This is a genomic window from Mucilaginibacter ginsenosidivorax (assembly GCF_007971525.1).
GTDB classification, from domain to species: domain Bacteria; phylum Bacteroidota; class Bacteroidia; order Sphingobacteriales; family Sphingobacteriaceae; genus Mucilaginibacter; species Mucilaginibacter ginsenosidivorax.
This window is the reverse complement of sequence record NZ_CP042437.1, coordinates 2,298,718-2,356,388: the sequence shown is the minus strand read 5'-3', so window position 1 is coordinate 2,356,388 and position 57,671 is coordinate 2,298,718. Positions and strand designations below refer to the sequence as shown.

At 43.6% G+C, this 57,671-nt stretch carries 48 protein-coding genes and 2 pseudogenes (2 of these 50 only partly in view); 33 read left to right on the top strand and 17 right to left on the bottom strand.

What is annotated here, in order from left to right; all coding sequences use genetic code 11:
• The 5 genes from FSB76_RS09900 to FSB76_RS09880 all read right to left on the bottom strand — a co-directional run.
• Nucleotides 1–426, bottom strand: partial view of a carboxymuconolactone decarboxylase family protein gene (locus FSB76_RS09900; RefSeq protein ID WP_147053419.1) — the 5' portion only. It extends 126 nt beyond the left edge of the window; 426 of the gene's 552 nt are visible here — the first part of the coding sequence; its start codon is at nucleotides 424–426; its stop codon lies beyond the left edge, outside the window.
• 126 nt (nucleotides 427–552) lie between these two features.
• On the bottom strand, nucleotides 553–1,809 hold the full coding sequence (locus tag FSB76_RS09895) for an MFS transporter (RefSeq protein ID WP_147053418.1): 1,257 nt from the start codon (nucleotides 1,807–1,809) through the stop codon (nucleotides 553–555).
• 5 nt (nucleotides 1,810–1,814) lie between these two features.
• On the bottom strand, nucleotides 1,815–4,580 hold the full coding sequence (locus FSB76_RS09890) for a TonB-dependent receptor (protein ID WP_147053417.1): 2,766 nt from the start codon (nucleotides 4,578–4,580) through the stop codon (nucleotides 1,815–1,817).
• 35 nt (nucleotides 4,581–4,615) lie between these two features.
• Nucleotides 4,616–5,176 carry a carboxymuconolactone decarboxylase family protein gene (locus FSB76_RS09885; RefSeq protein ID WP_147053416.1) on the bottom strand — a complete coding sequence of 187 codons (561 nt, stop codon included), beginning with the start codon at nucleotides 5,174–5,176 and terminating at the stop codon, nucleotides 4,616–4,618.
• 203 nt (nucleotides 5,177–5,379) lie between these two features.
• Nucleotides 5,380–5,907, bottom strand: coding sequence for a hypothetical protein (locus FSB76_RS09880; protein ID WP_147053415.1), 528 nt, complete (start codon nucleotides 5,905–5,907; stop codon nucleotides 5,380–5,382).
• 183 nt (nucleotides 5,908–6,090) lie between these two features.
• Between FSB76_RS09880 and FSB76_RS09875 the strand changes: the two genes are divergently transcribed.
• The 3 genes from FSB76_RS09875 to FSB76_RS09865 all read left to right on the top strand — a co-directional run bounded on the left by FSB76_RS09875 (nucleotide 6,091) and on the right by FSB76_RS09865 (nucleotide 9,293).
• Entirely contained in the window at nucleotides 6,091–7,602 is a 1,512-nt protein-coding gene (locus tag FSB76_RS09875) for a glycoside hydrolase family 32 protein (protein WP_147053414.1), read from the top strand.
• 285 nt (nucleotides 7,603–7,887) lie between these two features.
• Entirely contained in the window at nucleotides 7,888–8,322 is a 435-nt protein-coding gene (locus FSB76_RS09870) for a hypothetical protein (RefSeq protein ID WP_147053413.1), read from the top strand.
• Nucleotides 8,319–9,293: a wax synthase family protein gene (locus FSB76_RS09865; protein WP_147053412.1), complete on the top strand. Its 975-nt coding sequence runs from the start codon at nucleotides 8,319–8,321 to the stop codon at nucleotides 9,291–9,293. The genes FSB76_RS09870 and FSB76_RS09865 overlap by 4 nt, the downstream gene beginning before the upstream one ends.
• A gap of 321 nt (nucleotides 9,294–9,614) precedes the next feature.
• Here the strand turns inward: FSB76_RS09865 and FSB76_RS09860 are convergent, their stop codons facing one another.
• From FSB76_RS09860 to FSB76_RS09850, 4 genes and pseudogenes are all read right to left on the bottom strand, one after another.
• Nucleotides 9,615–10,391: a GLPGLI family protein gene (locus FSB76_RS09860; RefSeq protein ID WP_147053411.1), complete on the bottom strand. Its 777-nt coding sequence runs from the start codon at nucleotides 10,389–10,391 to the stop codon at nucleotides 9,615–9,617.
• A 6-nt stretch (nucleotides 10,392–10,397) separates the two neighbouring features.
• A complete protein-coding gene (locus tag FSB76_RS09855; RefSeq protein WP_394349434.1) occupies nucleotides 10,398–12,623 on the bottom strand; it encodes an outer membrane beta-barrel protein in 2,226 nt (741 codons plus the stop codon).
• Between the two features lie 309 nt (nucleotides 12,624–12,932).
• A pseudogene (locus FSB76_RS32960) lies at nucleotides 12,933–13,217 on the bottom strand (carboxypeptidase regulatory-like domain-containing protein); the annotation flags it as partial.
• Between the two features lie 337 nt (nucleotides 13,218–13,554).
• On the bottom strand, nucleotides 13,555–14,859 hold the full coding sequence (locus tag FSB76_RS09850) for an amino acid permease (protein WP_147053409.1): 1,305 nt from the start codon (nucleotides 14,857–14,859) through the stop codon (nucleotides 13,555–13,557).
• Nucleotides 14,860–15,052: 193 nt separating this feature from the next.
• On the opposite strand from FSB76_RS09850, the gene FSB76_RS09845 reads away from it, so the two are divergent.
• The 3 genes from FSB76_RS09845 to FSB76_RS09835 all read left to right on the top strand — a co-directional run bounded on the left by FSB76_RS09845 (nucleotide 15,053) and on the right by FSB76_RS09835 (nucleotide 22,424).
• Nucleotides 15,053–16,825, top strand: coding sequence for a c-type cytochrome (locus FSB76_RS09845; RefSeq protein ID WP_147053408.1), 1,773 nt, complete (start codon nucleotides 15,053–15,055; stop codon nucleotides 16,823–16,825).
• A gap of 160 nt (nucleotides 16,826–16,985) precedes the next feature.
• Nucleotides 16,986–18,296: an amidohydrolase family protein gene (locus FSB76_RS09840; protein WP_147053407.1), complete on the top strand. Its 1,311-nt coding sequence runs from the start codon at nucleotides 16,986–16,988 to the stop codon at nucleotides 18,294–18,296.
• A gap of 150 nt (nucleotides 18,297–18,446) precedes the next feature.
• A complete protein-coding gene (locus FSB76_RS09835) occupies nucleotides 18,447–22,424 on the top strand; it encodes a Pls/PosA family non-ribosomal peptide synthetase (RefSeq protein WP_147053406.1) in 3,978 nt (1,325 codons plus the stop codon).
• 55 nt (nucleotides 22,425–22,479) lie between these two features.
• Here FSB76_RS09835 and FSB76_RS09830 read toward each other — a convergent pair whose 3' ends face one another.
• Nucleotides 22,480–22,941, bottom strand: coding sequence for an Lrp/AsnC family transcriptional regulator (locus FSB76_RS09830; RefSeq protein WP_147053405.1), 462 nt, complete (start codon nucleotides 22,939–22,941; stop codon nucleotides 22,480–22,482).
• A gap of 126 nt (nucleotides 22,942–23,067) precedes the next feature.
• On the opposite strand from FSB76_RS09830, the gene FSB76_RS09825 reads away from it, so the two are divergent.
• Entirely contained in the window at nucleotides 23,068–24,291 is a 1,224-nt protein-coding gene (locus FSB76_RS09825) for an aminotransferase class V-fold PLP-dependent enzyme (RefSeq protein ID WP_147053404.1), read from the top strand.
• 34 nt (nucleotides 24,292–24,325) lie between these two features.
• On the opposite strand, the gene FSB76_RS32955 is transcribed toward FSB76_RS09825, so the two are convergent.
• From FSB76_RS32955 to FSB76_RS09815, 3 genes and pseudogenes are all read right to left on the bottom strand, one after another.
• Nucleotides 24,326–24,463: a LytTR family transcriptional regulator DNA-binding domain-containing protein gene (locus FSB76_RS32955; RefSeq protein WP_394349433.1), complete on the bottom strand. Its 138-nt coding sequence runs from the start codon at nucleotides 24,461–24,463 to the stop codon at nucleotides 24,326–24,328.
• Nucleotides 24,464–24,719: 256 nt separating this feature from the next.
• Nucleotides 24,720–25,043: pseudogene (locus FSB76_RS32950) on the bottom strand (LytR/AlgR family response regulator transcription factor); the annotation flags it as partial.
• Nucleotides 25,040–26,089: a sensor histidine kinase gene (locus FSB76_RS09815; protein ID WP_147053403.1), complete on the bottom strand. Its 1,050-nt coding sequence runs from the start codon at nucleotides 26,087–26,089 to the stop codon at nucleotides 25,040–25,042. The pseudogene FSB76_RS32950 and the gene FSB76_RS09815, both read right to left, overlap by 4 nt.
• Before the next feature lie 186 nt (nucleotides 26,090–26,275).
• Between FSB76_RS09815 and FSB76_RS09810 the strand changes: the two genes are divergently transcribed.
• Nucleotides 26,276–28,492 (top strand): carbohydrate binding family 9 domain-containing protein, encoded by a 2,217-nt coding sequence (locus tag FSB76_RS09810; RefSeq protein WP_147053402.1) that lies wholly within the window; start codon nucleotides 26,276–26,278, stop codon nucleotides 28,490–28,492.
• Between the two features lie 8 nt (nucleotides 28,493–28,500).
• Here FSB76_RS09810 and FSB76_RS09805 read toward each other — a convergent pair whose 3' ends face one another.
• Nucleotides 28,501–30,942 (bottom strand): outer membrane beta-barrel family protein, encoded by a 2,442-nt coding sequence (locus tag FSB76_RS09805; protein ID WP_147053401.1) that lies wholly within the window; start codon nucleotides 30,940–30,942, stop codon nucleotides 28,501–28,503.
• Nucleotides 30,943–31,131: 189 nt separating this feature from the next.
• Here FSB76_RS09805 and FSB76_RS09800 point away from each other — a divergent pair, with 189 nt between their 5' ends.
• Nucleotides 31,132–32,205 (top strand): sensor histidine kinase, encoded by a 1,074-nt coding sequence (locus tag FSB76_RS09800; RefSeq protein ID WP_147053400.1) that lies wholly within the window; start codon nucleotides 31,132–31,134, stop codon nucleotides 32,203–32,205.
• Nucleotides 32,202–32,897 (top strand): LytR/AlgR family response regulator transcription factor, encoded by a 696-nt coding sequence (locus FSB76_RS09795; protein WP_147053399.1) that lies wholly within the window; start codon nucleotides 32,202–32,204, stop codon nucleotides 32,895–32,897. Before FSB76_RS09800 ends, FSB76_RS09795 begins: the two co-directional genes overlap by 4 nt.
• A 78-nt stretch (nucleotides 32,898–32,975) precedes the next feature.
• Here FSB76_RS09795 and FSB76_RS09790 read toward each other — a convergent pair whose 3' ends face one another.
• From FSB76_RS09790 to metK, 3 genes are all read right to left on the bottom strand, one after another.
• Nucleotides 32,976–33,425: an SRPBCC family protein gene (locus tag FSB76_RS09790; RefSeq protein ID WP_147053398.1), complete on the bottom strand. Its 450-nt coding sequence runs from the start codon at nucleotides 33,423–33,425 to the stop codon at nucleotides 32,976–32,978.
• A gap of 413 nt (nucleotides 33,426–33,838) precedes the next feature.
• On the bottom strand, nucleotides 33,839–34,876 hold the full coding sequence (locus FSB76_RS09785; RefSeq protein ID WP_147053397.1) for a YncE family protein: 1,038 nt from the start codon (nucleotides 34,874–34,876) through the stop codon (nucleotides 33,839–33,841).
• Between the two features lie 363 nt (nucleotides 34,877–35,239).
• Nucleotides 35,240–36,490 (bottom strand): methionine adenosyltransferase, encoded by a 1,251-nt coding sequence (metK, locus tag FSB76_RS09780; RefSeq protein ID WP_147053396.1) that lies wholly within the window; start codon nucleotides 36,488–36,490, stop codon nucleotides 35,240–35,242.
• A gap of 219 nt (nucleotides 36,491–36,709) precedes the next feature.
• Here metK and FSB76_RS09775 point away from each other — a divergent pair, with 219 nt between their 5' ends.
• The 23 genes from FSB76_RS09775 to FSB76_RS09665 all read left to right on the top strand — a co-directional run.
• A complete protein-coding gene (locus FSB76_RS09775) occupies nucleotides 36,710–37,597 on the top strand; it encodes a diacylglycerol/lipid kinase family protein (protein ID WP_147053395.1) in 888 nt (295 codons plus the stop codon).
• 6 nt (nucleotides 37,598–37,603) lie between these two features.
• On the top strand, nucleotides 37,604–37,939 hold the full coding sequence (locus FSB76_RS09770; protein ID WP_147053394.1) for a translation initiation factor: 336 nt from the start codon (nucleotides 37,604–37,606) through the stop codon (nucleotides 37,937–37,939).
• Between the two features lie 397 nt (nucleotides 37,940–38,336).
• Nucleotides 38,337–39,173 (top strand): MotA/TolQ/ExbB proton channel family protein, encoded by an 837-nt coding sequence (locus FSB76_RS09765; RefSeq protein ID WP_147053393.1) that lies wholly within the window; start codon nucleotides 38,337–38,339, stop codon nucleotides 39,171–39,173.
• An 84-nt stretch (nucleotides 39,174–39,257) separates the two neighbouring features.
• Nucleotides 39,258–39,881: an ExbD/TolR family protein gene (locus FSB76_RS09760; protein WP_147053392.1), complete on the top strand. Its 624-nt coding sequence runs from the start codon at nucleotides 39,258–39,260 to the stop codon at nucleotides 39,879–39,881.
• 6 nt (nucleotides 39,882–39,887) lie between these two features.
• Nucleotides 39,888–40,433, top strand: coding sequence for an ExbD/TolR family protein (locus tag FSB76_RS09755; protein WP_147053391.1), 546 nt, complete (start codon nucleotides 39,888–39,890; stop codon nucleotides 40,431–40,433).
• Between the two features lie 39 nt (nucleotides 40,434–40,472).
• Nucleotides 40,473–41,303, top strand: coding sequence for an energy transducer TonB (locus tag FSB76_RS09750; protein WP_147053390.1), 831 nt, complete (start codon nucleotides 40,473–40,475; stop codon nucleotides 41,301–41,303).
• Nucleotides 41,304–41,307: 4 nt separating this feature from the next.
• Nucleotides 41,308–41,538, top strand: coding sequence for a hypothetical protein (locus FSB76_RS09745; RefSeq protein ID WP_147053389.1), 231 nt, complete (start codon nucleotides 41,308–41,310; stop codon nucleotides 41,536–41,538).
• Nucleotides 41,528–42,451 (top strand): PstS family phosphate ABC transporter substrate-binding protein, encoded by a 924-nt coding sequence (locus FSB76_RS09740; RefSeq protein WP_147053388.1) that lies wholly within the window; start codon nucleotides 41,528–41,530, stop codon nucleotides 42,449–42,451. The genes FSB76_RS09745 and FSB76_RS09740 overlap by 11 nt, the downstream gene beginning before the upstream one ends.
• Nucleotides 42,452–42,467: 16 nt before the next feature.
• Nucleotides 42,468–44,159 (top strand): tetratricopeptide repeat protein, encoded by a 1,692-nt coding sequence (locus FSB76_RS09735; RefSeq protein ID WP_225976469.1) that lies wholly within the window; start codon nucleotides 42,468–42,470, stop codon nucleotides 44,157–44,159.
• A gap of 281 nt (nucleotides 44,160–44,440) precedes the next feature.
• Nucleotides 44,441–44,812, top strand: coding sequence for an NADH-quinone oxidoreductase subunit A (locus FSB76_RS09730; protein ID WP_090651790.1), 372 nt, complete (start codon nucleotides 44,441–44,443; stop codon nucleotides 44,810–44,812).
• Nucleotides 44,813–45,042: 230 nt separating this feature from the next.
• Nucleotides 45,043–45,585 carry an NADH-quinone oxidoreductase subunit B gene (locus FSB76_RS09725; protein WP_090651791.1) on the top strand — a complete coding sequence of 181 codons (543 nt, stop codon included), beginning with the start codon at nucleotides 45,043–45,045 and terminating at the stop codon, nucleotides 45,583–45,585.
• A gap of 2 nt (nucleotides 45,586–45,587) precedes the next feature.
• Nucleotides 45,588–46,091 (top strand): NADH-quinone oxidoreductase subunit C, encoded by a 504-nt coding sequence (locus FSB76_RS09720; protein ID WP_147053386.1) that lies wholly within the window; start codon nucleotides 45,588–45,590, stop codon nucleotides 46,089–46,091.
• Nucleotides 46,092–46,155: 64 nt separating this feature from the next.
• Nucleotides 46,156–47,367, top strand: coding sequence for an NADH-quinone oxidoreductase subunit D (locus tag FSB76_RS09715; protein WP_192910142.1), 1,212 nt, complete (start codon nucleotides 46,156–46,158; stop codon nucleotides 47,365–47,367).
• Entirely contained in the window at nucleotides 47,360–47,884 is a 525-nt protein-coding gene (locus tag FSB76_RS09710) for an NADH-quinone oxidoreductase subunit NuoE family protein (RefSeq protein WP_147053384.1), read from the top strand. Before FSB76_RS09715 ends, FSB76_RS09710 begins: the two co-directional genes overlap by 8 nt.
• A 4-nt stretch (nucleotides 47,885–47,888) precedes the next feature.
• Nucleotides 47,889–49,247: an NADH-quinone oxidoreductase subunit NuoF gene (gene nuoF / locus FSB76_RS09705; protein ID WP_147053383.1), complete on the top strand. Its 1,359-nt coding sequence runs from the start codon at nucleotides 47,889–47,891 to the stop codon at nucleotides 49,245–49,247.
• A gap of 193 nt (nucleotides 49,248–49,440) precedes the next feature.
• The gene (locus FSB76_RS09700; protein ID WP_394349425.1) at nucleotides 49,441–50,430 is read left to right on the top strand and encodes a 2Fe-2S iron-sulfur cluster-binding protein; all 990 of its coding nucleotides are present in this window, start codon (nucleotides 49,441–49,443) and stop codon (nucleotides 50,428–50,430) included.
• Nucleotides 50,430–51,470, top strand: a complete 1,041-nt coding sequence (gene nuoH, locus FSB76_RS09695; protein WP_147053381.1) for an NADH-quinone oxidoreductase subunit NuoH — start codon at nucleotides 50,430–50,432, stop codon at nucleotides 51,468–51,470. The genes FSB76_RS09700 and nuoH overlap by 1 nt, the downstream gene beginning before the upstream one ends.
• Before the next feature lie 4 nt (nucleotides 51,471–51,474).
• Nucleotides 51,475–51,972, top strand: a complete 498-nt coding sequence (locus FSB76_RS09690) for a NuoI/complex I 23 kDa subunit family protein (RefSeq protein ID WP_147053380.1) — start codon at nucleotides 51,475–51,477, stop codon at nucleotides 51,970–51,972.
• Nucleotides 51,973–52,032: 60 nt separating this feature from the next.
• The gene (locus FSB76_RS09685; RefSeq protein ID WP_090651869.1) at nucleotides 52,033–52,530 is read left to right on the top strand and encodes an NADH-quinone oxidoreductase subunit J family protein; all 498 of its coding nucleotides are present in this window, start codon (nucleotides 52,033–52,035) and stop codon (nucleotides 52,528–52,530) included.
• On the top strand, nucleotides 52,530–52,859 hold the full coding sequence (gene nuoK, locus FSB76_RS09680) for an NADH-quinone oxidoreductase subunit NuoK (RefSeq protein WP_147053379.1): 330 nt from the start codon (nucleotides 52,530–52,532) through the stop codon (nucleotides 52,857–52,859). Before FSB76_RS09685 ends, nuoK begins: the two co-directional genes overlap by 1 nt.
• A 198-nt stretch (nucleotides 52,860–53,057) precedes the next feature.
• Nucleotides 53,058–54,968 (top strand): NADH-quinone oxidoreductase subunit L, encoded by a 1,911-nt coding sequence (gene nuoL, locus FSB76_RS09675; RefSeq protein WP_147053378.1) that lies wholly within the window; start codon nucleotides 53,058–53,060, stop codon nucleotides 54,966–54,968.
• Between the two features lie 22 nt (nucleotides 54,969–54,990).
• Nucleotides 54,991–56,466 (top strand): complex I subunit 4 family protein, encoded by a 1,476-nt coding sequence (locus FSB76_RS09670; RefSeq protein WP_147053377.1) that lies wholly within the window; start codon nucleotides 54,991–54,993, stop codon nucleotides 56,464–56,466.
• 54 nt (nucleotides 56,467–56,520) lie between these two features.
• Nucleotides 56,521–57,671, top strand: partial view of an NADH-quinone oxidoreductase subunit N gene (locus tag FSB76_RS09665; RefSeq protein WP_147053376.1) — the 5' portion only. It continues 232 nt past the right edge of the window; 1,151 of the gene's 1,383 nt are visible here — the first part of the coding sequence; it begins with the start codon at nucleotides 56,521–56,523; the stop codon falls past the right edge of the window.

Genomic DNA, 57,671 nt, shown 5'->3' with positions numbered 1-57,671 from the left:
GAACGATGCTGCTATCAATACCGTATCGTGCAATTCGCGGTCGGTAGCGCCAAGATTTTTGGCGGCGTCAATATCGACCTGTTTAACTTCGGTACCCAGGATTTGCACTTTGCCGGCTATATTTAATAGCGCTTTCAGCTTATCGCTTACCGGGGCTTCCTGCATATCCCGCAATACCTCGTCAACAATAAGGGCATCGTCTTCATACAGCCACCTTGCCGCGGCTGCATGGCTGCTGTAGCAAAAAGTACAGTTGTTGCGGTACGATACATATGCGGCTATCAGTTCGCGCTCAGCGGGTGATAAGGTAGATTCGCCCCGTAGCAGTATCTGCGCCAGCTCGTATAAAGGCTTACCTGTTTCGGGCCTGAACATTACCAGCGAGCGGATGCCCGGAACGCCTTCGGGTACATTGATGTGTGCCATATTTTTATTGAATTATTGAATTATTGAATTATTGAATTATTGAATTATTGAATTATTGAATTATTGAATTATTGAATTATTGAATTATTGAATTATTACTCTTTAAAACCTTTTTCCTTTAACCTTTCAGCTTTTACCTCCCCTTTTATGGCCAAATAATACTACCAGTAGGCCTATTATAAATACTAACGAAAAAATGAATATGGCGTTGCCATAGCCGCCCAGGGCCGATACCAGGATGCCTACAAACAGTACGGCTGTAGCGGTAAATATTCTACCGATATTAAAGCAAAATCCCGTTGCAGTGGCACGAATGCCGGTTGAGAACAGCTGTGGTATGTAGGCTGATAACACGCCCTGGCTGGCGCCGAAGAATAAAGCCAGTATGCAGATCTCGGCATAGATAACTGGGCTGAATGTGCTGTTTGTTTTAAACAATACGAATGATAAACCGGCGCAAACTGCAAAACAAATGAGCATCGACCGGCGTAAAGTAAGCAGGTTTACCAGCCATCCAGATAGGAAGCCACCCGTTAGGCCACCCATGCCCAAAAACATCATGCTCAGGCCACGCTCTTTAGCGGCATCATGATTGGTAATAAGGCTTTGCACCCAGGTTGGCAGCCAGGAAAATATGGCCCACAGGCCTATTAACATAGTGCCAAAGGTTAACGAACCTACTACCAACTCCCGGCGATGGGCGGGCGATAGTAATTTATTCAGCGGGTTGTTGCGGTTGGCAATATCATTGCGATAGCTTAGCCAGCCTGGCGATTCGGATAAAATCCAGGCGCCAATCAGCGCCAGGGCCAGCGGGATAACGCCGATCAGAAAGCCTGACCGCCACGACGACACCACGTAATTGATAAGCCCGGCCGAAAAGATACCGACGGGGAACGCGATGGAGAGGATGCCAATAACAACCGCTTTGCTTTTTGCAGGCCAAACTTCGCTTATAAGTGTAATGGTTGTTACCAATACACCGCCCACGCCAAAGCCACTCATAAAGCGGCAAAGTACAACGCCCCACCATGTGGGCATTTGGCCTGTTAAAATGGTGAAAATACCATAACAGCTAATGGCCATTAGCAAGGCGGTTTTACGCCCCATTTTATCGCTGATAACGCCCCAGGTAAAGCCACCTAAGGCCCAGCCAAAAATGAAGATGGCGTTAATATAGCCACTGATGGAGTTAATTTCGTTTGGAGGCAAATTGCCTTGCAAATCTTTAACCACCACCGGCAGATAAACCGACATCAGGGTAGATACCGTACCCCCAAGGGCGCTGCTCAAAAAACAAATAGCAAATAATATTACCCGGTATGGTACGCTGATATCTGTTTGCGGTTTTGAACCCGGCTTATCAATTACAAGTGTGCTCATATTGTTTATTTTAAAAGGTCATCAAATACTATCGATACATAATAAATAGCGCCAATAGCCGGCGAACCGTATGACTGGTAAATGTGCTGGTTGAAAATATTGCTGCCGCCCAGCTTAACTGTCGATTTGAATTTTGGTAGCTTTTTGCTAATCTGTGCATCAACCACCGAGTAAGCATCTACACGGCCCGGACGCGTACCGTTAAAAGTGCCGTACCAGTCAAACGCGCTTTGCCAGTGCCAGGCCAGGTTAAAGCCAAAATTGTTGGCAAAATTGCTGTTGCCAAAAGTGGTATTGGTAGCCCATTTAGGGGTGTTAAAAGCTGCAATATTGTTTGGATTTGCGTTGCGCAGATTAAATGTTGATAGCGTAGCATTGGCGCCCAGGGCATATCCTTTATCAAACAAATAAGTTAAACCCGCGCTTGCACCCTGTGCCGATACTTTATCGGGCGCGTTGGTGTATAGCTGAAAGGCATGCACCTTGCCACCAGGAATATCGCTTGCCGATGCTGTTGTAACCTTGCCATCCGCACCCAATATTTGATCTTGTGGCTGTATTACTACCGTGTTAAGGATAAAGTTGGTATAGCTGCTGTAGTAATAATTTACATCAACCAGTAATTTATCCATTATTAAACCTTTATAGCCCAGTTCAAAGGCCTTTTGCTGCTCGGGCTTAATGTAGGCCACATTTGATTTTTGCAATAAACCTTTGTTTTGCTCAACCGCCTGCGGGAAAGGTGTTCCGCCGGCAACAGCCGCGCCAATTGCCGCACCGAACGCACTCACTGATGATGCGGTGAACGAGTTTTCATACACGTTTAACCCTGCACTGTTTTTGGGCGCACCACCTAAAATGGTGATAGGGCCTACGTTAAGGTGGATAAACTGATCAACCGGGGTGGGGTTCCGGAAACCGGTTTGGTATGATGCCCTGAAATTATGGGTTTTATCGACCGTATAAACTGCCGAGAAGCGTGGCGTAAAGCTGCCTTTAAAGTTTTCGTTTTTGTCATAACGGATAGAGGCTGTTAGCTTCAGGTTATCGTCAAACAGTTTTTTGGCAGCCTGCATAAACGCCCCGTATTCGGCAATGGTTACGCGGTTGGTTTTATCATCAAACAAACTGCCATTGGTAAACATGCGGTAATCGCGGTAGCTGCCGCCGGCCAGCAGCTCAAACACTTTGATAGCGCTTGTAAAATCGTATTGGCCATCGGCATGGTAAAATTTACTTGCGCTAAATACACCCGCGCCGCTTAGGCCGTAGTTATGGATAGATGCATCTTTGGCAGCGTTGAAGGCAGCTGTGCCCGGTAAAAAACGGCCCTGATCTGCAAAAGCCCGTGCTGCTGCATTATCGTGGGCAGTTACGCCGGCTGCGCTACCGTTGTATGCTGTTGAATACCGGGTAAACCAGGTATCGTCGGCTTTATCGGGGGTAACGGTGTTGCCGCTTAAATCCTGCACCCAATCGCGGTTGATAAACTGCGCCAGCGAGCGGGTATTATAGGAGTCGTGCGAGTTTTCGGCTACGGAATATCCGCGGATAAAAAAGTTGCTGCCTTTCAATTCCACCCGGTGGGTTTGCAAAACAAAGTTATTTAAATCAAAACGACTGCTGCCTGTGTAGCTGGCGGTTCCTTTACCAAAGTTGTACTGGTAAATGGCTTCCAGGTTATTGCTGATGCGGTAGTGCAACGCGCCGTTTAACTTAAGGCTGTACACATTATAATTCATCAGGTCTTTTTCCTCGTAACCGGTTCTTGATACCAGGCCGATGCCGGGAAGTGTGCGCGATACTTCATCGCCGTAAATATTCAGCGCGTCGCGGCCGGGGTTATTAGGCCCCCGTTGGGCAACCGGGGTTGATGCGCTTACATCGGTATAGTTTTCGGCATACCAATCCCTGCCGGTTAAATATGAAGCATTGATTTTTAAGGCAAATCTATCGTTAAAGGCTTTGGCATACCGCGCGGCAAAATCATACAAACCCTGCGGTTTTACAGACGATTCGCCAAAATGGTTCATTCCCGTTTTTACCTGTACAGTTAAGCCCTGGTATTTGAAGGGGTCTTTTGTTTTTAACGATAACAATCCATTAAAGGCCACCGGGCCATATAGTGCTGATGCTGCACCTGGTATAACTTCGGCACTCTCGATATCAATATCCGATGCGCCAAAAAGGTTACCTACCGAAAAATTAAGGCCGGGTGTTTGGTTATCAACTCCATCAACCAACTGTAAAAAGCGGCCGTTACCGGTGCTGTTAAAGCCGCGGGTGTTCACCTGTTTGTAGGTTAAGCTGCTGGTTACCGCTTCAACCCCTTTTAAGCTTTGCAATCCATCATAAAACGTAAATGAAGGATTTTCTTTAATGGCCTTCAAACTCATTTTTTCGATACTAACCGGCGATTGCAATATGCTTTGGTTAATACGGGTAGCAGATGATACAACCTCGTTTAGTACGATGGATTTCTGCTGTAATTTGAGGCTTACTTCGCCGGTGGATGTAACATTGCTTTCTATTTGCTCATAGCCCACGGCCGATATAATGAGCGTAAAGGGCGGCTTAATTTTATTGAGGTTAAGGGAGTAGTTACCCTTTGAGTCGGTAATGGTACCGGTTAATTTACCTTTAACGGTGATGCTGGCACCCACAACAGCCTGGCCGGTTGTAGCATCAGTTAGGGTACCCGTTATTTTGCTTTCCTGCGCAAACAGGTTTACGGACGAGAGCAGCAATATGATAAATAAAAGTTTTTTCATCGTGATTTTGGTTTTAAATTAATTAGGGTAATGGCTTATTTTTTTAAGTGATCATAGCCTTGCGGCAGGCGCGTGTAACCATGGTTAACCAGGCGATCTGCAAGGACATTATAGTACCCGGCATCTGCCGGCAACGCTGTGGCCAGGCCATCAACATAGCGGTTGTACAGGCAAAAGAGTGCCGCTATTAGTACCGTGTCGTGAATTTCGATGTCTGTCGCACCGGCAGCTTTGGCCCTTTCAATTTCGGTGGGGGTTACATTTTTACCACTTTGGCCGGTTAGTTTGGCAATAGTGAGCAGTGCCTTCATTTTCTCGCTCACAGGAGCGGTCTCGATGTTTTCTTTGATCTTTTGGGCGGTATCATTTTCGCCTAAATACAGGTCGGCGGCGGCAGTGTGGGCGGTGGTGCAAAACTTGCATTGGTTGCCGTGCGATACAATGGTTGCTATCAGTTCGCGATCGCCCTCGGATAGGGTCGATGGGCCGCGAAGCAAAATTTGGGTCAGTTCGCGAATAGGTGCAGCACTTTCTTTGCTGTACTCCAATAACCCGGTTATGCCCGGTAAATGGGATTCAAGAGGAATATAAGGCATTTTAATTTGAAAATTTGAAGATTTGAAAATTGCCGGAGGGGAGGGTAATTAGCTTATCGATACTCTTACTACGCCACTGCCGCGTTTTTGCTCTGGCTAAATACAAAGCAGCAAACTGCGTTAAAGCGCACAGGCCAATTCCAATAAAAGCAAATCAATGATACTAACAGTACCGTCCGGAAAAATGAATTAAAAAGAGGGGATTAGCAGGTGGCTTTTGGCGGTTGCTCAGGAATGTCCTGGTGGTAATAAACCAACGGCTGTACAGGTTGTACAACGTTTTTCGGTAAGTTTTTCATAGGGCAATTAAACTCAATTTGCGCAAAAGAGAAACTTATGTTTTCCTGCACAATGGTTTTGCCGTAGGGTACATGATCTTTTTGTGGTACCGGGATATCTTTAACGCCTTTGGCATTAACTACATTTTTATCAATATGTTGTGTGGTTTCGTAATTGGGGATGCACATCAGGTGTAAACCAGTGCGTGTCATCTTCATTTTTACGTAGTTGTAGTTGGTGCTCCCAAATTGAATTTGCCCGGCAATGTTCTCAAAGCTTTTCCAGTCGTGAATATTGGGGAGGTTAACGGGGATAACTACCTCTGTTAGATCTTTAATATTGTAAAGCCCTTTACGGGTTTGCTCGGTATAAAACTTATTTGTTTTGTAAACCAAATATTGATGAAATGCCAGCTGCCCGCCAATATTTAGCAGGTGAATGTTGAGTAACATTAAGGCAATAAATTTTTTCAATCTGGTTTAAAGGCAAAAGAGTTGTTTAAAGTTGTGACTTTAAAACAAACTTTCAAAATTTTATTTAACAATAGCGCGAATATTTGCTTTGTTTCTGCTCCATTTGCCCCGGAGTTAATTTTTAACGTACTTTTATGCTACCAACTTTATAAACAACCACCTATGTTTAAATATTTTATTTACTGCCTTGCTTTTTCGATGTGTTCTGTTAAAGTGTTTGCCCAGCAAACACCAACCCCGCAATGGCGGCCTGCATATCACTTTACGCCACCCACCGGCTGGACTAATGACCCTAACGGGCTCATCTTCCTGGACGGAAAATATAACCTATATTACCAGCACAATCCTTTCGAAAATAAATGGGGACATATGAGCTGGGGCCACGCTACCAGTACCGACCTGCTGCACTGGACAAATCTGCCGGTTGCCATTCCCGAAATAGTGACCAAGGATACGTTGACCTACATCTATTCGGGATCGGCGGTGCTGGATAAAAATAATACCAGCGGTTTTGGCAAAAACGGCAAGGCCTCTATAGTTGCCGTTTTTACAGCCGATCAGCCCAAACAGAAAAAAGAATCGCAATATATAGCTTACAGTAATGACGATGGCAAAAGCTATACCCAATACGCTGGCAACCCGGTTATCGATCTGAATAAAAAAGATTTCCGCGACCCCAATGTTTTCTGGCACGAACCAACCAAACAGTGGATTATGACGGTAGCCATGGTTGATGAGCATATGGTAAGAATTTACGGTTCTAAAAACCTGAAGGAGTGGACAAAGCTGAGCGATTTTGGCCCGGCTGGTTACACCAAAAGCGGCTGGGAATGCCCATCGCTGCTGCCTTTAACTGTTGACGGCGATGCAGCCAATACAAAATGGGTGTTGTTTGTATCGTGCTGGGGCGAGCATAGCCCAATGATGCAGTATTATGTTGGCGATTTTGATGGTACAACCTTTAAAAATAACAACGATGCAGGCAGCCTGTTCAAAGTTGATTATGGCGACTCGTTTTATGCCGCTATTGCCTGGCGCGATGCACCTGGCAACAAGAAAGTGCTTTTGGGCTGGCTGGTAAACGGCCGCAAGGAAACCTATCCGTGGAAAGGCCAGATGTCAATCCCCCATGATCTATCCTTAAAAACTACTGATGAGGGCATCAGGCTTATTCAGGCGCCATCGGCTGTTGTTAATAAGACAATTTCAAAAGAAGTGGAGGGGCTTTCGCTTGGCAGCCATGCACTTGCCGGAGCGATGTCGCTAAAGAACAGTAAGACATTTAGTCGATCGATCTGGATTGATGTTGATTTTCAGCTGAATGAGGCCAAAAAAGTAGGCTTTGTTTTAGCCCGGGAACGCGGTACAACAAAAAAAGTAGTAGTAGGATATGATGCCGTAAAACAGGAACTTTTTATAGATTGTACAACCGCTGAATCCGCGAATAAGGATGCCATAAACCTTGTTCAGACCGCCCCTTTAAAACCGTTGAATGGGACTGTAAAGCTCCAGGTTTTGCTGGACAGATCCTCGCTGGAAATTTTTGGCAATGGAGGCGAAAAGGTGATATCCACCATGATATACCCCGGGGAAAACACCACCTACAATACCATATTTTCGGAAGGAAAATCGTTGGTGAAAAGTTTAAAGATGTGGGATATGAGCAGTAAATAATCCGGCCAAAAACAACAGCCGCAAAAAACAACCCTGCGGGAATGCCCGGCGGGGTTGTTTTTTGATAATTATTCGCTGTTTTTTTGTTGATAATGAAATAGTTGAGATTTTTTACCTGTCCTTTCCTGTATCGTTAGTGTGCCCTTGGTCACTCTTTCAACAGCTTCCCGACACCATTCGATATCCGTTTAATGTATTATTATTTAATTTTCAATATATTTTGAAAGTTTAATATTTTATTTAAATTTGTACTATCCAAACGGATAAAAATAAATAGCCTGTAAAATGAAAACCATAGGTTTTAGTATTCAGCAATTGATCTGGTTTGCGGGGCTGGCGCAGGTAGGGCTGGTGGTTGGCAGCCTGGCCATTCCCCGGGTTTTAAACTGGCGGCCCGAGCTGCTAAAAGTGCAACCCCTGATTAAGCAAATGTTTTGGACGTATGCCGCATATATCCTGGTAATTAACCTTTGCTTCGGGCTGCTTTCGGCACTGGCATTTAATGACCTTGTTAATGGAACACGGCTTGCAACATTACTGACCGGTTTTATCGCCGTGTATTGGATTTCGAGAGTGTTGATCCAGTTCCTTTATTTCGACAGGACAAATTTTCCCACTGGTAAATTGCATAAACTGGCCGAGGCGGTATTGATCATCCTTTTTGTTTTCCTCAGTGTTGTTTATAGTAGGGCCTGTTACTTTAATTATATGCAGTTATGATTAACACAACGGTGCTAATATCCCTTTTTTATTTCGGCATTACAAACGCCGGCGTTGTACTGTTGGGTTATGCATTTATAAAATATAAAATGGTGTGGCAAAGCTGGGTTTTGCTTATTGCAAGCATCTTTATTGTACACTTTGTATGTTTACAGGCCAACCCCATTTTGCGCATGCTGGCTATCATCGCCACAACCTTTACCTCCATGAAGGTTATTGCCGTTGCCCAGAGTTACAAAAACAAAAAACTTACCCTTCAATTTAATCAATGGCTGGTTTTTGCTGGCGGCTGGGCCGGTATGCGTGCCGAACCTTTTGAAAACCTAGGGCAGCCACCCTTACCCAATGCCTGGCCCATGATTTGGTTTGGTGTGAGTCGGGTAATAGCCGGCGGGGTACTTATTTTGCTGGGGCGCCAAATTGTATTGCTGCCGTTAGGTGCACAGCCGGTCTACCTGTTAACCACTGCTTTTTTGCTGGTAGGGCTAAGCCTTATTCTTCACTTCGGGCTGTTGTGTATTAGTGCAGGTACGTGGCGGTTAAAGGGCGTAAATACCTACTACCTGTTTAAGCAACCTGCCAGGGCCATGAGCCTTACCGAATTTTGGGGCAAACGCTGGAACATGGCCTTTAGCGAAATGACATCCATAACCATCTTTCGCCCATTGCGCAATAAAATAGGGCCGGGGGCCGCGTTAATGGTCGCCTTCGGCTTCTCGGGCCTGTTGCATGAACTGGCGCTTAGCGTGCCCGTAAATAGCGGATATGGTTTACCCATGATATATTTTGTTATCCAGGGAGTTATGGTACTGCTGGAAAAGGTATTGACAGATAGTGGGGCTGCTTTTTTAAAATACCCGTTCGCCGCCCGTTTATGGACTTTGTTTTGGGTGATAGCGCCCATGCCCCTGCTGTTTCACCCGCAGTTTATCAGGCAAATTGTGTGGCCGATGGTTGGGTTGCATGTGTAAAGCCCATACCCTGGTTTTGCTACCGCGTGTGCGTATCTTTTAGCATTTCATCATGAGAAATTGTCATTTCGAACGAACCTGGGCTGGATTGTGCGCAGGTGGTGAGGAGAAATCTTGAACGCCCTGCATTCCGATAAGCTGCTTTGGATGCAAGGCGTTCAAGATTTCTCTTTCGCGCTCCCGCTCTTTGCTTCCTCTTGCTCCATCGAAATGACAATTTTCTTTTATTAAAAGGTGTAGGGACACGGTAGCCCAGCCCCTAAAACACAAACACCCTGCTATGCAGGGCATAACAGGGTGTTGCTTAAGTTTATGATTAGGTTAAAGGATAAAGGCTTTTAAGTAGATGTTTGATTGGTTGCCCCAGTTTTTCATTACATCGGTAAGGGTGGCGGTTAGCTCTTTCCGATTTACTGCCTTTCCTTTTTTAGGGGCGGCAAGCGCTTTATCGTCAACCGGTATTTCATTTACTTTGGTGGCAAACCACGTTACATTTTCATGGGGAATAGCCAGTCCTAATATCATGCCCGGCAGGCCGGCAAATGATTCGGGGCCGCCTGGTACTGTAATGTCATCGGTATAAAAAGCTACCACATAAACCGAATCAAGTACCAGCGCGTTTGCGCGGCGGCAGGTAAAACCTGCTATTTCGCGGGTTTCGGTAGTAATCTTCCAGTTTATTTTGCGTACGCTATCTTTCACCAGGAATACCGATTCAAAAACTTTTTTCTGGTCAATGCTGGTATAGGTATTCAGGTCGGTTTGTACGGTATTGTTTTGACCCACCATCGGGTTATCTAAAAAGAAGGTATTGCCCTGGGCTTCGGGCTCAATGGGGGTAAAAAGGGTTTTGTTGTTGCCAAAGGCTAAAGTGCTTTTCAGTTTCCTGAATTGAGGTTGCGTTTTTTTATAGGAGTCAAAGGCAGGTTGTAGCCAGGCTTCGTTATCCTTATCAATTATCTTCTGAAAAACAGCGTACATGTTTACGCTTTTTTCATATTCAATAATGCCATTGGTGGTAAAGTGCTTGTTTTGGGCAAACAAGGTATTGGCCCCAAGCATAAATAAGCAGGTTGTATATAAAATGAGTTTTTTCATGATCAATTATTTTTTAGCTGCGGGGGCCGCGCCGCCGCCAACATGGTTAAAATCCCAAACAAGCGAAAGCATAAAGAACCTCCTGATAGTAGTATAACGCTCCTGCGAGATCTGGTTAGCATTACCCGTACGGCTGTAACCGGTGTTTTGGTTCAGCAAATCGTTACCGGCAAAGTATATTTTAAAGCTTTCGTCTTTTGTAAATGTTTTACCAATGGTTACGTTCAGGATCGTTTTCCTGAAATCCTGCGGAAACGATTGTGTTGCCGCATTGTATTGGTATGTAGCATCGGAGTTGATACTAAAGTGTAGGGGGAGGTAAATATTAAAGCCCCCATTTGCCTGTAAGCCCCGGCCGTTGTTATTGATATTAGTTTGTAACGACGAGGAGTTAACAGTATAGGTAGGCCCTACCGAACCCCACATATCATATTTTTTTTGTTTGTATTTGGATAACCTGAAATCGAGGCTGTAAGTGTATGATTGTGTTTTATTTAAGGCGTTGGGACCATCGTTGTACTTAACAAAATTGTAATAAGTATTACCGCTTCCGTTAATCCCTAAACCAGCGTTTACATCTACTTTGGGGATTTTTCTATCAAAGTAGGCACTTGCATACATATTTACTGTTTGGTTGCTGTTAAGGTTGGTGTACACATACGTGTTTCTGCCATTTACCGTGGTAACGTTGCTTACAATAGGGTTGTAGGTATTGGAGTATGAGCCATATAACCAAATGGACTGCCCGCTGAGCACCTTATAAGAGTTATAGCTAAAATTTAAACGATTGGTGTATGATGGCCTTAAATTGGGGTTACCAATTGTTCTGTTTACCGGGTCGTTATTTACCAATACGGGTTGAATTTGGTCAATAGTAGGTTGTGTTGTATTACCATTGTAACTCAATCGTACAGATTCCTGCTGCGAAAAGCGGTATTGGAATGTAGCCTGCGGAAACCAGTTTACAAAATTTCTGGTCCTGTCAGGTGTATTTCTGATCTCGTCTATTTGTTTAAAGTTTACCACCGACACCCTCGACCCAAAATTGAACGTGGCTTTTTTGCCTTTATAATTAAGGTTAAGCCCAAACTGGTTGGCCACCTGGTTTAATTTATAAAAGTTGCTCACCGTGGTGTCAAGAGTGGTATAGCTCCCGGTTCCACCCGGATCGTTATAGGAGCGCCTGTCAGAACTGTTGTTGCTTAGGTTAATGCCATAGTTTACCACCGCCGAAAGCTTTTTGGTGAGCGGTTCTGTATAAGTAAGGTTGGTATTTAACACATTGCTTTTTATGTTTGATACCTTGCGCTGATCGATAATTGTATCCTGCGTTAATGTAGCAGTTGTATCATATGATTTTGTACGGGCATACAACTGCCCCTTTGACTCACTTTGGTTAAGTGATTCGGATACATTTAACGAAAACGTACGACCAACCTTTTTAAATTTTTTAGTATAAAAAGCGCTTGCATTAAATATCTTCGATTTTACATCATTATCAACATTACGCTTACTGGTGTTTTGTAACCCGCCGTTTGCATAATTGCTTACATAATCATATTTGGTATTGGTGATGGCGTCTTTAGATGTACCATCCACCATAAGCTTCAGGTTTTGACTGGTATCTATCTTAACCTGGTAGGTTAAATCCAGTTTTTGGCGGAACATGTGGTTATGAAAAGTTTGATCTGAGCTGTTGGTGTTAAATGTACCGTCGAAGTTATTTTGTGCTATGGTATTTTTAGTACCATCCACGTTTAACGATCCTATTTTGTAATTACCATTGATAGATTCCTTATCGCCATTCCATTTGGTATCATAATGCGCTCCTGCCGACCGTGCCAGCGGAATACCCTCACCATCAAACCGTCCGCTAAACGAGTCGAGGTCGTCGCCGCCGCCGCCGTTAAAATATATCTCGCCGCCATCGCCAAATTCAAGGCCGCCGCTGCCGCCGTACTTGCTGTTATCGTCCCAGCCTAAACCAACTTTACCGGTATTACCTAAAGTTCCGTAAACAGAAAATTTCTGCTTGCCTTTAAAGCGATTAAATAAAATCTGCTCCTGGTAGTATTTATCGGTACCGCCATCGGCATCTATTTTACCAAAATAGCCATTCTTTTTATCCTCTTTAAGTTTAATGTTGATGGTTTTATTCTTCACCCCGTCATCAATTCCGGTAAATGCGGCCTGGTCGCTTTTTTTATCGTAAAGCTGTACCTTATCTACCATATCGGCACGCAGGTTTTTGGTAACCAGGGTAGGGTCATCGCCAAAAAATTCCTCGCCATCAACCAAAACCTTACTTACGGTTTGGCCCTGGGCAGTAATTTTGCCATCCTTATCCACCTGGATGCCCGGAAGCTCTTTTAACAGATCTTCTACTTTGGCGTTCGGTTGTACGGTAAATGCCTTGGCGTTAAATTCGGTGGTATCGCCTTTAATTTTAACGGCTGCTACCTGGGCTTTTATAATAACCTCTTTAAGCAGCTGGGTTTTAAGTATCATGCCTATGCGGCCAAAATCGTGCGTGGTATGTGCCGAGTCGAGCGTAAAACGCTCTACAAAATCGGCGTAGCCAGAGTAGCTTACCAGCAAAATGAATTTACCTTTTTTTAAATTGGTAATGGCAAACTGGCCATCATTTACCCGGGTAAACTTTTGCAGGATGGAATCTTTGGCATTTAAAACAGCAACGGTAGCGTTAGTTAATTTAGAATTTGAAGCCGTATCGGCAACTCCGCCTTTGATAGAGTAGGTATTTTGTGCAAAAACGGAAGCTGTACCAAACAGGAGTATTATTAGTGCAGTAATTGTGATTTTCATAAGGTTATTTATGGAAACCAAGGTATAACTAAGTTTTTAGTAATCAAAACGATTTAACAATTGAACCTGTATATTTAACATTTAAAGCCCGAAATTTAACATTTATGACTTTTTTAAAGCCTACAAGCAATTGATTTTCATCTTAATAAACAGATGCGGGTTTGCTGTGTAATAATATTATTACATTTTATTTAAAATACTGGTAATAACAGGAGGTAGTAGCGCCGCCGAGGTACAACACAGGTTGCTGCGCAAGACAATAGGGTAAAGCGGTAAACGATAAGCTGAATTTTACCCTTTTTTACTGCTAACTTAAGTTTGATGAGTTTAAGGCTATCTACTGTTCCTTATTTTTTTGGTAAGCTACCCAAACATAAAAAGGCACACTCATCATCAGCAAAACAAAACCGTAATAAACAGCATCTTTGCCGGTGCCTACAATATTCCACAGCGCATAACCAAATGCTACGATAGCCAAAACCACGGCGCCAAGCCAGCCATCTGCCTGTTTGTTTTTTACTTTGATGATAAGATAGGACGCAGCCGATAACAGGTAAGGAATTAGCATCGACAGCAGCGAAAGCAATAATAAAAACCGGAATTGTTCAACAAATCCTTTAGAGTAATTCATACTCATAAAAACAGAAACCAGCGTACTGCTAAGCAGGATGCCCATGTAAGGCACCCCCTTTTTATTTTGCTTACTAAATATGGCGGGGAACAATTTATCCCTGGCAACCGCAAAGGGCATTTGCCCCTGCATTAGTGTCCAGCCGTTAAGCGCGCCAAAAGCGGCAATGGCAACGCCGGCGCTTACCCAGTAGCGAATATTGTCGCCATAAATTATGGCAGCGGCATCGGCATAAGGCGTTTGCGACTTTGCTAATTCGGCAGCGGGAATAAGGCCCATTACGCTTACACTACCTAAAATATATACCAATGTAGCAATTAACAGGCCCAGCAATGTTGCACGCGGCACCGTTTTTTGTGGATTTTCCACACTCCCGGCGGGTATAGTGGCGCACTCAATTCCGATAAAAGAAAACAGGGTCATGGCTGCGGTGGTGCTTATTGCACTGTAGGTACTTGTACCGCTGCTGTTAAACGGACTAAAGTTTTTAGCCTGTAAAAAAAACAGGCCGCCAAATGCCACAAGCACCAGTGGCAATATTTTGAGTATGGTTGTAACCAGCTGCCATTTGCCGCTGGTTACAACTCCGCGTGTGTTAATATAAGTAAGCAGCCATATAGCGCACAGACCGGTGGCTACCGCGGGCAGGCCGTTTGCCAGCGCCGGAAAAAACGTACTTAAGGCGCTCACCAGCGATTTGGTAATGGCCGCGCAGGCGCATGAGGTAGATAAGAAGTAACCCCAGGCCACCAGGAAGCCTGCAAAATCGCCCAGTCCATAACGTGTAAATGCGTAAGGGCCGCCCGTGGCGTGCGGCAGCAGCTTACTCATGTTACTGAAAACCTTTGCCAGGAAAAACGATCCCACTGCCGAAAATACCCAACCCAGCAAACCAATACTCCCGAAACTGGCCATAGCGGCAGGCAGTAAAAAAACGCCCGCGCCTATCATATTACCCGCCACCAGGGAGGTGCTTGTCCATAAGCCTAATTTTTTTTCTGAGTTGGGCATTGCTGTAAATAAATTGAGGATGATAAGATAGGGTTTTTATTAAATACTGCCGTAGTAATTTAATGAGCGGGCAGGGCTGCTTTTTTAGACGGTTATTTATAGCAACATGAATTTTGTTTAAACATTTCCCTTTCAAATTCCTTTTAATACCGGCAAACCTGCGGCCGATTCATAGTCGGCGTATAATTCCCGGATGAAGAAAAATAATTTTTTAGGCGCAAGAAAAACGGTTACAGTGCTTTTGGCTACGGCAATTGCAGCAATAACACTGGCTTTTGTTTTAGTTAAACATCCCGATAAAACGCTAACGGCCGATAAAAACAACGGCGGGTTGTACCTGCCCGGTAATTTCAAAGCCGTCATCGCTATTGACAGCCTGGCCGGCAGGGCACGCCACCTGGCAGTAAATACCAATGGCGATATTTATGTAAAACTCCGTTTTCCCGATTCTACTGGAGGCAACATTGCCGCCCGGGATACCGATCATGACGGTAAGGCAGATACGATTAAAAAATTTGGCAACTATGACGATAAAGGTCCTTATGGTACCAGTATGCGGGTGCATAAAGGCTACCTGTATTTCAGTTCGGAGGTAAACGTTTACCGTACCAAATTAAATCCGAATACGCTGGTGCCCGATGGTCCGCTGGAATTGATATTACACGATGCCCATGGCGAGCATGAGCATGATGCCAAGCCACTGGCCTTTGATAATGCCGGGCATATGTACGTGGCCTTTGGTGCGCCATCCAACGCCTGCCAGGAGCAAAACCGGGTTCCGGGTTCGCCGGGGATAAAAGGCTGCCCCTTGTTGCAGGAGTATGGCGGTATATGGCAGTTTGATGAAGCTAAACCCAACCAGCAACAAAAGGACGGTGTCCGATACGCCACAGGCCTGCGCAGCGTGGTGGCCATGGATTGGAATACGGCAGATAATTGCCTGTATGTTGTAGCCCACGGCCGCGACGACCTGCGGTTGTTGTTTCCCAAAAAATTCAGCGCCTGGCAAAGCGCCGTTATGCCTGCCGAGGAGTTTTTAAAGATAAAACAAGGCACAGATGTAGGCTGGCCATACTACTATTACGATCCCATTCAGCATAAAAAACTGTTAAACCCCGAGTATGGCGGCGATGGCATAAAAGCGGGCGATGGCGCAAAATATGCCCAGCCATTGATTGCCTTCCAAGCGCATTGGGCACCCAACGATTTGTTGTTTTACACAGGCAACCAGTTTCCGGCCAGGTATAAGAATGGCGCTTTTGTGGCCTTTCATGGTTCAACCAACCGCTCGCCGTACCCGCAGGCTGGTTTTTTTGTGGCTTTTGTGCCCTTTAAAAATGGCGTGCCGACGGGCAGGTGGGAGATATTTGCCGATGGTTTTGCGGGCCGTAACACTGTGGTAAGCGTAAGCGATGCGCTTTGCCGCCCCATGGGTTTATCCACAGGGCCCGATGGTTCATTATATGTAAGTGATACCGAATTAGGGAGGGTGTGGCGCATTTTTTACCAGGGCGATAAAACTAAATTTACCAGCGCCATGCTTGCCAAAATGGAACTGCGTAAAAAGCTGCCCAATTTTAAAATACCCGATAAAGCACGCAATAATTTTGCTACCGGGATGCTTAAAGGCGGTGCAAAAATTTACACTACGCACTGTGTTAGCTGCCATCAAAAAGATGGTAAGGGAGATGGTAATCTTTTTCCGCCCCTGGGCGGATCGGAGTGGGTAACCGGCGGCAAGTACATGGAAAAGGAGCCCGCCATAAGGGTGTTATTAAGCGGCCTTGAAGGGCCGGTTACCGTTAAGGGCAAACCATACAACAGTGTAATGCCCAAGCACAATTTTTTGAGCGATGCCGAAATAGCAGGTGTGCTTACCTATATCAGGAGTAATTTTGGTAACAACAGCAGCCTGGTTACGGCATCTGAAGTAAAAAAAATACGGGCTACTTTGCCAGGTAAATAGATTGGTTAGCCGCTATTTTTCTAATGCTTACTCCAGCCGATTGCCCGCACTGTGCTGTAAAAAGGTAACAAAAGGGGTATGAATTTTAAATATTATCTTGCGTTATCCCAAAGCTGGTTTTAACCAGGCTTACGGGAAGATAATTTCCAACAATTCTGCAATGAAAAAACTCCTCATCCTTGCCTTATCAGCCATCCCTTACTTTGCTTCGGCACAAATCACGCAAAAATACCTTATTAAAACGGGGAAGCTATTTGACAGCGAAACCGGTCAGTTTAAAACTGGGCTGGATGTATTGGTTGATGGCAATAAAATAGAAGCTATAAAAGCCGATAGGGATTTATCCGTTGAAGAAAAGAAAGACCGCGAACTGATTGATCTTTCTAAATTTACCATTCTTCCCGGCCTGATAGATTCACACACGCATTTGCTGTTCAGGGAAGAGTTGCAGGCTGGCATGGATTTTTCAACCCTGTCTTTAGAGAAAGTGTTAACCCAGCAGGGCGATGCTTACCGGGCCATATATGGTGCTGTACGGGCAAAGGCTTATTTGGAAGCGGGTATAACATCTGTACAGGATTTGGGTAACTCGGGTAAGTTTGCCGATATCGCTTTGCGTAAAGCTATTGAAGATGGGTTGGTTGTTGGCCCGCGAATGAGTTGTGCGGGGCAGGGATTATCCAGCGAAGGCGGACAGTTACCGGGGTTAATTTACCAGCACCGGAATATAGCGAATGACGAATACCGCATTATAACCAGCGCCGACGATGCCATACAGGCCGTGCGCGAAAACGTTACCCAGGGAGCCAATGTAATTAAAATTTACTCCAATAACACCCCAAACCGTACCGCGCTTTCTGTTGATGAAATGCGTGCCATTGTAAAGGAGGCGCATCGTTATAATTTGCGGGTTACCGCCCATGCAACGGATAACCAGGCAGTATACAACGCCGTAATTGCAGGCGTTGATGGCATTGAACACGGTTACAAGGTAAATGACAGCACCCTGATGCTGATGGCAAAAAAGAAAGTGATCCTGGTACCTACCGATGGCGATAGTACCATATATGCCAATTACGCCGCAATAGCCTATCCGGGCGATAAAAATGTAGCACCCCAATTAAAAAAGATGACGGATGCCCAGGCCAACAGGCTGCAGCGTGCGTTAAAGTTTGGCGTTACGGTAGCCGCAGGGTCTGATGATTATATTGATGTGCATATGCCTTATTCGGCATTTTCCAAGCATACGCTTATAGGTTATCATGAAGAGGGTGTAAGCATCCCGCAACTCCTGCAGTTTGCCACTATCAATGCCGCCAAACAACTTAATATGCCTAACAGGATAGGCAATCTGAAACAAGGTTTCCTGGCCGATATTATAGCGGTAGATAGTGATGTAGATACAAATATCCACGCCATCATGAACGTACACTTTGTAATGAAGGACGGCGTGGTGTATGTTAATAAATAAACCGGGTTGATATTTATTTTTATTGAATATTATCACAAATTAGTTGCTTGTTCGTTATAGGTATCGCCATGTATTATGGTAAAAATTATTCTTGATAAACTTGAAATTTTATCAAAAACTATACTGTAATTTTCGGCATTACCAATACCTATGATATCCCAGAGCCAACTAACGGGCGCCTTTCGCCCAGACCTTATTAAAGATGAGACCATTGCCGATATTTTCAGAAATTCAGCTGCACTATATCAGGATAAAACCGCGCTTATTTTTGGCGGCAGGCAGCTAACTTACCGCCAGCTTGACCAATGGAGCAACTATATCGCACATTTTATCGCTTCCCGGGGAATAGGCAACGGCCATTCCGTTGGCGTATGGCAATCCCGCGGGCTGGAGTTGCACGCGCTGATATTAGGCATAGTAAAATCGGGAGCGGCTTATGTACCGTTGGATAGGGAGATGCCCGAAGAGCGGCTACAGATAGTTTTGCAAGAAGTAGGCGCTTCGGCCTGTTTTAGTGATGGATCGCCTCAATTATCTTGTCCTGTTTTTGAAGTTCCCCTTTTCCAGGAGGAGTTTGAAAATTTTACAGTGCCTGCCGGCCCCACAGCTGATAACCGGGCTTACGTTTTATATACATCGGGCAGTACCGGTAAGCCAAAGGGCATCCCGATACTGCACCGCAATATTTGCCACCTCATCCGGTCGGAACAAAGTGTTATCAACATAAGCCCAGAAGATAAGGTGTACCAGGGCTTCTCGGTATCCTTTGATATGTGGTGCGAAGAAACCTGGATCAGCCTTTTTGCCGGGGCAACCATCTGGGTGGCCGATGCTACGACGGCAAAATCAATCGACGAGCTGAGCGAAACATTACGACAGCAGCGTATCACCATTTTACATGCGGTACCAAGCTTGTTAGCTGTTATTGATGACGATATACCACTGCTGCGATTAATTAACGCCGGTGGCGAAGCTTGTACAACCGCGGTATTAAACCGCTGGAGCAAGCCTGGTAAAAATGTTTTTTACAACAGTTACGGGCCAACCGAAACCACGGTTACATCAACCATGGTAGCTTTAAAACCCGGCGATGCTATAACTATAGGCGGCCCGCTGCCCAATTATAACCTGGCCGTTGTTGATGAGCAGTTTAATATTTTACCCGTAGGCCAGCAGGGCGAACTGATTATATCGGGCCCCGGTGTGTGCGAGGGATATGTTAACCGCCCCGAATTAACCAAAGAAAAATTCCTGGCTAAGCCAGCCTCACTTGCAGACTTACCCGGCGACAGGATTTACCTTAGCGGCGATGCCGTGGTGATGCAGGCCGATGGCAGCATTGATTTTCACGGCCGGCTTGACGACCAGGTGAAGCTGCGCGGATACCGGATAGAACTGGGCGAAATTGAAGTACGGCTAAACCAACTGGAAGAAGTAGCTACGGCAGCTGTAGCTTTAAAAAAAGACGCCTCTGGTCAGGATCAGATGGTAGGGTATATTACCCTGAAGAATGGCCACACGCTGGAAGAACACCATGCCCGCTTAAAACTGGCCGAAACACTGCCACCTTATATGGTGCCGCTGGTAATTGTAGCGCTTGATAAGCTGCCCCGCCTGCCCAGCGGTAAAATAGACCGCAAGGGTTTGCCCGTACCTGATGCTCTTTTACAGGTAAAAGTACAGGAAGAAATAAAAATAAACTCCACCGACCCTATTGCCCTGAAGGTGATGGCCGGCCTTAATCATATTTTCCCAGGCAGGGATATTACCCCCGAATTAGATTTTTTCACCGACCTGGGCGGGCATTCGTTGCTGGCTGCAAGCTTTTCATCGTGGCTGCGCAAGGAGGCCGGCGTACAGCATGCCTCACTAAAGGATATTTATACCAACCGGCCGGTTAAAAACCTCATCAACGCCTGGGAGCACGCCGAAAAAGAGAAAGAGCAAAAGATCAACGTTAAAAAAGAGCTTTTTCAAAACATCCCGCCGCTGCGGTATTTTTTGTGCGGCGTATCGCAGGGCCTGGCACTGCTGGTTATTTATAGCTTGTTTGCTATACAGATATTTGTGCCCTACCTTGGCTATTATTATGTAGTCGCCAGTACCGAAACCGGGCGTGACAACCGCACTATCGCCATTATTACCGCCCTGTTTTTGTACTGTTTGGTGCCGCCGCTTTTATCTTTTATGGCGATAGCTGCCAAATGGCTTTTACTGGGTAAGGTAAAGGAGGGTGACCATCCTTTGTGGGGTTTTTATTATTTCAAATACTGGTTGGTTGATAACCTCATCCGGCTGTCGCCCGCACAATTCATGAACGGAACTCCTATTTACCCGCTATACCTGCGGATGCTGGGTACCCGTATTGCCAAAGATGTGCAGCTGAGCTCTATCACTGTGGGCGCGTATGACCTGCTGGAAATTGGCGGCGATGCCAGCCTGAGCTCGGGCGTAGTGCTGGATAATGTAACCGTAGAGAATGGGATGATCAAATTCCGCAAGATAAAAATTGGCGCTCATGCCTATATCGGTAGCAACGCGGTAATATCCGGCGGTGCGGAAGTAGAAGACTGGGGCGAGCTCCAGGACCTGAGCCACCTGCAGGGCGGCAAAACCATTAAAGCTTTTGAAGTTTGGAAAGGCAGCCCGGCCGAAAAAACATACACAGCAAAACCCGAAGACCTGCCGCAGCCGTTAAAAACACCATTTTTAAAAATCAAGATTTATGGTTTTTTATACAGCCTGCTGCTAATTGTTTTCCCGATAGTTGTATTGCTGCCGCTGCTGCCGGTAATTGAGTTACTGAACTATATGGACCTTAACTCGCCTGATTATAACTTTAGTTATTTTATACATGTGCCGTTGTTAACGTTGCTGTACATCGTCATTTACGCTTTTGAAACCGTGTTGCTTTCGCGGGTACTTTTGTGGGGTATTAAGCCTGGCACCTACCCCGTTTTTAGCAGTACTTATGTACGCAAATGGCTGTCAGATCAGCTCATATCCGTTGCCCTTATTGTACTGCACCCGGTTTATGCCACGGTATTTGTTTCGTTTTTCTTTAGGATGCTGGGCGCCAAAATTGGCAAAAATACCGAGATCTCTACAGCAAGCAACGTAACCCATACCATGCTCAGTATCGGTAACGAATCATTTATTGCTGATGCCGTGACCCTGGGCGAGGAGGATATCCGCGCGCAAAGGCTTATTTTAAACAATACTACAATTGGCAACAGTAGTTTTGTGGGTAACAGCGCCCTCATCCCGCAAGGATATACCCTTGGCGATAATATGCTGATCGGTGTTTTATCTGTACCGCCAACGTTAGAACAGCAGGCTGATAACCCGCTGGGCGATTGGTTTGGTTCGCCTGCCATTGCCCTGCCACGGAGGCAAAGCAGCGGCGAGTATCCGCCATCGCTTACAACAACACCTTCATGGGGCCGCAAAATAGCAAGGGGAACCATCGAAGCCATCAGGATTATATTGCCCGAAACGGTTATCATTTGTTGCAGTGTATTGTTCATAGCCTACTTTCACGACCTGGTGAAAGACCGTAACGCATGGCAAATATTGGGGCAATTGCCAAAGCTTCCTTTTTATTACCTCTACTACATGGGGCTTCCGGCCCTGCTGGTTACGCTGGCATTAAAGTGGATATTTGTTGGTAAGTATAAAACGGAGCAAAAACCCATGTGGACACATAAGGTTTGGCGCAGCGAGGCTATTACCAGTACTTACGAAGCCCTGGCCGTTCCATTTATGCTCGATTTTTTAAGGGGGACTCCCTTTTTGCCTATGGTGCTGCGCCTGTTTGGCGTGAAAATAGGCAAACGCGTATGGCTTAATACCACCGATATCACCGAATATGATATGGTAAGCATCGGCGACGATACGGCCCTGAACGAAGATTGCGGCCCACAAACCCATTTGTTTGAAGACAGGGTAATGAAGGTAGGAACTATACAGATAGGCGCACGATGCAGCATTGGCACCCGCAGTATTATTTTGTACGATAGCCAGATTGGCGATGATGTAAAACTGGAGCCGCTATCACTCATTATGAAAGGCGAGCAATTGGCCCCGCAAACCGAATGGACTGGCAGCCCAATTAAAGCGCTGAATTAAATAGGGGGAGGATTGCTTTGTTGTGGCACATGTGGAGTTACAATAAAGCAATTTCCTATATATAAACCCCGTAGCTCATTTTTAACCTATCCATTACTACATGGGTATAAAAGCGCTGCACATCGGGGCTATCCATAAAATATTTTTTGCTGAATTGCTCGTAGTGTTTCATATCCCTGGTATTAACAATAAGCACCAGGTCATAGGTGCCGGTTACGTAGTAGCATTGGGATACCTCGGGGCAATTTTCAATTTCGGCCCTGAACCTTTCGATGGTACGGGAGCCATCTTCCTGCATACAGATATCTACTATGCAGGTTAGCCCAACACCTGCTGCCGCCGGCGCGATAATAGCTACATCGGCTTCGATAATTTTTTCATCACGTAGCTTAGCCAGTCGCCTTTGTACGGCCGATGCGCTAAGGTTCACCATTTGGGCCAGCACTTGCGCGGTAAGGCGGTTGTCTTTTTGTAATAGGCGCAGCAGCTTTTTATCGTAATCGTCAAGCGTGTACATAATTTACCCGTTTTAAGGGCTAAATTAATTAAAACATGCGCAATACCGATCAATAAGCGATTTTTATGCAGGGGCTTGTTGGTAGTTTTGAATCATCATCCACAGTAAACAAACAGGTAAATATTCATGAAATTATTAGCCAACAGCATATTCACCAAGGCCGAAATTGAACAGTTCAGAAACGATACCATCGGCTGTACTTATGTAAACCATTTAAACAACGCCGGCGCAGCCTTGATGCCCAATGTAGTTACCGATGCCATTACTGCCCATATTAAACTGGAAGCTGAGATAGGCGGATATGAGGCCGCCGCTGCAAAGGCTGATGCCATTGCCGAATTTTATGAGCTGGCCGCGCGGCTTATCAATACCAAACCCGGCAACATTGCCTTTACAGCAAGCGCTACCGACTCGTACATCAGGGCTTTATCTGCCATTCCGTTTGTTGCAGGGGATATTATTTTAACCGATTGCGACGACTATATCTCGAACCAGCTCCATTTTCTATCGCTCAAAAAACGATTTGGGGTTGATATTGTCCACATAAAAAATGCCGCCGCTGGTGGTGTCGATCTTGCCGACCTGGAAGCTAAATTATATGAGCTTAAGCCCAGATTGCTGGCTATAACCCATATCCCTACCAATTCGGGCCTGGTACAGCCGGTTAACCAGATTGCAGCCATCTACGCCAAATATAGCCAGGAAAGCGGTGATAAAACATGGTATATTTTGGATGCCTGCCAATCGGCCGGGCAAATGAAGCTGGATGTACAGCAGCTGCAATGCGATTTTTTATCGGCAACTAATCGTAAGTTTTTAAGGGGGCCGCGTGGTTCGGGCTTCTTGTATATTTCGGATAAGGCGTTGCAGGGCAGGCTTGAGCCTTTGTTTATTGATATGCGCGGCGCGCGATGGACAGAAAAAGGCCAATACGAGCAACAACCCGATGCCAAACGTTTTGAAGATTGGGAGTTTGCGTACGCTACCGTAGTCGGCAGCGCCGAAGCAATCAGGTACTGCCTGGCCATTGGCGAAGACCGGATCTGGCAGCAGGTTAAACAGCTATCTGCCTATTTGCGAACCCGTTTAGCATCAATACCAAATGTAAGGATGTTGGATAAGGGGCCCGAATTGAGTTCGTCTGTGACGTTCACCGTGGCAAACTCATCTGCAGAGTACCTGGTGAAGCGGTTTTTACAACATAATATTAACGTAGTATCATCCTATCGTGAATTTGCGGTTATCGATTTTGACCAAAAACAGGTAGAGTGGGCCATCAGGGTATCGCCGCATTATTATAATACCGTTGATGAACTTGATGCATTGGTTGATTGCCTGGCCGGTTTTTAAGCGGCACAGGTTTTCAGGTACTTTAAGAATGCGTTTAACCCTCCAGCTTGCCCAAAACATCTTTGGCGTATGAGTTGCCTATTGGGATGCTTTGCCGGCCAATTTCAATATAGCTGCCGGTATAGGCACTGATGTGGTTGATGGAAATTATATAAGAGCGATGTACGCGGATGAAATAATTGGCCGAAAGCTTTTCTTCCAGGTAGCCAAGGGTGGTAGGTGATAACGGGTTTATCTGTAGTATGTATTTTTACATAATCCTTCAGGCCCTCAATGTACAGGATATCTTTGAGTAGCAGCCGCACCATTTTTTTATCGGCCTTTACATAAATAAAAGCATGCTGATCGGGCTTTGATGGTTGAAGTGCTGCAGGCAGGCTTATAACTTCTGGCGCTTTGGCGTTGATGAATTTATCAACAGCCTTTAAAAAACGCTCAAATGATACAGGTTTCAGCAGGTAGTCAATCACATTAAGTTCATAGCCTTCCAGCGCAAATTCGCGGTAGGCGGTTGTCATGATAACCGGTGGCGGGTTTTTCAGGGTACGCAATAACTCTATCCCGGTTAATTGAGGCATCTGGATATCTAAAAACACCAGGTCGACATGGTTTGCTTTAAGTGCGTTGTAAACCTCCATGCCATTGGCGCAAATAGCAACAGGGTTTAAGTTGTGGAGCTTGCTTACGTGGTTCTGCATAATTTCGCGGGCAAGCTCCTCATCGTCAGCTATGATGCAGTTTATAGATTTCATAGGTCAAGTTTCAGGTCGGCCTCAAAAATGCCATTGTTTTGGTTTAGTAAAAGCTCATAATGGTCCGGGTAAGTTAACTCCAGTCGTCGTTTAACATTTTTAAGCCCAAGCCCATAATTATCCGGTTTTGGCGAGGGCTGATAACTGTTTTCTACCTTTAAAAATAACCTGTTCCCGGTAACTTTTAGGTTAATGGTTATCCACCCATCACTTTCGGCAAGGCTGTGTTTAAATGCATTTTCAACAAAAGGTAATAACAAAAGCGGGGCTATCATTTTACCGGTTATATCGCCCGAGTATTGGAACGATAATTCAAGCCTGTCGGCAAACCGCATTTGTTCAATACCAATATAGCTTTCCAGGTGCTTAATCTCGTCCTGTAGCAATACCTTGTTTTCGCTGGCTTCATAAAGCATATAATGCATCAGATCTGACAGCCGGAGTACCACTTTTGATGCCTGTTCGCTGCCTTTCAAGGTAAGTGCATAAAGCGTATTTAATGTATTAAAAAAAAAGTGCGGATTTATTTGCGCTTTTAGCAACCCCATTTCGGCGTTAAATTTTTCCTTCTCCATTTCGCGCATGTTTTTTTCCTGTTGATATGCATTACGCATAAGCTTAATAAGCATGGCAATAAACAATACAGGAGCATTGCCCGCCGCATTTTTGAAGATGCGTACCGGAATCCAGAAATCTGTTTTTTCCATTTTAAACATAGCCGGGTCATGAATTTTATCCCAGGGTACCCAAATGGCGTAAGCAAAAAAGCGCGGCAGCAAACCACCAATTAATATGAGCACCGCCATCCCAATGGCGTATTGAATATATTTTTGAGGATAATAAAATAACGGCATCAACACATACAGGTTTAAATAAGTAACCAGCATGCATATGGGAACGCTTGTTGACAACTGCGGATCGAGCTTAAAAGCAAATACATCCTTATCTTCCCAACCATTGTTTACACATTGGTACAGGATATAGGCCAGCCAAAACAGCAGGTGCCGTGTAATAGCCTGGTAAGGTATCTGCCTGTTTTTTTGCATAGTGTAAAATTGAACATTCTAAGCTATTTGTATCCGATTTTTCGACAAATACCCTTTTTTACGCCGTTAATTATACGTTTAACACCGTTAACGGGTTTAAGCTTTATAATGGCACGTCGGCGGTGCATAAACGGCTGTACGTCTAAAAGTATAAAATAGAAGTTTTTAGCTCCATTTATTTGGGGTATGAAAATTTTTAAGGCTTTAAGATTTAGCAAGAGCTTATGTTTATTGGTGGCATTTATAACAACCGGGTTACACCAGTTAAACGCACAGGAAGCGTTTGCCCCGCTGCCGGTAGCCAGCCGTCCGCACCTGCAGGCCACACGTGTTACCGGGCCAATAAATATTGATGGTGTTCCCGATGAAGCCGCGTGGAATACCGCCCCTGTGGCTGCTCATTTTACCACAGCTTATCCGCGGCAAGGAGATAAGGCTACCTACGATACCGAGGTTAGGTTGTTATACGATGATAAAAACATTTACATCAGCGCCCGCTGCGATTTCCCGCCGGGGAAGAAAAGCCTCCAGGTACAGGATTTGCGCCGCGATTTCAGCTATAGCAATAATGAGCTTTTTGAGATCCTGATTGATCCTTTTAAGGATCCGCGCATGCCGGTGATGACATTTTGTGTAACACCCTACGGAACGCAAATGGATATTATGCACTATGCCGATTTTAGTTACGACTATAAATGGGATGCAGTATGGCAGGCTGCCAGCAAAATACAGGAACATTCATGGACAACCGAAGTGGCGATTCCGTTTACCTCATTGAGGTATCCAAAAAACTCAACGGAGTGGAGCATTAATTTTGCCCGTAACATCCGCTTTATTGGCGAAACCAATGGCTGGTCGCCCTGGCCACAGGCATTTAGCGAAACGCAACTGGCTTACGGCGGCATCCTTACTAACATAGTGCCCCCGGATGCCGGTTTTAATTTACGGGTTGAGCCATACGCCCTGGTAAATGCCAAACGGGCTGATAATAACAGGACGCATTACAAACCCGAAGTTGGCGGCGAAATTAAGTATGCCATTAACTCCAACACCCTTCTTGAAGGCACCATCAATACCGATTTTGCCCAGGCCGATGTGGATAAACAAGTGGTTAACCTGAGTCGGTCGAGCGTTTTCTTTCCCGAAAAACGGCAGTTCTTTTTAGAGAATTCAAGCTTGTTTTCGGTAGGTCAAAACAGCATCATTCAGCCGTTTTTTAGCAGGAGGATAGGGTTAAGCGATAATGGATCGCCCTTAACCATCAATGGCGGCTTAAGGTTTATCCACCAGGACAACAAACAGTCGGCCGGTATACTGGTGATGAAACAAAATGGCGATACAACGGAAAACGGGGCGTTATTTGGCGTTTTCAGGTATAAAAGGAGTGTTAGCCATAGTTTGCAGTTGGGTGCCATGGAGGTATTGCGGCAAAACTTTGCCGGCTTAAATCAGCCCGCATCTGTTAACCCTCTGGAGGTGGTGGATGCTTTTTGGCAGGTAAGCCAGCCGTTATTTATAAGGGGCATGGCATCTTACTCGGGGAACTCGCAAAGCGGGCAAAAGGGACAGGCCGCCTTTGCCGAGTTTAACTACTCAGCCACGCATTTTTTTATCGATTGGTTTCAAACTGCCGTATCTAAAGGCTACCAGGCACAAACCGGCTTTATTGCCAGGGATAATTTTATCAATACACAGCCCACCCTTTATGTTTTTATGCATAAAAAATGGTTTCCCAAAAATGTGCAATTTTTTAGCCCGCAATTTACTGCCGATATTTACCATGAGGCGTCGAGCGGCAAATTCCAGGAGGCCAGTGTAATAGTGATGCCGCTGCAATTGTTTTTTACCAATCAATCGCACCTTGATTTTAGTATCACCAGTTCGTGGGAGAACCTGACAGATAATTTTCAACCGGTGCGGAATGTTGACATAGCCGCGGCCAATTATCATTTTAACCGGTACGAATTTTATGGCATTACCAATGCCGCGGCACCCTTTAGCGCCGAAACCCGGCTTAGCACAGGTGGTTACTATAATGGCAGGCTCAATAGTTATTATTTATCGTTACGTGCTGCCCCTGTGCCCCAGCTATCGCTGGTAATGAGTTATACCCTTAACGATTTTAAAAATGTGGGCATAAACCAGGTATCAACCACTACGCACCTGCTGGCGCCCGAATTGCGCGTAGCTGCAAATCCAAAAATGTTGCTATCGGCATTTTACCAATACAATACTGATGCCCGTAACGGATCGTTAAATGCCCGCTTTTCCTGGGAGTACAGGCCCCTATCGTTCATTTACCTGGTGGTAAACAGCGTTAATAATTACTATAAAACCCCATTCGGGATTCCGCAGCGACAGCAGGGAGGTATCATGAAAGTTACTTATATCAGGCAGATATGATTCAGGGTTTAACTTCCTGCCCGTTTTTGCTCATCTGCCGATCCGGAATCAATTTTTACTTTATTGGTTTTACCTGTTCCAAAACGGTAGCTGAAGCTTAGGCTAACGTAACGCGAATAAAAATTAAAATAGGAGTAGTGGTAAAGGCCGGCGGTGCGGTCAATGGCATAATGATCTTCGCTTTGCAGCAGGTTGTTTGCATTTAACGAAAGAGATCCCTTGTTATTAAATAATTGCTGTTTGATACCGGCGCTTAAAGTATAATAACTGCCAAATGCAGAGTTGATAAACCTGCGTTTTGATTCGTATTCAAAATCGCACCCGGCAGATAGCTTATCATTGATGTGGAAACTATTGTTGGTTATAAAATCGATAGAGGTTAGCCCACCGTTATTTAAGCTGTAGTTGCCCGCCGAACCACTAAAAGCATTATTATAAACCGATAACGTGTTATCAACTGACCACCACGCCGTGATTTTTTTGGTATAAGCAAAATCAACATCCCATGAGTGTGCACCCTGAACGTTGATGGGCCTGCGGGTAATGGTGGTTTCATTGCTATCAACAAATGGCAGCGTACGGATGTAATCCTTGTCTATATCGTAGTTCACCGTAACAAAAAACGTGTTTTGGTATGCCCAGCTTAATTCGCCATGCCAGGATAGTTGCGGTTTGAGGTTTGGATTACCCTGGAAATAAAGTGTTGCCGTTTGCGGCCGCCTGAAAGGTACCAGTTCATGGTAATCGGCACGTTCAATACGCCTGCCCAGCCGCAGGGTTAGGGCGTTTTGTTCACCCAGTTTTTTGCTCATGAAAACGGTTGGAAATAACTGCAAATAGTTTTGGTTAACCGACTCGCCGCTAAACGTCTGTTTACCTTTCGTTATCGTTTGCTCGGTACGTAAGCCGGCCTGTACTGTTAAGGCAGGGTAAGTTTTGTTGAGGTTAATGTAAGCGGCGTTAATGTTTTCTGAATTTATGGAGTAATCGCTTTGCGAAAGATCGATAGTGTTTTGACCGCCGGTCTGGTTATAAAAAGTGTTATCGTTAATGGCTTTTACATAGCTAAATTTTAGCCCCGTTTCAAACCTGCCTTTGTTTTTTAAAGGTAGTATATAATCGGTTTTTGCGGCGTAAATATCCAGTTTGCGGCCTTGTAATAGCAGGTAGTCAAATTGGTTAACAAAGTTATTGAGTGCATCGCTAAGTGTGCTTACATTGGTTTGCACCGGCGAATTGTGGTATGATGAATGATCGGCATCAATGCTCCATATTTGCCCGGCCGTATCCAACTGTTGCGTTAGCTGAATGGCCGCGGTGTAGTTGTCCGGATGATCCTTCACCTGGCTCGTAAAATCAGTGCGACTTGTTTTAACCAAGGCACTATCCCTGATATCCATTTTTGAAATAAGCAGGTTATTTGATGAGCCAAAGCCGGCAGTACCTGATGCGGTAAGCGTAGTTTTTTGGGAAAGGTAAATATCTATACCTAACGTTGGCCTGTAATTATGGCTGTTATTTATTCCGTTGTTAACAGACTGCTGCTGGGTTAGCAACCTGTTTGCCGCATTTGAAATATCTGTTGTAACATACCTGCGGTCGAAGCTTTTATTGTTGCTATAGGTATTGTTCAAAAACAAGTTGATATATTGATTTTTATAGCTTAGTGATAAGCCTGCATTGTATTTACCGTAGTAGCTTTGTATAAAACTTCCGTTTACACTACCGTTTAGTCCGTCGGTATGGTTCTTCTTTTTAACAATATTAATTATCCCAACCAAACCGGCAGCATCATATTTGGATGATGGATTACTCATAACCTCTATTTTTTGAATGTTTGACGCAGGCATGCCGTTTAAAAGGTTTGCCAGGTCATCGGTCGATAAATAGGTGGGTTTGCCATCTATATTAACGTTTACCCCCGATTTGCCATTCATGCTAATTTGCCCGTTTGGCGTAATTTGTACGCCGGGTAGTTTTTTCAGTAGTTCCATCACGGTCAATCCTTCGCTGGTTATGTTTTGCGCTACGTTAACCACTGTTTTATCCAGGTTTCGTTCAATCAACGGGGTTTCGGCTTTAACGGTTACCGTTTTTAATAATTGACTGGTGGTTTTTAGCTTTCTGATACCCATATCAACTTCCATATGGTTTTGACTGATGGTAATGTTCAGACTGTCTTTTTCAAATCCAAGCATCCCTATCTTTACTATGTAATTGCCCGGTGCAATATTTTTGATGATAAATCCGCCGCGGTCATCGGTTAAAGTACTGCTATACAATACTGCGGTTGGGTTAGTTTTTAGCACGATAGTTGCATATGGCAGGGGCTTGTCCTGGTCGTCAATAACAGCGCCTTTGATTGCTCCATTGTTAATATTTTGGGCGCTGGCCCAACAGGCGATGGCTGATAAAAGGCCCGTTAAAAAGTATTTACTGATAATCTGCATGCCCAATACTAAGCAATAACATATCGCGGGAAACTAAAGGACGGCACTCTTAGCAGTGCAGTAGATATACAGGCTATTTAACATGATAAACCTTGTCCGGTTATGCTTTAAGCCGTTTTGGGGGGCGATATCGCCTGTCTGTCGACAAGGATAAATTAAGAAGTAGAAAATTGTATACTTGTTTTTAATATGAGTTTTTCTGACAAGATAATTTCATTTAATAACAACCATAAAATAGCCAGTCATATACTATTCTGGTTTTTGTTGTTATTGGTACAGCTCAGTTCCAGCAGCTATTATAATTCTGACCAGGTACCCTTCCGCAATAACCTGATAGGGGACGGAACTAATTTGCTGGCCCAAATACCCGCCGCCTATTTCGTGGCCTATTTTGTGGTTCCCCGGCTTGTTTATAAGCAAAAATACTACGCTGCTTTTGTCGCTTTTTTAATAGGTAGTTATGTTATTTGTGTACTATCAAGGATAGAGGTTATTTATATTGAAGAGCCTTTTTATGGCAGGCTGCATAAACCTGATGAAACTTTTATAGAAATACTTACCGATATACCTAAACTGGTATATGTGTATTTCTTCCGCATTTTTTCGGTCGCTTTTATTTTTATGATCTTAAAATTGCTCAAAGATCAGCAGATGGTGCAAAAACGTACCCTTTGGTTAGAGAAAGAAAAGGCCGAAAGCGAACTAAAGTTGCTCAAAACACAGTTGAACCCGCACTTTTTATTCAACACCCTAAATAATATTTACTCGCTTTCACTTAGTAATTCGCCGGTAACTTCTGCATCGATAGCGCGGCTGTCTGAAATATTGGATTATATCCTGTACCGGTGTAATAGTACGTTTGTGCCGTTATCCGGCGAGATTAATTTGCTCGATAACTATATTGGCCTTGAAAAACTGCGTTATGACAACCGGCTGAAGGTTAATTTTAAAATAACGCAGCAGCACGATATCCAAATTGCGCCGCTAATATTACTTACTATAGTCGAAAATGCCTTTAAGCACGGCGCGGGTAATGATGCCGGTAATCCCGAGATAAATATTGAACTTTATGCTGATAATTCGCAGTTCAGGTTTACAGTGGTTAATTCCGTTTACACCAAAAAGAACATGAACAACAATGGAAACATTGGATTAAGCAATTTAAAACAACAACTGGATTTGTTGTATCACGGAAAGCATGAGATTAAAACAATACATACAGATACGCTATTTACCGTTAGCCTAAATATAAGCCTGCTTTGAAAATAAAATGCCTTATTGTTGACGATGAGCCATTGGCTACGCAGCTTTTGCAAAAACATATAGCGCAGTTAGATTTTTTTGAAGTGACCGCCACCTGCAACAACGCCATAAAGGCCTTGGGCATATTAAACCAACGCCCAATTGACCTGTTGTTTTTGGATATCAGGATGCCGCAGCTTTCGGGGCTTGAGCTTTTAAAAATATTACGGCATCCGCCTAAAACTATTTTAACTACTGCTCATCGGGAATTTGCTTTAGATGGGTTTGAGCTGGGCGTAATTGATTATCTGCTAAAACCCATTACCTTCGATAGGTTTTTTAAGGCGATAGAGCGCTACCTGGGAGGCACGGGCAGGGTAATTCCGGAGGTTGTATCATCGTCTGAACCGCAATGTATTTACCTTAAATCCGCCCATAAATATTTTAAGGTAGATACACGGGATATTTTATACGCCGAAAGTTTAAAGGATTATGTTCACGTGCATACCCGTGAAAAGGTGATTACTTCAAAATACAAAATAAGTGAGCTGGAAAAAGAACTTGAGGGAAAAGGTTTTTTGCGGATTCACAGGAGTTTTATTGTTAACCTTCAACACATATCAGCCTTTACGGCCAACGATGTGGAAATAGGTAAAATAGAACTACCCATTGGCGATACTTACAAAGCTCTGGTGCACCAGTTAAAGCGGTAACCTGCCCAAAACGTTTAATTGCCGCTCAGGGAATCAGAAACCTGCCGGCCGCCTTATCTATGCCTCGCCGCGCCAATGTCATTCTGCCTCGGCAATCGTTTTTACAATATCCAGTGCCTTAGGCCATACGTCCTTAAAAAATTCGATTATGTCTTTAGGGAAATTGCCGCCGCTAAGTTGAATGGTAAGCAGGGTTTTGCCGTTGTTGTTTTTGAGGGTATATTCTTCTAACGAACCTCTGCATACCTTGGCGCCGCTGCTGTCATAATTCTCTACGCCTTTAACTATTTCGCCAATGCCTTTAATCGCCAGAAATTCATTTGGAATGACCTTGTCTATCAAACCCACCATGCCCGAACTTTTATGATCTAAAAATAAAGCCTTGCTGCCTTCTTTCCAGTCGGTAACGGCGTGCGAGCCTTCGCAAAAAACTGTAGTCCACTTTGGGTAATTAGCATCGGTAAAAAGTACGTCCCATACCTTTTGGGGTGATGCATTAATGTCGATATTGAATGTCAGGCTTTCCATTTTGGTGTGTTTTGGTTAACTCAAAAATGGGTAATATTTAACAGGGTTCAAGGGGGCAAAAGCGACAATTTGGGGTGTTGATACAGACGAATGTTGTGTTATGCATAAATTGACGCTAAAAATGGTAAACGCGCGTAAACAGGGTTAACATAACTTAACATAATTCTGATTTGTTCTTTACTTAAATAATTTATAATCAGATTTTTACAACGAAAACATGGTTAACATGTGTTAACCATGTTTTCGCTGTTTCCAGGTAGGAAACTTAAGGTTGAAATAACACGAGGGGGGGAGGCATTAAATATCAAACCCCAGGCTGCACTTCAACTTACTACTCCAACTCCTGTATTTAATCAAACTTTTGTCTAAAATCGGCGTTCATTACTTCCATTAATCCCTACTCCTCAAATAAATCAGTTTTTCCCAACTTCGATAATATGGAACGAGCCAGGCACTTGTTTTGGGCGTGGCTTTGGGTTTTCGGCAGTTACTATGCCCGGCTCTGTTTTGGCGGCGGGCAGGTACAGTTTATGTGTAAGTAAATCGATGCCGATGGTACGGGCGCTGGGTTCGGTCGGGATGTTTTCTACAAATTCAAATTTATCGGCGCTAAGCTCTTTTACCACGCTGATGGTTCCCTCGCCGTTTGAGGCATAGGCTAATTTCAGTTTAGGATCAAACACCAACCCGTCGCAACCGCCTATCGGGAATTTGGCTAAGTTTTTACCATTGGCGGCGTCCATTACCACCATGGTGCTGTTACCACCGCAACCAATAAACAGGCGATTGGTTGCACGATCGATATCTAAACCCGACGGTTCATCGCCACCTTCAATTTTATAACGGGCTTCTACTTTTAAGGTAGTGGCGTTAATAACAACCACCTCGTTAGTAGTTTCGGCATTTACAAATACTTTTCCCTTGCCGTCAGATACTCCTGTTTCGGGTTTGGCATCCAGCGGGATGGTAGCTACAACTTTATCGGTAGCTACATCAATAACGGTAGCATCTTTGCTGCGGCCATTAAACGTGTACACTTTTTTTGCAAAAGGTTCATAAAATATAGCGTCGGGGTTGGTGCCTACGGCTATTTCATTTAAAACCTTTAAGGTGGTTAAATCAAAAACAATTACTTTATTGGCACGGCCTGCGCTGATGTAGCCCTTATTTAAAGTATTAACCAGTGCAATTCCGTGAACACCCGGAGTATTGGGAACATAGCCAATAGAATCGCCGGAAGTTGATAAGATATTGACCTGGCTGCCATGTGATGTATAGATACGTTTATTAGCTCCATCTACCGTAATGTAATCCCAGCCACCGGGGCTTTTTATGGGGAAGCTTTTTAACATGTGAAAGCCTGTTTTTTGTTGGGCCTGGGTATAAATCGGTTTAGCCATTATTAAAATAGCCATAAAAGCCAATGCGGGTATAAGTTTAGCACTTTTCATAATTAATTGATTTTACGCAATCTACCTGATGGATTCTGTAGAAATGTTGGATAACGGAAAAGAAACGGCATACCAAATGTTAAAAAAAACGGTGATGTAACCCGTTACATTGACAAAAGGGGGAAACTGCTAAACCGATTAACAAGGGGAGGGCTTCGTGCTACCAGATTAATTAAAAGGAATAGTATGTAAACGCGTAAGGGATTGGCGCGGATACCGGCCTACGTGGTTAAGGCCTGTGCAGTATGAGCATAAAGCCCGGCCCGACCAAAGGAGGGGTACGCCCAAAAATATTCTTTTGGCAACAAAAAAAGCGACCGGTTTACACCAGTCGCTCTTATTCTATAATTTTCGTTTAAAAGATTACAGGCCGAAGGCGGCTTTCACTTTATCAACGTAATCAAGTTTTTCCCAGGTAAACAATTCTACTTCGCGTACCAGCTCGCTGCCATCGTGGGCAATAAAGGTTTTGGTTACGGTTTCGCTTGGTTTACCAAAGTGGCCGTAAGCTGCGGTTTCGCTGTAAATAGGGTTACGCAGTTTAAAACGGGTTTCAATAGCGTAAGGGGTCATGTTAAATACCTCTTCTACTTTGTTTGCTATCTCGCCATCGTGTAAAGCAACTTTGGCAGTGCCATAAGTGTTTACGTAAATGCCCATAGGCTGGGCAACGCCAATGGCGTATGATACCTGTACCAGCACTTCGCTGCAAACACCGGCAGCTACCAGGTTTTTGGCAATGTGGCGGGTGGCGTAAGCGGCAGAACGGTCAACCTTTGAAGGGTCTTTGCCAGAAAAAGCACCGCCACCGTGTGCGCCTTTGCCGCCATAGGTATCCACAATAATTTTACGACCGGTTAAGCCGGTATCGCCATGTGGACCGCCTATAACAAATTTACCGGTTGGGTTAATGTGGTATTTAATCTGGTCGTTAAAAAAGTGTGCGTATTTTGGATACTTCGCTTTAACACGCGGGATGAGGATGCTGATGATATCTGCGCTGATTTTGGCCAGCATAGCTGTTTCTTCGTCAAAATCATCGTGTTGGGTTGATATTACGATGGCGTCTATACGCTGTGGCTGGTTGTCGTCGCTGTACTCTAAGGTAACCTGCGATTTTGCATCCGGGCGAAGGTATTTGATCTCGCTGTTTTCGCGGCGGATGGCGGCAAGCTCAATCAATAAAGCGTGGGCAATATCCAATGCCAGTGGCATATAGTTGTCGGTTTCATTAGTTGCATAGCCAAACATCATACCCTGGTCGCCCGCGCCCTGCTCTTCGGGGGCTTTGCGTTCAACACCCTGGTTAATATCCGGTGATTGCTCATGAATAGCCGATAGCACGCCGCATGAACTGCCATCAAACATATATTCGCCTTTGGTGTAACCAATTTTATTGATCACCTCGCGGGCTATTTTCTGTACATCTAAATAGGCTTTTGATTTTACTTCGCCGGCCAAAATTACCTGCCCGGTGGTTACCAGTGTTTCGCAGGCTACTTTTGAGTTAGGGTCGAATGCTAAAAAATGATCAATCAGCGCGTCTGAGATCTGGTCGGCAACTTTATCCGGGTGTCCTTCTGATACGGACTCGGAGGTAAATAAATATGGCATATAAATTTTTTATACAATTAACGTAAAACAGCCGAGCGGGGATTTTTGAGGGATCGTAGTAAAAAGAAGCATGGGTATTAGCACTTTTTTACGTGGTTGCAATCCTTACCTTTTATACAAAGGGCGTTAAATCAGTCCACTTTCGGGTTGCAAAAATAAAACAAATTTTACAAAGCCGAAAATACATTTACTTTTGATACTTTAAATAATAACAGATAATTGAAACGTAAAGCGTTATTTATAATAAACCCCATTGCAGGGGGCAAGAAGAAGGATGGTGTGCCGGAGCTGATAGATCAACACCTTGATAAAAATGTATTTGATTACCATATAATATTTACCGACGGAGTTTCGCACGCGCAGCAAATAGCAGCAGAAGCAGCCGGTAAAGTTGATGTAGTAGCGGCAGTAGGCGGAGACGGTACCGTAAACGAAATTTCATCGGCCATAGTAGGCAGTACTACCGCGTTGGGCGTGGTGCCATTTGGTTCGGGGAATGGCCTGGCGCGTTTTTTAGGCATACCCATGGATACCGCAGCGTCTATAAAAGCGTTGGGAGGCTATAGGGTTGAAACCATCGATTCGGGCCTGATGAACGGGCAACCTTTTTTTAACATGGCGGGTATGGGTTTTGATGCCCATATAGCCGAAGTGTTTTCGCATGGAAAAAAGCGGGGCTTTTTAACGTACATTAAATCGAGCATGCAGGAAATTATGAGCTATAAGCCAGAAAACTACAGCCTGGAGATTGATGGAAAAAAATATGAACGCGAAGCTTTTATCATAAGCCTTGCCAATTCATCGCAATGGGGCAATAATGTGCATGTAGCACCAGGGGCTTCTGTACAGGATGGCCTGCTGGATGTTTGCATTATCAGTAAATTTCCGGCCTGGCGCCTGCCCGAGATTGGCGCGCGTTTAATGCTTAAAACAATTGAGGCGAGCAGGTATCTCGAAATTATAAAGGGCAGGGACATCCGTATTAAAAGAACAGGCCCCGGGCCTATACACCTGGATGGCGAGCCGCAGGTAATGGCTGCCGACTTACATATTAATATAAAACCAAATTCGCTGAAGGTTATAGTAGGGGCCAGCTATCAAAACTAACATATCATGGCAAAAAAGAATTTTACAGGAGTAGTTTATTCAACCAACCCCGATTTTGAATACCAGGAAAACGGCAGCCAGGATGCACAAACGCTGCCTCCGCAACAACAAAATCTAAAAATCTACCTCGATCGTAAAGGCGGCAGCAAACTGGTAACCCGGGTAAGTGGTTTTATAGGCGCAGATGCCGATTTGGAGGCCATTGGCAAAAAATTAAAAACAAAATGTGGGGTGGGTGGTTCGGTAAAAGATGGCGAGATATTGATACAGGGCGATTTCAGGGATAAAATCCTCGGCCTGTTACAGGCAGAGGGCTATAAAGCAAAAAAAGCAGGCGGATAGTTATCTAAATGCTTCATAACCTATATATTAAGTTGGCTCATAGCGTATTTTATACACTAAAACAGCATAAAAAAACGGCCATTGTGCCATACCAATTATAGCACATAATATATGTGTAACGAAATAGTAGCATAAATTTTATCACTATTGCTTGATAATATTAAAAAAAATGGTTTTCATTGCAAATAATTGTAGTGGCAACACACAATATTTTATTGGTATTACGTTATTTATATCCAATCGCACACAAAATGTAATTTGGTATTAAAAAATTGTAAAGAATAATATAAATGGTTTTTTTATTTAAAGAAAATTCTATTTTTGTTATTCGCATTTTAAAAGCACATTTAACTAACTTATAACATAAACAAAAACTAAAACTAAAAATTTAAAAGTAATGGCAAACGCACCAACAAAACCAACTACTCCTGTTAAAAAAGAAAGCTCAAGTGCATCAAGCATATTTGCTTCTTTAACTATTCCAATTTGCCTGGTAGTAGCAATTTGTATTTTCGTATTTATACTTGGTGATCCAAGCAACTTTAAAGGTGGTGACGTAGCTAATGGTTACCCTGCAAACATTTATGGAACAGTTCACAAAGGCGGTGTTATCGTACCTTTGATCATGTCGTTCTTATTAATGGTTATTGTTTTCTCTATCGAGCGCTTTGTAGTAATTGGTAAAGCATCAGGTACTGGTAGTGTAGACTCTTTTGTTAGAAAGATCCAGGCTGCCCTTAACGCTGGTAACATTGCAGCAGCAGCAGCTGAGTGTGATAAACAAAAAGGTTCAGTAGCAAACGTTATCAAATCGGCATTGAAAAAATATGGCGAAATGGAAGCAGAGCCAAACCTTGATGTTGACCAAAAAACTTTAGCTATTCAAAAAGACATCGAAGAAGCAACAGCTTTAGAAATGCCAATGTTAGAGCAAAACTTAACCATCATCGCAACATTAGTATCTATTGGTACATTAACAGGTTTGTTAGGTACTGTTGTGGGTATGATTGGTGCGTTCTCGGCGTTAGCAACTTCAGGTGTGCCTAACCAGGTTGAACTATCAGCTCACATCTCTGAAGCTTTGATTAACACTGCATTTGGTATCAGTACTTCAGCTATCTCAATTATCATGTACAACGTATTTACGTCAAAAATTGATAAACTGACTTACGCTATCGACGAAACTGGTTTCAGCATCGTGCAAACATTTGCTTCGTCACATAAAAACAAATAAAAATATAGTAGTGCATCTGCTGTGTAATTAACACGGGCGGAGTTTAAATACATTATACACTATATATTTTTAAAAAATTTTAATATGGCAAGGATAAAAGTTCCAAGAAAGAGTACAGCAATTGACATGACCGCCATGTGCGACGTGGCGTTCCTGTTGCTAACTTTCTTTATATTAACTGCAAAACCAAAAACGGAAGATCCGGTTCCAATCGATATTCCGAAATCTTCCATCCAGCAGCCTGTGCCTGAGTCGGATTTTGGTACAGTATCTGTAGGGTCTCAGAAAGCATTCTTCGGCGTTGAAGGAACCGACATTCGTAAGGCACTGTTAACTCAAATGGGTGATATTTATAAAATTACATTCACTCCCGAAGAGCAAAACAGGTTTTCTACAATTACTTCGGTAGGCGTGCCTATGAACCAGTTAAAGCAGTTTATCGCTTTATCTGCAGATCAGCAAAAGAAATTTGTTGCGCCAGGTATTCCAAGAGATTCTGTGAGTAATGAATTATTTAACTGGATTCGCGAAGCCCGTAAAGCAACTGTTGCATTGCATAATACGCAAATGCGTATCGCAATTAAAGGCGACAGCAAAGAAGAATACCCGGTTATTAAGGATGTTGTAGGTATTTTGCAAAAGCAAAAAGTTAACAAGTTTAGTTTAATAACAGATCTTGGTGGCGGTGGTACTGCCCCTAAAAAATAAAGAATCATGGCAGAATTAGATACCTCCGGGGGAGGCAAACACAAAGGCGGGAAGGTTAGAAGTAAAAAGCAATCAACCCGTGTAGATTTAACCGCGATGGTTGACCTTGCATTCTTGCTGATTACTTTCTTTATCATGACCACAACATTGGCCAAATCAAAAGCGATGGACCTTGCGATGCCTGATAAAGATGAAAAAACCAAAGATCAGTTGCCAATTGCCGCTTCACGTTCATTAACCCTTTTATTGGGTAGCGATGACAAATTGGAATGGTACCTTGGAGAACCTGGTAAATCGGCTCCTGAAGTTACCAACTACCGCCCTGATGGTTTGCGTAAGTTGTTAATTGAAAAAGGCAAAGATGTACAGGCAAAAACGGGTAAGGTTATGTTTGTTGTAATAAAACCAAGTGATAAATCAAAATACAAAAACATGGTAAGTGTTTTGGATGAAATGGCTATCACTAACATAACAATGTATGGTATTGTTGATATTACAGCACCTGAAGTGGAGTTGCTGAAAAGAGAAAATATTTACAACGATACCAAATAATAATAAATAACGTTAATTACTATTAAAGCCTGACAAGAAATGTTTGGATCAAAATTAGACATATTAGATCAGAAATGGATCGACGTTGTTTTTAATCTTAGGAATAAGTCTTATGGGGCTTATGAGCTTAGAAAGGATAACTCAAAAAACACATCAAGGGCGCTTATTTACGCTATCGTGTTTTTCGTGCTTGTTGTTTCTGCACCTACTATTGTAGCGAAGATCAGGGGACTTATCCCGAAAGCTGATGACAAAGTAAAGATAACAGACGTAGTGCTGTTACCGCCACCACCGGTGGATCAAACCAAAAAACCACCTCCGCCGCCGCCGGAACCGCCAAAACCAAAAGTTGACCAGGTGCGTTTCCCGCCTCCGATTGTAAAACCGGATAATGAGGTTAAGGAAAAAGACCCGCCAACGGTGAAGGAACTTCAGGTAGCTGACCCTGGTCAGAAAGACCAGAAAGGTGACCCTAACCAGGAAATCAGGATTGATGAGCCTGTAGGTAACTCGGATATTAAACAAGTTGTTGAGGAAGATCCTAATAAGATTTTTGCATCAGTTGAAAATTTACCAGAGTTTCCAGGTGGCCAGGATAAATTTATTGCTTACTTAAGCAAGAATATCCGTTACCCGGCCGTTGATCGTGAAAACGGTACACAAGGTCGTGTAATCCTTACCTTCGTTGTGGAACGTGATGGTTCATTAACCGACATTAAAGTAACCAGGAGCCTTAGCCAGGGTACGGATGCAGAAGCTACGCGCGTGTTAAAATCATCGCCGAAGTGGAAGCCAGGTATTCAGAACGGTCGCCCTGTACGTGTACAATACAGTGTACCGGTAAGCTTTGCGTTAGCTGCCGATAATTAAGATAATGTCAATTAATTTAGATAAAGAGCAAAAATCGCCCAAAAGGCGGTTTTTGCTTATTTTAGGAACTGCCGCATTTATTTGTTTTATAATTTTAGGCTTAATGATTATGTTTTGGGACGCGCTTCCACTACAGTTACAGCCATATCAGCGGAAACTTTTTGGAGCCTTTATAATAGGCTACGCTATTTTGCGTTTCTCAAGGGTACTCAAAAAAGATAAGTATGATGAATAGCTATACTACTAAATGCGCTTTTTTTTTGCTTTTGGCGGCGCTAAGCTTGCAGGCCTGTAATTCAAACCCTGCTGCAACCAAAGGGACTGACACTTTTGATTCGGGAAAAGCGCTGTTTGCCGCGGATGAATCATTTGCACCAATTATTGAGCAGGAAGAATATGTATTTAAAAGTAGGCATGCTGATGCTAATCCTACTTTTTTGTATAGATCCGAAAACCAGGCCATTAATATGTTGCTAAATGATAGCGTGCGGATGGCTGTATTGGCTCGTAATCTCGACACAGTTGAACGTAATGTGCTGATAAAGCGCGGTTTAAGTGTTGAGGTGCAACGATTTGCAATTGACGCTGTAGCATTAATTGTAAACCACGCTTCAAACGATACTACTATTACCGTAAGCACGTTGAAGAAGATGCTCAACGGACAAGGAGATCTGAATAAAACAATTGTTTTTGATAATCCAAACTCGAGTTTGGTAAGGTATTTGAAGGAGTTTTCGGGTAATAAGGAATTTAAGCAGAAGAACATTTACGCGCTCAAATCAAATAAGGAAGTTATTAAGTACGTTAGCGAACACCCGGATGCACTTGGCATTACAGGTTTCAGCTGGCTAAACGATCCGGCAAAGGATATTGCCGCTTATGTGGATAATGTGAAAATAGTAAGTGTTAAGGATGAGGCCAATAAAGAGTATCCCGGCCAATACTTTAAACCTTCACAGGAATCGCTTGTCTTAAAACAGTATCCTTTAAGCCGGGGATTGTACCTGGTTAATAGTTCGAGCAAGATTGGTTTAGCAATAGGTTTTGCAACCTTTTTAGGTAGTGATGTAGGGCAACGGATTATATTAAGATCTGGGTTACTGCCCGATTCGATACCGCCACGAGAGATAATTTTAAAAAGTAAATAATTAAAATAAGATGAAAATGATCAGTAAAATAGCTAAGGCAACATTAGGACTGGTATTAATGGGTTCATCATCAGTTTTTGCGCAAAGTCTAGCCGACGCCAAAAAAGCTATTGACGCCGAACAATATCAGAAAGCTAAATCGATGCTTAAAAACCTTACAACCACACAGGCTGATAAGGACGAAAATTTCTTTTACCTGGGTTGGGTGTACATTAAGCAGGATTATTCTGACTCTGCTAAAGTAGCTTTTAACAAAGGTATTGCTGTAAACCCAAAATCGGGATTAAACTATGCCGGTTTAGGCGCCGTTGCCCGTTTAGATAAAGACAAAGCAGGTGCAACAACAAACTTTAACCAGGCTATTGCCCTTGCAGGCAAAAGCGCTAAACCTTATGTATTTGTAGGTAAAGCTTATTTGCTGCCCGTAACTACAGATGGTAAGGTATCTGTTGACGATGCAAGCGCAGCAATCGCCGTTTTGCAAAAAGGTAAAGTAGTTGCCCCTAAAGATGTGGAACTGTTAATTACTTTAGGTGATGCTTACGCTTCGCAAATAAAAAGTAACGAAGCCTACCAGGCTTACTCTGATGCATCAACCATCGACCCTAAAAACCCTGCTGCTAAAGTAGCAACCGGTGTTTTGTGGAGATATGCTAATAACTTTGAAGATTCTGAAAAACAATTCCAGGATGCGTTAGCCATCGACCCTAATTATGGGCCGGCTTACCGCGAATGGGCCGAAACTGATAACCGGTGGGCAACAACTGATCCTAAAATGGCATCAGCTAAAATTAAACAAGCGGTTGAAGAATACAAAAAATATATTAGCCTGACAGATCAGTCGCCAGAATCGCAAATGCGTTATGCCGACTTCCTGATCAGTGCAGGCCAATATGCCGAACTGCAGCCTGTTGCAGCTGATTTGGCTAAATCAGCAAATTCAAACCTGAGGGCTTATCGTTACCTGGCTTATTCGGCTTATGAAAACAAAGATTATCCAGCCGGTTTAACAGCCATGAATACCTGGATGACAAAAGCAGATCCTAAAAGGATTGTTCCCCGCGATTATTTATACCTGGGGCGTTTACAGATGAAAACAGGTACTGATTCGGTAGGTATCAATACTTTGAAAAAAGCTTTAACAATGGATTCAACACAAACAGATGTGTATGGAGAAATTGCGAAGTCATTATTTCAACAGAAAAAATATCTTCAGGCTGGTGATGCTTATAAGTTAGTTACTGTAAAAGGTGGCCGTGCTGTGAAATTGACTGACTATTTTTACGAAGGTATCAGCTACTACTACGGTTACGACGAAAAGAAACCAGGTGCTGACTCTGTAATTGCTAAAGCTGATTCGGCATTTAGCTACGTTACTCAAAAAGCCCCTACAACTTCAGATGCATACATCTATCGTGCGCGTGTTAACGAGTTGAAAGATAAAGACCGTAACAACATAGTTGGCTACGCCAAACCTTTTTACGAAAAATATATTGAGGTTGTAACCGCTAAAGGCGCACCTGATGATAAAGCCAAGAAAAACCTTGCAGAGGCCTACGTTTATTTAGGTACTTATGCCGAGTTTAAAGATAAAGATTTAGCCAAGGCTACTGATAATTACACCAAAGCAAGGGATAACGACCCTAATAATAAGCAGGTGGTAGCTTTCTTCGCCCGCAAAGCAGGCGGAGCCGGAAAAAGCAAGTAATTAGAATTAAGAGTTAAGAATCAAGAGTCAAGAGTCAAGATAGGAGTGGTATTACTGTTCCTGATCTTGACTCTTTTTTTATGCTTTGGTTTACAAGAGAATTTGGCCTTAATATAAAACGTCGGGTTGGAGTGTCTGTAAACTTTGCAAGTTGAATCATTACCTCATGTTTTGGCCGATAGGACGGCAACATGAAGATATTTTTATGTCTTGACTCTTGATTCTTGGCTCTTGAATCTAATAAGGCTTTTTTATTATCAATCCATTAGTATATTTGCAGCATGGAAGCACACAGTTTACCGGGTAGCTATCTGCCCATTATATTTCAAATGCTGGTTGCATTAGGGTTTGTTGTTACTACCATGTTTGTAACACACAAAATTGGCCCTAAACGTAAAACAAAAGATAAGCTTACACCTTTTGAATCGGGTATCGAGGTTGTGGGTAATGCCCGTACACCTATTTCTATCAAGTATTTCCTGGTAGCCATCCTTTTTGTGTTGTTTGATGTTGAGGTTATTTTTATGTACCCATGGGCTGTTAATTTTAAAGCTATGGGCGAACAGGGAATGATTGAGATGTTCATTTTTATGGCTACCCTTTTATTAGGTTTTATCTACGTTATTAAAAAAGGCGCGTTAGACTGGGATTAAGAAGCCCCTCCTAAATCCTCCCCGGTAGGGAGGACTTTGATGTGCTGCTTTAAGATGAAGTTTAAAGTCTCCCCTACCGGGGGAGATTTAGAGGGGGCTGGTTGATTGTATTTAGAATAGTTCTAAATATAGTCTTTGGCCCTGCATAGTGTACCTTTTACATCGTTATTTACGTAATTTTGCGCTCGTTACCTGTTAGGGCAGGTAATGTTTTCTATTAACATTATTCAATGAGTGATATTCAAATAGTTAATGCCCCTATGGGGGTTGAAGGTTCCGGTTTTTTTGCTACATCGCTTGATAAGGCGGTTGGCTTGGCCCGCGCTAACTCACTATGGCCATTGCCTTTTGCCACATCATGCTGCGGTATTGAATTTATGGCCACAATGGCTTCTCATTATGATCTTTCGCGTTTTGGTGCCGAGCGTTTAAGCTTTTCGCCACGCCAGGCAGATTTGCTGATGGTTATGGGTACTATCGCCAAGAAGATGGCCCCGGTACTGCGCCAGGTTTACCTGCAAATGGCCGAGCCCCGCTGGGTTATGGCCGTTGGTGCCTGCGCATCAAGTGGCGGTATTTTTGATACTTACTCGGTGTTGCAGGGGATTGACGAAGTTATCCCGGTAGATGTTTATGTACCAGGCTGCCCGCCGCGCCCTGAAGCCATCATTGATGGTTTTATGAACATACAGGAACTGGTAAAAACTGAAACAGTGCGCAGAAGAAATGAGCCTAAATACCAGGAATTATTAGCTAAATACGGAATCCAATAAGAATGGCCCAGATACCTAACGAAGAGCTTTTAAAAAGAATCGGCGAGAAATTTGGCGAGCAGGTTACCTTAGTGGGCGAACCTTATGGTTTGCTGACTGTAGAAACCAGCCGCGAGCAAATTATTGACCTGTTAACTTTCCTGAAAACAGACCCGGCCCTTAAGTTTATATTTTTAACAGATATTACCGGTATTCACTACCCTGAGCAGGAAAAACAGATTGGTATTATTTACCATTTGCACAGCCTTACCACCAATACCCGTATCCGGATAAAAGTATTTTTGGTTGATGGCGATGTACAGATCCCGACGGCCACCGTATTATGGGAAGGCGCTAACTGGATGGAACGCGAAACTTACGACTTTTTTGGAGTGATCTTCGATGGGCATCCCGACCTGCGCCGTATTTTGAATGTTGACGATATGACCGCTTTTCCGATGCGGAAAGAATTCCCGCTGGAAGACCCTAACCGTGTTGACAAGAAGGATTACTTTTTTGGAAGATAAAAACGTGCCGCACAGGGTAACCTTACGCGGCATTACTATATAAAAAGAAATATAAATTATACTGATGCAAAACCATCCTGTATATACAGATAACGATCCGCAAAACGAGCTCTCGACCTTAAACCTCGGCCCTACACACCCTGCAACTCACGGCGTGTTTCAAAATGTGCTGCAATTGGATGGCGAAAGAATTGTGAGCGGCGTATCAACCATAGGGTATATTCACCGCGCATTTGAAAAAATTGCCGAACACCGCCCTTTTTACCAGATAACTCCGTTAACCGATAGGCTTAACTACTGTTCGTCTCCCATTAACAATATGGGCTGGCACATGACGGTAGAGAAGCTGTTGGGAATTACTACACCAAAACGGGTTGATTATCTGCGCGTAATTGTGATGGAACTGGCCCGTATTGCCGATCATATTGTATGTAACGGCGTATTGGGTGTAGATACCGGCGCTTTTACCGGCTTCCTGTACATGATGGAATTCCGCGAGGCCATTTATGAAATTTATGAAGAAGTTTGCGGTAGCCGCCTGACTACAAACATTGGCCGTATTGGTGGTTTTGAACGTAACTTTAACTCCATTGCTTTTGCCAAACTGCGTAAGTTTTTGATTGATTTCCCTAAAACATTAAAAGAGTTTGAATCGCTGTTTAACCGTAACCGCATTTTTGTTGATAGAACAAAAGATGTGGCCGCTGTTACTGCCGAGGATGCTTTAGCTTATAGTTGGACAGGCCCTTTACTGCGCGCCGCTGGTGTTGATTACGATGTAAGGGCTATGAACCCGTACTCGTCATACGAAGATTTTGAATTTGAAGTACCCGTAGGTACCAATGGCGACGTTTATAGCCGCTTTTTGGTACGCAACGAAGAGATGTGGCAAAGTTTGCGCCTTATTGACCAGGCCTTAACCAAACTGGATAAAGAGCCATCGGACGTTTTCCATGCCGATGTGCCTGAGTTTTACCTGCCTCCAAAAGAAGAAGTTTATAATAATATGGAAGCTTTGATCTATCACTTTAAAATTGTGATGGGCGAGATACCAACCCCTAATACCGAGGTTTATCATTCGGTTGAAGGTGCCAATGGCGAATTAGGTTTCTATTTGGTGAATGATGGCGGACGCAGCCCATACCGTTTGCATTTCCGCAGGCCAAGCTTTATCAATTACCAGATGTATGCGCCGATGAGCCGCGGTATGTTATTATCAGACGCGATTATTAATATGAGTAGTTTAAACGTTATAGCCGGAGAGTTAGATGCTTAGAGTTGAAGATACTCAGGTTTCGGTTGAGTTTAGCCCGGAACTGCTGAATAAATTTGCTGATGTGGTTACCCGCTATCCTGCAGGTAAACAAAAATCGGCATTGTTGCCTATCCTGCACTATGTACAGGCCGAGTTTGGCTGGGTTAGCCCGCAGGCTATGGATAAGGTTGCAGCCTATTTGGATATATTACCGATTGAGGTTTACGAAGTAGCTACATTTTATACCATGTACCTGCTTAAGCCAAGCGGTAAATATGTATTGGAAGTATGCCGTACAGGCCCATGTGGTGTAGTTGGTGCCGATAAGATCATGGATCATATTGAGCAAACGCTTGGTGTACCCGAAGGCGAAGTTACTGCCGATGGCTTATTTAGCTGGAGAGGCGTAGAATGCCTTGCAGCATGTGGTTACGGCCCTGTTTTACAAATAGGCCCCGAATATACTTTTTACGAGAATTTAACTAACGAATCGGTTGATAAACTGGTTAGTGATTTAAGGGCAAAAGCAAAAAATTAAAGCAATGGGACGCAAATTACTTTTAGAACATATAAACGTACCCGGCATCAATACATTTGATGTTTACCGCCAAAAAGGTGGTTATGCATCTGTAGAGAAAGCTTTAAAAACCATGACGCCCGAGGCGATTGTGGAAGAGGTGAAAAAATCAGGCTTACGCGGTCGTGGTGGTGCGGGTTTCCCAACTGGCATGAAATGGAGTTTTTTGGCTAAACCCGAGGGTGTGGAACGCTACCTGGTTTGCAACGCTGATGAATCGGAGCCCGGTACTTTTAAAGACCGTTACTTGATGACCTACATCCCTCACTTACTAATTGAGGGGATGATTGTTGCCAGCTTTGCGCTGGGTGCCAAAACATCATACATCTACGTTCGTGGCGAAATGATGCCGCAGATCCGGATCCTGGAGAGGGCTATCGCGGAAGCAAAAGCAAAAGGATTTTTAGGAAAAAATATATTAGGATCGGGCTACGACCTGGAGCTGTACGTACAACCGGGTGGCGGTGCATACATCTGCGGGGAAGAAACCGCCCTGTTAGAATCATTGGAAGGCAAGCGTGGTAACCCGCGTATTAAACCACCATTCCCGGCTATTGCTGGTTTATATGGCTGCCCAACCGTGGTGAACAATGTGGAGTCAATTGCTGCTGTAGTACCTATCATTAACGATGGTGGCGACGAATATGCTAAAATAGGCATTGGCCGCAGCACAGGCACCAAGCTGATTTCGGCTGGTGGTAACGTTAAAAAGCCTGGTGTATATGAAATTGACCTTGGGCTGCCTGTTGAAGAATTTTTATACTCCGACGAATATTGTGGTGGTATTGCCAACGGCAAACGCTTAAAAGCGGTTGTAGCAGGCGGTTCATCTGTGCCGATTTTACCGGCTAACCTGTTCATGAAAACCATTAACAACGAACCGCGCCTGATGAGTTATGAATCATTGGCCGATGGCGGATTTGTTAGCGGTACCATGATGGGTTCAGGAGGTTTTATAGCTTATGACGAAGATCAATGTATAGTACGTAATACCTGGAACTTCACCCGTTTTTATCACCACGAAAGCTGCGGACAATGTTCGCCATGCCGCGAAGGTACCGGATGGATGGAAAAAGTATTACACCGCTTAGAGCACGGTCACGGTAAAATGAGCGACATGGACCTGTTGGTTGATGTATCTAAAAAAATTGAAGGTAACACGATTTGTCCGCTTGGTGACGCTGCAGCCTGGCCCGTAGCCAGTGCTATCCGCCATTTCAGGGATGAGTTTGAATGGCATGTAACTAACGGAGCAGAAGCTACAACCCGTAATTTTGGATTAGCGCATTATGCGGATCCGTTAACGGTTGCAGCGACAGCATAAAACCCACGCGTCATTGCGAGGAACGAAGCAATCCCCAAGTAGCAGGTCCACCCTGTAAAGTTCGCGATTGCTTCGTTCCTCGCAATGACGGAAAGAAATAAAGATCGTTATATACAACGATAGGCTTCTGAACTTTAGAGTTTAGAGATTAGGATTTAGAGTTTATACAAGGACGTTATATATATAAATGTCGATGAAAGTAACGATTGACGGAATACCCGTTGAAGTAGAACCAGGAACAAGCATACTTAATGCCGCGAGGCAGATAGGTGGCGACATCGTTCCGCCTGCTATGTGCTATTACTCCAAGCTGGAAGGCAGTGGTGGTAAATGCCGTACCTGTTTGGTTAAGGTGACCAAAGGATCTGAAAAAGACCCGCGCCCTATGCCAAAACTGGTAGCATCATGCCGTACAGGTGTTATGGATGGCATGGAAGTGCAAAACATTACATCGCCCGAAGTTATCGAGGCCCGTAAAGGTGTGGTTGAAATGCTGTTGATCAATCACCCGCTGGATTGCCCGGTATGCGACCAGGCCGGCGAATGCCACCTGCAGGATTTGGGCTTTGAGCACGGAGCAGCTAAAACCCGCTACGAATTTGATCGCCGTACTTTTGAAAAAATTGATATTGGCGATAAAATTCAGTTGCACATGACGCGTTGCATCCTTTGCTACCGTTGTGTTTTCACCGCCGACCAGATCACCAATACCCGTTTACACGGTATCCTGAACAGGGGCGATCATTCTGAGATATCTACTTATATCAGTAAATCTGTTGATAACGATTTTTCAGGTAACGTAATTGATGTTTGCCCGGTAGGCGCGTTAACTGATAAAACTTTCCGCTTTAAAAACCGTGTTTGGTTTACCAAGCCGGTAGATGCGCATCGCGATTGCGATAAATGCTGTGGTAAAGTAACTTTATGGTATAAGGGTGAAGATGTGATCAGGGTAACCGGCCGTAAAGATGTTTATGGCGAGGTAGAAGAATTTATTTGCAATACCTGCCGCTTTGATAAAAAGAAAACAGCTGATTGGGTAATTGAAGGCCCGCGTAAAATATCGCACAAATCGGTTATCAGCTCAAATCATTACGAGTTTACGCCGCTGCCGGTTGTTAAAACAAACCCGGTATTACTGGAGGCCAATAAAGAACAATTTGAAAGGGATACACGCTTATAATGGGAACCGATTTAATATTTAGGATTGTACTGATCGTTGTTATTTTCCTGATCAGTTTGGTTGTGGCCATGTACTCAACTTATGCCGAGCGTAAAATTGCGGCGTTTTTCCAGGATAGGATAGGCCCTAACCGTGCCGGTCCCTGGGGTATTTTACAGCCGCTTGCAGATGGTGGCAAGATGTTTTTAAAAGAAGAGATTATCCCTACAAATGCTACTTCTTTTCTGTTTATAGTAGGCCCTTGTTTAGCTATTTTAACAGCTTGTATAGGTTCGGCAGTTATTCCATGGGGTCAAAAAATGGTTATCGGCGGTCACATTATTGATTTGCAGGTTACCGATATCAATGTTGGTGTATTATATATCTTCGGCGTGGTATCCTTAGGCGTTTATGGTGTAATGATTGGCGGCTGGGCATCAAACAATAAATACTCATTGTTAGGCGCTATCCGTGCGGCATCTCAAAACATCAGCTACGAAATTTCGATGGGTTTATCCATCATTGCCTTATTAATGCTTACCGGCACTTTAAGTTTGAAAGAGATTGCCGAGCAGCAGCACGGCTGGAACTGGAATATACTGCGCCAACCGCTGGGCTTTTTGATATTCATCGTATGCGCATTTGCCGAAACTAACCGCACACCGTTTGACTTACCCGAGTGCGAAACCGAGCTTGTAGGTGGCTACCATACAGAGTACTCATCAATGAAATTAGGTTTCTATTTGTTTGCAGAGTATATCAACATGTTCATTTCATCGGCAGTAATGGCTACCCTTTATTGGGGGGGCTATAACTACCCGGGTATGGATTGGGTTACAGCACATGTAGGCCCTGCAATTGGCCCGCTGATTGGCACCGTAGTGTTGTTCGCGAAAATATTCCTGTTCATCTTCTTCTTTATGTGGGTACGCTGGACTATTCCACGTTTCCGTTATGACCAGTTGATGGACCTGGGCTGGAAGATATTGATACCATTGGCTATTGCCAACATAGTGCTTACCGGTGTGGTGAGTACAGCACTTAAACACTTTGGATTTTAATTAAATGGAATCATTAAGCAATAAGAAAAAAGTATTGGAAGTAAAGCCGCTCAATTTTCTGGAGCGTGCTTACCTGCCAGCCATTGTTGGCGGTTTGGCCACTACAATGAAGCACTTTTTCAAAAAACCTGTAACTATCAGTTACCCTGAAGAGAAGCGCGAGTTTTCTGAAAACTTCCGTGGTATGCATTCGCTTAAGCGCGACGAGGATGGTAAAGAACGTTGTACTGCCTGTGGTTTGTGCGCTTTATCATGCCCTGCTGAAGCTATTACCATGACAGCAGCCGAGCGCCAGAAAGGCGAAGAGCACCTGTACCGCGAAGAAAAATACGCTGCTGTTTACGAAATAAACATGCTGCGCTGTATTTTTTGCGGCTTATGCGAAGAGGCCTGCCCTAAAGAAGCCATTTACCTTGACGGAGATATTGTACCTGCCGACTATTTAAGGAAGGATTTTATTTACGGTAAAGACAAATTAGTAGAGGCACCCTTAAATCAATAAAGAAGTTTTATACCTTTGCCCAACCTTAAAGCAGGGCAAGGGTATTTTGTAAATATAAACATGAGTACATTTTACTTCATCGCGTTTTTGTCCATATTCTTTTCGATATTGGTAATCTCGGCCAAAAATCCGGTACATAGTATCCTTTATCTTATACTTACCTTTTTTACGTTCACCATTCACTATATTTTACTGAACGCCCAGTTTTTGGCAATCGTGAATTTTATAGTATACATGGGGGCTATCCTGGTATTGTTCCTGTATACCCTGATGCTCATTAACCTGAATAAGGAAAGCGAGCCGGTTAAGCCTTTTATGATCAAGATAGCCGGTGTATTTGGCGGCGGCATCCTTGCTGTTGCAATTGCATCGTCATTAAAACTGGTTGCCACATCAAACCCGGTGGTATTGCAAAACCCCGACCTTGGGTTGGTGAAAAACCTGGGTAAAGTATTGTTTAACGAATTTTTATTGCCATTTGAAGTGTCGTCTGTATTGCTGTTATCGGCAATGGTAGGCGCTGTTTTGCTGGCCACAAAAGACCCTAAAACTACATAATGGAAAGTTTAACAAATACCATACACGCGGTGCCGCTTAATCATTACATATTGTTAAGTGCCATTATTTTTTCGATTGGCGTAATGGGCGTATTAATCCGCCGCAATGCCATTGTGATATTTATGTCGGTTGAGTTGATGCTGAACTCGGTAAACCTGTTGCTAACCGCATTTTCTGTATACAGGGGCGATGCTACCGGCCAGGTTTTCGTGTTCTTTATTATGGCGCTGGCCGCCGCCGAAGTTGCAGTAGGTTTGGCTATTATCGTAATGATCTATAGGAACACAAATTCGATAGATATTAACGTGCTGAACAGGCTGAAGTGGTAGTTGCCATTTCGGATTTCGGAATTTTGATTTCGGAATTAAGGGATTAGAAAAAATACATAACAAACCGTCATTGCGAGGTACGAAGCAATCCCCGATAGGCAAACCGGATTTGCATTGAAGAGAGAGTTTTACTCTGACAACTGACGATTAAATAAATAGAAACGTATAACGTAGTACGTAAAACGTATAACTCAAAACATGAATCAATATATCTGGCTTATTCCCATATTACCGTTAGCCGGTTTTGTTATTAACGGGCTTGGCCGTAATTCATTATCAAAAGGCATAATAGGCTTTATTGGCAGTGCGCTGGTATTGGCATCTTTTGCCTTAAGTATTGCCGTTTTCTTCCAGGTAAAAGCCACCGGGGTAATTAACGTTAATTATTTCGATTGGATTAACGCAGGTCCTGTAAAAGTACCGTTCGCGTTTCTTGTAGATCAATTGAGTTCTATCATGCTATTGATTATTACAGGCGTAGGTTTCCTTATCCACCTGTATTCTATTGGCTATATGCATGATGATAAAGGCTTTGGTAAGTTCTTTGCTTATTTAAATCTGTTTGTGTTTTTCATGCTTTTACTGGTGATGGGTTCAAACTACATCATCATGTTTATAGGATGGGAGGGTGTTGGTTTATGCTCATACCTGTTAATAGGTTTCTGGTATACCAATGCAAGCTACGCGGATGCCGCTAAAAAGGCATTCATCATGAACCGCATTGGCGATCTTGGCTTTTTGATGGGCGTATTCCTCATCATCTATGCTTTTGGCACCGTTGAATTCGCATCCCTTTTCCCTAAAGTAGCGGCAATGAAAGTTGGCGCCGCGCCGCTTACAGCTATTGCTTTATTGCTGTTTGTAGGTGCAATGGGTAAATCGGCACAGTTGCCGTTGTTTACCTGGTTACCGGACGCGATGGCCGGCCCCACACCGGTTTCGGCATTAATACATGCTGCAACCATGGTTACCGCCGGTATTTATATGATTGCCCGCTCAAACATTATTTATACACTGTCGCCATTTGCTATGGATGTGGTAGCAATAGTAGGTTTGGCTACAGCATTGTTTGCTGCACTAATTGCGCTTACACAAACCGATATTAAAAAGGTATTGGCATACTCAACCGTATCGCAACTGGGTTATATGTTTTTGGGCCTGGGTGTTGGTGCTTACACCGGTTCTTTCTTCCACGTGTTAACCCATGCATTCTTTAAAGCTTTGTTATTCCTTGGTGCAGGTTCTGTTATTCACGCGGTAAGCGGCGAGCAGGATATGCGTAAAATGGGTGGTTTAAAAGGCAAACTGCCTGTAACCTTTGTAACCATGTTAATAGGTACTATAGCGATATCTGGTATCCCGCCATTCTCTGGTTTCTTTTCAAAAGACGAAATTTTAGCACACGCTTACGAACATAGCACTACATTTTATGTAATCGGTGTGTTTACAGCCATGCTAACCTCTTTCTATATGTTCCGGATGATGTACCTTACTTTTTGGGGTAAATTCCGCGGAACGCATGAGCAGGAACATCATCTGCATGAATCACCTGCTACCATGACCATCCCTTTAATCGTATTGGCCGTATTATCCATCGTAGGTGGTTTAATAGGTGTGCCAGAGGTATTGGGTGGCCATCATGAACTGGCGCATTATCTGGCACCTGTATTTAAGGCTTCCACTGCGGCTTTGCCTATGCATGAATTATCTTCAAATACCGAATGGATATTGATGGGGACCTCTGTTACCGTGGCTTTGATTGCATTAGTTTATGCTTACATTAAATATGTGCAAAACGGCCGCGTACCGGTAGCTGATACCGAAGAACGCCCTGCGCTAACCAGTTTATCATACCATAAATTTTATGTTGATGAACTGTATGATTTCCTTATCCGTAAACCGTTGGATTTTCTGTCGACCTTTTTCTACAACGTGGTAGAAAAATTAGGTATCGACGGATTGGTGAATGGTATAGGTAAAGGCACAATTGAAACCAGTAAGGGCTTGCGCTTGCTGCAAACCGGAAATGTAGGTTTTTACATATTTGTAATGGTACTGGGTATTATTGGCGTGTTGCTGTATACCGCATTTGGATTAACTAAAGTATAAACGATAGCGTTTAAAACATAAAATGACCGTTAGTATATTAATTTTTTTACCGGTAATTGCCGCAGTTATAGTAGCCTTTTTAAAAGGCGACACAGCCAAATATGCCGCTTTATTTTTTGCAATAGCTGAGCTGGCAGTGGCAGGCTTGTTTTTAAGCAAGTTTGTACCCGATGCAACTTCGCAGTTTGTTATAGATGCCCCATGGATACCCCGGTTAGGCATTTATTTTAAAGCAGGTATTGATGGCATTAGCATGATTGTAGTGTTACTTACGGTATTGCTTGTTCCGCTTATCATATTAAGTACATTTAAGCACGAGTACAAAAATGCGGGCGCGTTTTACGGCCTGATTTTATTTATGCAGGCCGGGTTACTACTGGTGTTTACTGCGATGGATGGCTTTTTGTTTTACGTAGGATGGGAGGCAGCATTAATTCCAATTTACTTTATATGTGCCCTTTGGGGTGGCGAAAATCGCATCCGTATTACGCTGAAGTTTTTTATCTATACGTTTGCAGGCTCGTTGTTTATGTTGGTGGCCATCATTTACCTCTACCTGCAGTCGCCAACAAAAACGTTTGATATACATGCCTTTTATACTTTAAAATTAGGCACTCAGCAGCAGTCATGGGTGTTTTTAGCATTCTTTTTGGCATTTGCCATTAAGATGCCTGTATTCCCGTTCCATACCTGGCAGCCCGATACTTATACCGAAGCCCCAACCGGCGGTACCATGATGTTATCAGGTATTATGCTTAAGATGGGTGTTTATGGTGCTATTCGCTGGATGATCCCAAATGCACCAGCAGGTCTTGACCATTGGCAGGCTATAATAACTACATTGGCAGTAATAGGTATTGTTTATGCATCAATTATTGCTTTTAAACAAACCGATGGCAAGCGTTTGGTAGCTTATTCATCTATTGCGCACGTGGGCTTAATTGCCGCGGGTATATTTTCATGGAGCCAGCAGGGTGTACAGGGAGCAATGGTGCAGATGCTTAACCACGGTATAAACGTGGTTGGTATGTTTTTTATCTGGGATATCATCAGCACCCGTTTAAACACCCGCGAAATAGGAAACCTTGGTGGTATTGCTAAAGTAGCCCCTAAATTTTCCATAGCGTTTTTAATTATTGTATTGGGTACTGTAGGCCTGCCATTAACCAATGGTTTTGTAGGCGAGTTTTTACTGTTAGATGGTGTGTTTCAATACAGCGCATTCCATTACATGAATATCGCCTTGGCTGTAATTGCCGGTACTACCATTATTTTAGGTGCGGTTTATATGCTGCGCATGTACAAAAATGTAATGCAGGGCGAGACCAACGAATTAACTACCAATTTTAAAGACATCAGCGGATCTGAGCAATTGGTGCTTGGTATTATCTGTGTATTAATAATTGGTATAGGTATATACCCGCAACCTATTTTGCACATATCCGAGGCGGCTGTTACTAATTTGATAAATACTTTGAATACAAAACCGGCTTTCTAATGCTGGCTTTGCCCTTTAGAGTTTAGAATTTGGCTTTTAGAATTTAACAAGAACATGACTACTTTAATCATCATATCTGTTTTACCAATAGTGTTGCTGTACCTTGGCTTGTACAAGGCTTCAAAAGCATTATTACCTGTTACAATTGTTGGTTTGCTTGCCGCGCTGGCTTGCGCTGTGGCCGAATATAAAAGGCCCGATACCACAATTCCTACTTTTCATGGTATGATGATGTTCAATAATTTTTCTGTTGTATTTTCATCAATTGCAATTATAACAACCATTTTAATCCTGCTGTTATCAGCGGGATATTTTGAAAAAATAAGTAATCACGTAGCCGAATATTATGCCATTATCCTTTTTTCATTGGCAGGCATTATTGTAATGGTTTCTTATTACAACTTAACCATGATGTTTATCGGTATCGAAATCATGTCGGTAAGCTTGTATATACTGGCTGGTATTAAGAAGAGCGATTTTGCCTCAAATGAGGCGGCATTAAAATATTTCCTGATGGGGGCTTTCTCCACAGGTTTCTTACTATTCGGTATTACGCTGCTTTACGGCACAACAGGCTCTTTTAGCCTGGAGGTTATCAGCGATTGGGTTGTTGCTCATCCACATGCCGATCCTATGTTTTATACAGGTATAGGGCTTATCATTGTTGGCCTTTGCTTTAAAGTAGGTGCTGCACCATTCCATTTCTGGACACCGGACGTGTACGAGGGTTCGCCAACGCTAATCACTGCTTTCATGTCTACAGTCGTAAAAACTGCCGGCTTTGCGGCATTCCTGCGGTTGTTTTCAGTATGCTTCGCACCAATATCTGATTTCTGGACACCAATTTTACTGGTTATCACTGTGGCAACGTTGTTTATAGGCAATATTACCGCATTATATCAGCAAAGCTTTAAAAGGATGCTTGCTTTTTCAAGTATTTCGCATGCCGGTTACCTGCTTTTTGCAATTGTGGCTTTAGGTGCAAGTTCGGCCAATTCGGTATTTATTTATGCAACAGCCTATTCTGTTGCATCAATTGTAGCTTTTGGCGCCCTTATTTTGGTGCAACAGCAAAGCGGCAGCGATAATTTTGAGAGCTTTAACGGCCTTGCAAAAAAGAACCCTTTCCTGGCATTAGTGCTCACTATAGCAATGCTTTCATTAGCCGGTATCCCGCTTACCGCAGGCTTTATGGGCAAGTTTTA

What these genes read in the sequence shown, in the direction of transcription:
- FSB76_RS09870 (WP_147053413.1), top strand. Translation starts at nt 7,888, where the DNA reads ATGAAAACCATAGGTTTTAGTATTCAGCAATTGATCTGGTTTGCGGGG.
- FSB76_RS09875 (WP_147053414.1), top strand. Translation starts at nt 6,091, where the DNA reads ATGTTTAAATATTTTATTTACTGCCTTGCTTTTTCGATGTGTTCTGTT.
- FSB76_RS09845 (WP_147053408.1), top strand. Translation starts at nt 15,053, where the DNA reads ATGAAGAAAAATAATTTTTTAGGCGCAAGAAAAACGGTTACAGTGCTT.
- FSB76_RS09750 (WP_147053390.1), top strand. Translation starts at nt 40,473, where the DNA reads ATGTTTGGATCAAAATTAGACATATTAGATCAGAAATGGATCGACGTT.
- FSB76_RS09735 (WP_225976469.1), top strand. Translation starts at nt 42,468, where the DNA reads ATGATCAGTAAAATAGCTAAGGCAACATTAGGACTGGTATTAATGGGT.
- FSB76_RS09700 (WP_394349425.1), top strand. Translation starts at nt 49,441, where the DNA reads ATGAAAGTAACGATTGACGGAATACCCGTTGAAGTAGAACCAGGAACA.
- FSB76_RS09815 (WP_147053403.1), bottom strand. Translation starts at nt 26,089, where the DNA reads ATGCAAAAAAACAGGCAGATACCTTACCAGGCTATTACACGGCACCTG.
- nuoF (WP_147053383.1), top strand. Translation starts at nt 47,889, where the DNA reads ATGGGACGCAAATTACTTTTAGAACATATAAACGTACCCGGCATCAAT.
- FSB76_RS09685 (WP_090651869.1), top strand. Translation starts at nt 52,033, where the DNA reads ATGAGTACATTTTACTTCATCGCGTTTTTGTCCATATTCTTTTCGATA.
- FSB76_RS09745 (WP_147053389.1), top strand. Translation starts at nt 41,308, where the DNA reads ATGTCAATTAATTTAGATAAAGAGCAAAAATCGCCCAAAAGGCGGTTT.
- FSB76_RS09785 (WP_147053397.1), bottom strand. Translation starts at nt 34,876, where the DNA reads ATGAAAAGTGCTAAACTTATACCCGCATTGGCTTTTATGGCTATTTTA.
- FSB76_RS09840 (WP_147053407.1), top strand. Translation starts at nt 16,986, where the DNA reads ATGAAAAAACTCCTCATCCTTGCCTTATCAGCCATCCCTTACTTTGCT.
- FSB76_RS09730 (WP_090651790.1), top strand. Translation starts at nt 44,441, where the DNA reads ATGGAAGCACACAGTTTACCGGGTAGCTATCTGCCCATTATATTTCAA.
- FSB76_RS09865 (WP_147053412.1), top strand. Translation starts at nt 8,319, where the DNA reads ATGATTAACACAACGGTGCTAATATCCCTTTTTTATTTCGGCATTACA.
- FSB76_RS09825 (WP_147053404.1), top strand. Translation starts at nt 23,068, where the DNA reads ATGAAATTATTAGCCAACAGCATATTCACCAAGGCCGAAATTGAACAG.
- FSB76_RS09670 (WP_147053377.1), top strand. Translation starts at nt 54,991, where the DNA reads ATGACCGTTAGTATATTAATTTTTTTACCGGTAATTGCCGCAGTTATA.
- FSB76_RS09715 (WP_192910142.1), top strand. Translation starts at nt 46,156, where the DNA reads ATGCAAAACCATCCTGTATATACAGATAACGATCCGCAAAACGAGCTC.
- FSB76_RS09800 (WP_147053400.1), top strand. Translation starts at nt 31,132, where the DNA reads ATGAGTTTTTCTGACAAGATAATTTCATTTAATAACAACCATAAAATA.
- FSB76_RS09805 (WP_147053401.1), bottom strand. Translation starts at nt 30,942, where the DNA reads ATGCAGATTATCAGTAAATACTTTTTAACGGGCCTTTTATCAGCCATC.
- FSB76_RS09890 (WP_147053417.1), bottom strand. Translation starts at nt 4,580, where the DNA reads ATGAAAAAACTTTTATTTATCATATTGCTGCTCTCGTCCGTAAACCTG.
- FSB76_RS09810 (WP_147053402.1), top strand. Translation starts at nt 26,276, where the DNA reads ATGAAAATTTTTAAGGCTTTAAGATTTAGCAAGAGCTTATGTTTATTG.
- FSB76_RS09895 (WP_147053418.1), bottom strand. Translation starts at nt 1,809, where the DNA reads ATGAGCACACTTGTAATTGATAAGCCGGGTTCAAAACCGCAAACAGAT.
- FSB76_RS09740 (WP_147053388.1), top strand. Translation starts at nt 41,528, where the DNA reads ATGATGAATAGCTATACTACTAAATGCGCTTTTTTTTTGCTTTTGGCG.
- FSB76_RS09850 (WP_147053409.1), bottom strand. Translation starts at nt 14,859, where the DNA reads ATGCCCAACTCAGAAAAAAAATTAGGCTTATGGACAAGCACCTCCCTG.
- FSB76_RS09830 (WP_147053405.1), bottom strand. Translation starts at nt 22,941, where the DNA reads ATGTACACGCTTGACGATTACGATAAAAAGCTGCTGCGCCTATTACAA.
- metK (WP_147053396.1), bottom strand. Translation starts at nt 36,490, where the DNA reads ATGCCATATTTATTTACCTCCGAGTCCGTATCAGAAGGACACCCGGAT.
- FSB76_RS09885 (WP_147053416.1), bottom strand. Translation starts at nt 5,176, where the DNA reads ATGCCTTATATTCCTCTTGAATCCCATTTACCGGGCATAACCGGGTTA.
- FSB76_RS09790 (WP_147053398.1), bottom strand. Translation starts at nt 33,425, where the DNA reads ATGGAAAGCCTGACATTCAATATCGACATTAATGCATCACCCCAAAAG.
- FSB76_RS09880 (WP_147053415.1), bottom strand. Translation starts at nt 5,907, where the DNA reads ATGTTACTCAACATTCACCTGCTAAATATTGGCGGGCAGCTGGCATTT.
- nuoK (WP_147053379.1), top strand. Translation starts at nt 52,530, where the DNA reads ATGGAAAGTTTAACAAATACCATACACGCGGTGCCGCTTAATCATTAC.
- FSB76_RS09760 (WP_147053392.1), top strand. Translation starts at nt 39,258, where the DNA reads ATGGCAAGGATAAAAGTTCCAAGAAAGAGTACAGCAATTGACATGACC.
- nuoH (WP_147053381.1), top strand. Translation starts at nt 50,430, where the DNA reads ATGGGAACCGATTTAATATTTAGGATTGTACTGATCGTTGTTATTTTC.
- FSB76_RS09765 (WP_147053393.1), top strand. Translation starts at nt 38,337, where the DNA reads ATGGCAAACGCACCAACAAAACCAACTACTCCTGTTAAAAAAGAAAGC.
- nuoL (WP_147053378.1), top strand. Translation starts at nt 53,058, where the DNA reads ATGAATCAATATATCTGGCTTATTCCCATATTACCGTTAGCCGGTTTT.
- FSB76_RS09720 (WP_147053386.1), top strand. Translation starts at nt 45,588, where the DNA reads ATGGCCCAGATACCTAACGAAGAGCTTTTAAAAAGAATCGGCGAGAAA.
- FSB76_RS09690 (WP_147053380.1), top strand. Translation starts at nt 51,475, where the DNA reads ATGGAATCATTAAGCAATAAGAAAAAAGTATTGGAAGTAAAGCCGCTC.
- FSB76_RS09855 (WP_394349434.1), bottom strand. Translation starts at nt 12,623, where the DNA reads ATGGTAGATAAGGTACAGCTTTACGATAAAAAAAGCGACCAGGCCGCA.
- FSB76_RS09770 (WP_147053394.1), top strand. Translation starts at nt 37,604, where the DNA reads ATGGCAAAAAAGAATTTTACAGGAGTAGTTTATTCAACCAACCCCGAT.
- FSB76_RS09755 (WP_147053391.1), top strand. Translation starts at nt 39,888, where the DNA reads ATGGCAGAATTAGATACCTCCGGGGGAGGCAAACACAAAGGCGGGAAG.
- FSB76_RS09835 (WP_147053406.1), top strand. Translation starts at nt 18,447, where the DNA reads ATGATATCCCAGAGCCAACTAACGGGCGCCTTTCGCCCAGACCTTATT.
- FSB76_RS09725 (WP_090651791.1), top strand. Translation starts at nt 45,043, where the DNA reads ATGAGTGATATTCAAATAGTTAATGCCCCTATGGGGGTTGAAGGTTCC.
- FSB76_RS09860 (WP_147053411.1), bottom strand. Translation starts at nt 10,391, where the DNA reads ATGAAAAAACTCATTTTATATACAACCTGCTTATTTATGCTTGGGGCC.
- FSB76_RS09710 (WP_147053384.1), top strand. Translation starts at nt 47,360, where the DNA reads ATGCTTAGAGTTGAAGATACTCAGGTTTCGGTTGAGTTTAGCCCGGAA.